General features: G+C 39.6%; 46 protein-coding genes (1 of these 46 cut by a window edge). 43 read left to right on the forward strand and 3 right to left on the reverse strand.

The genetic code is table 11. The features are described from left to right. The 7 genes in view from M028_RS0102820 to M028_RS29315 are tightly spaced (at most 23 nt apart) and all read left to right on the forward strand, a layout consistent with a single transcriptional unit that may run on beyond the window. Positions 1-332, forward strand: partial view of a hypothetical protein gene (locus M028_RS0102820; protein WP_026572548.1) — the 3' portion only. 40 nt of this gene lie to the left of the window's left edge; 332 of the gene's 372 nt are visible here — the last part of the coding sequence; its start codon lies beyond the left edge, outside the window; the stop codon is at positions 330-332. Next, the gene (locus tag M028_RS0102825) at positions 329-1,321 is read left to right on the forward strand and encodes a hypothetical protein (protein ID WP_026572549.1); all 993 of its coding nucleotides are present in this window, start codon (positions 329-331) and stop codon (positions 1,319-1,321) included. Before M028_RS0102820 ends, M028_RS0102825 begins: the two co-directional genes overlap by 4 nt. Before the next feature lie 23 nt (positions 1,322-1,344). After that, positions 1,345-2,049, forward strand: coding sequence for a heme ABC exporter ATP-binding protein CcmA (gene ccmA / locus M028_RS0102830; protein ID WP_026572550.1), 705 nt, complete (start codon positions 1,345-1,347; stop codon positions 2,047-2,049). Then, positions 2,046-2,726: a heme exporter protein CcmB gene (locus M028_RS0102835; RefSeq protein ID WP_026572551.1), complete on the forward strand. Its 681-nt coding sequence runs from the start codon at positions 2,046-2,048 to the stop codon at positions 2,724-2,726. The genes ccmA and M028_RS0102835 overlap by 4 nt, the downstream gene beginning before the upstream one ends. Positions 2,727-2,729: 3 nt before the next feature. Continuing rightward, entirely contained in the window at positions 2,730-3,491 is a 762-nt protein-coding gene (locus M028_RS0102840; RefSeq protein ID WP_026572552.1) for a cytochrome c biogenesis protein, read from the forward strand. 12 nt (positions 3,492-3,503) lie between these two features. Continuing rightward, positions 3,504-3,635 carry a CcmD family protein gene (locus tag M028_RS31840; protein WP_081810626.1) on the forward strand — a complete coding sequence of 44 codons (132 nt, stop codon included), beginning with the start codon at positions 3,504-3,506 and terminating at the stop codon, positions 3,633-3,635. A gap of 23 nt (positions 3,636-3,658) precedes the next feature. Next, entirely contained in the window at positions 3,659-4,165 is a 507-nt protein-coding gene (locus M028_RS29315) for a TlpA family protein disulfide reductase (protein WP_035423621.1), read from the forward strand. Between the two features lie 47 nt (positions 4,166-4,212). Here the strand turns inward: M028_RS29315 and M028_RS0102855 are convergent, their stop codons facing one another. Next, a complete protein-coding gene (locus tag M028_RS0102855; RefSeq protein ID WP_026572553.1) occupies positions 4,213-4,863 on the reverse strand; it encodes an SIMPL domain-containing protein in 651 nt (216 codons plus the stop codon). 208 nt (positions 4,864-5,071) lie between these two features. Between M028_RS0102855 and spoIIIAA the strand changes: the two genes are divergently transcribed. The 21 genes from spoIIIAA to spo0A all read left to right on the forward strand — a co-directional run bounded on the left by spoIIIAA (position 5,072) and on the right by spo0A (position 24,009). Further along, entirely contained in the window at positions 5,072-5,995 is a 924-nt protein-coding gene (gene spoIIIAA, locus M028_RS0102860) for a stage III sporulation protein AA (protein ID WP_026572554.1), read from the forward strand. Then, positions 5,996-6,511, forward strand: coding sequence for a stage III sporulation protein SpoIIIAB (spoIIIAB, locus tag M028_RS0102865; RefSeq protein WP_026572555.1), 516 nt, complete (start codon positions 5,996-5,998; stop codon positions 6,509-6,511). It abuts the gene before it with no gap. An 11-nt stretch (positions 6,512-6,522) separates the two neighbouring features. Next, a complete protein-coding gene (spoIIIAC, locus tag M028_RS0102870; protein ID WP_026572556.1) occupies positions 6,523-6,726 on the forward strand; it encodes a stage III sporulation protein AC in 204 nt (67 codons plus the stop codon). Positions 6,727-6,742: 16 nt separating this feature from the next. Continuing rightward, positions 6,743-7,132, forward strand: coding sequence for a stage III sporulation protein AD (gene spoIIIAD, locus M028_RS0102875; RefSeq protein ID WP_197031366.1), 390 nt, complete (start codon positions 6,743-6,745; stop codon positions 7,130-7,132). Between the two features lie 38 nt (positions 7,133-7,170). Continuing rightward, complete coding sequence (gene spoIIIAE, locus M028_RS0102880; RefSeq protein WP_026572558.1) at positions 7,171-8,370, forward strand: stage III sporulation protein AE; 1,200 nt, start codon at positions 7,171-7,173, stop codon at positions 8,368-8,370. Between the two features lie 12 nt (positions 8,371-8,382). Continuing rightward, the gene (gene spoIIIAF / locus M028_RS0102885) at positions 8,383-9,012 is read left to right on the forward strand and encodes a stage III sporulation protein AF (RefSeq protein ID WP_026572559.1); all 630 of its coding nucleotides are present in this window, start codon (positions 8,383-8,385) and stop codon (positions 9,010-9,012) included. Then, positions 9,005-9,655 (forward strand): stage III sporulation protein AG, encoded by a 651-nt coding sequence (gene spoIIIAG, locus M028_RS0102890; protein WP_026572560.1) that lies wholly within the window; start codon positions 9,005-9,007, stop codon positions 9,653-9,655. The genes spoIIIAF and spoIIIAG overlap by 8 nt, the downstream gene beginning before the upstream one ends. 15 nt (positions 9,656-9,670) lie before the next feature. Further along, on the forward strand, positions 9,671-10,246 hold the full coding sequence (locus M028_RS0102895; RefSeq protein ID WP_026572561.1) for a SpoIIIAH-like family protein: 576 nt from the start codon (positions 9,671-9,673) through the stop codon (positions 10,244-10,246). A 271-nt stretch (positions 10,247-10,517) separates the two neighbouring features. Next, positions 10,518-11,030, forward strand: coding sequence for an acetyl-CoA carboxylase biotin carboxyl carrier protein (gene accB, locus M028_RS0102900; RefSeq protein ID WP_026572562.1), 513 nt, complete (start codon positions 10,518-10,520; stop codon positions 11,028-11,030). 15 nt (positions 11,031-11,045) lie between these two features. Next, on the forward strand, positions 11,046-12,401 hold the full coding sequence (accC, locus tag M028_RS0102905) for an acetyl-CoA carboxylase biotin carboxylase subunit (RefSeq protein WP_026572563.1): 1,356 nt from the start codon (positions 11,046-11,048) through the stop codon (positions 12,399-12,401). A 20-nt stretch (positions 12,402-12,421) separates the two neighbouring features. Continuing rightward, positions 12,422-12,829 (forward strand): Asp23/Gls24 family envelope stress response protein, encoded by a 408-nt coding sequence (locus tag M028_RS0102910; RefSeq protein WP_026572564.1) that lies wholly within the window; start codon positions 12,422-12,424, stop codon positions 12,827-12,829. A 429-nt stretch (positions 12,830-13,258) separates the two neighbouring features. Next, positions 13,259-13,657 carry a transcription antitermination factor NusB gene (gene nusB / locus M028_RS0102915; protein ID WP_026572565.1) on the forward strand — a complete coding sequence of 133 codons (399 nt, stop codon included), beginning with the start codon at positions 13,259-13,261 and terminating at the stop codon, positions 13,655-13,657. Positions 13,658-13,817: 160 nt separating this feature from the next. Continuing rightward, positions 13,818-15,176 (forward strand): exodeoxyribonuclease VII large subunit, encoded by a 1,359-nt coding sequence (gene xseA / locus M028_RS0102920; protein WP_026572566.1) that lies wholly within the window; start codon positions 13,818-13,820, stop codon positions 15,174-15,176. Then, positions 15,166-15,399, forward strand: coding sequence for an exodeoxyribonuclease VII small subunit (locus M028_RS0102925; RefSeq protein WP_026572567.1), 234 nt, complete (start codon positions 15,166-15,168; stop codon positions 15,397-15,399). The genes xseA and M028_RS0102925 overlap by 11 nt, the downstream gene beginning before the upstream one ends. A gap of 3 nt (positions 15,400-15,402) precedes the next feature. Continuing rightward, positions 15,403-16,296 (forward strand): polyprenyl synthetase family protein, encoded by an 894-nt coding sequence (locus tag M028_RS0102930; protein WP_035423622.1) that lies wholly within the window; start codon positions 15,403-15,405, stop codon positions 16,294-16,296. A gap of 211 nt (positions 16,297-16,507) precedes the next feature. Then, positions 16,508-18,400 (forward strand): 1-deoxy-D-xylulose-5-phosphate synthase, encoded by a 1,893-nt coding sequence (gene dxs / locus M028_RS0102935; protein WP_026572569.1) that lies wholly within the window; start codon positions 16,508-16,510, stop codon positions 18,398-18,400. A 3-nt stretch (positions 18,401-18,403) separates the two neighbouring features. Then, positions 18,404-19,243 carry a TlyA family RNA methyltransferase gene (locus M028_RS0102940; protein WP_026572570.1) on the forward strand — a complete coding sequence of 280 codons (840 nt, stop codon included), beginning with the start codon at positions 18,404-18,406 and terminating at the stop codon, positions 19,241-19,243. Between the two features lie 132 nt (positions 19,244-19,375). Then, the gene (gene ahrC / locus M028_RS0102945) at positions 19,376-19,825 is read left to right on the forward strand and encodes a transcriptional regulator AhrC/ArgR (protein ID WP_026572571.1); all 450 of its coding nucleotides are present in this window, start codon (positions 19,376-19,378) and stop codon (positions 19,823-19,825) included. A 15-nt stretch (positions 19,826-19,840) separates the two neighbouring features. Further along, positions 19,841-21,529: a DNA repair protein RecN gene (gene recN, locus M028_RS0102950; protein WP_026572572.1), complete on the forward strand. Its 1,689-nt coding sequence runs from the start codon at positions 19,841-19,843 to the stop codon at positions 21,527-21,529. A 124-nt stretch (positions 21,530-21,653) separates the two neighbouring features. Next, a complete protein-coding gene (gene spoIVB, locus M028_RS0102955) occupies positions 21,654-22,943 on the forward strand; it encodes a SpoIVB peptidase (RefSeq protein WP_026572573.1) in 1,290 nt (429 codons plus the stop codon). Positions 22,944-23,214: 271 nt separating this feature from the next. After that, positions 23,215-24,009, forward strand: coding sequence for a sporulation transcription factor Spo0A (gene spo0A, locus M028_RS0102960; protein ID WP_026572574.1), 795 nt, complete (start codon positions 23,215-23,217; stop codon positions 24,007-24,009). Between the two features lie 113 nt (positions 24,010-24,122). On the opposite strand, the gene M028_RS31850 is transcribed toward spo0A, so the two are convergent. Next, positions 24,123-24,263 carry a YycC family protein gene (locus M028_RS31850; RefSeq protein WP_081810627.1) on the reverse strand — a complete coding sequence of 47 codons (141 nt, stop codon included), beginning with the start codon at positions 24,261-24,263 and terminating at the stop codon, positions 24,123-24,125. A 42-nt stretch (positions 24,264-24,305) separates the two neighbouring features. Here M028_RS31850 and M028_RS0102970 point away from each other — a divergent pair, with 42 nt between their 5' ends. Continuing rightward, positions 24,306-25,034 (forward strand): glycerophosphodiester phosphodiesterase, encoded by a 729-nt coding sequence (locus M028_RS0102970; protein ID WP_026572575.1) that lies wholly within the window; start codon positions 24,306-24,308, stop codon positions 25,032-25,034. 11 nt (positions 25,035-25,045) lie between these two features. On the opposite strand, the gene M028_RS0102975 is transcribed toward M028_RS0102970, so the two are convergent. Beyond that, entirely contained in the window at positions 25,046-25,318 is a 273-nt protein-coding gene (locus M028_RS0102975) for a DUF2627 domain-containing protein (RefSeq protein ID WP_026572576.1), read from the reverse strand. 175 nt (positions 25,319-25,493) lie between these two features. On the opposite strand from M028_RS0102975, the gene M028_RS0102980 reads away from it, so the two are divergent. The 14 genes from M028_RS0102980 (at position 25,494) to M028_RS0103045 (ending at position 43,983) form a co-directional block, all read left to right on the forward strand. Then, positions 25,494-27,566, forward strand: a complete 2,073-nt coding sequence (locus M028_RS0102980) for a sigma-54 interaction domain-containing protein (RefSeq protein WP_026572577.1) — start codon at positions 25,494-25,496, stop codon at positions 27,564-27,566. 131 nt (positions 27,567-27,697) lie between these two features. Beyond that, positions 27,698-28,603 (forward strand): phosphate butyryltransferase, encoded by a 906-nt coding sequence (gene yqiS / locus M028_RS0102985; protein ID WP_026572578.1) that lies wholly within the window; start codon positions 27,698-27,700, stop codon positions 28,601-28,603. 29 nt (positions 28,604-28,632) lie between these two features. Continuing rightward, positions 28,633-29,730 carry a branched-chain amino acid dehydrogenase gene (gene bcd / locus M028_RS0102990; RefSeq protein WP_026572579.1) on the forward strand — a complete coding sequence of 366 codons (1,098 nt, stop codon included), beginning with the start codon at positions 28,633-28,635 and terminating at the stop codon, positions 29,728-29,730. 228 nt (positions 29,731-29,958) lie between these two features. After that, positions 29,959-31,062 (forward strand): butyrate kinase, encoded by a 1,104-nt coding sequence (gene buk / locus M028_RS0102995; protein WP_026572580.1) that lies wholly within the window; start codon positions 29,959-29,961, stop codon positions 31,060-31,062. Positions 31,063-31,082: 20 nt separating this feature from the next. Then, positions 31,083-32,504, forward strand: a complete 1,422-nt coding sequence (gene lpdA, locus M028_RS0103000; RefSeq protein WP_026572581.1) for a dihydrolipoyl dehydrogenase — start codon at positions 31,083-31,085, stop codon at positions 32,502-32,504. Between the two features lie 48 nt (positions 32,505-32,552). Beyond that, entirely contained in the window at positions 32,553-33,548 is a 996-nt protein-coding gene (locus M028_RS0103005; RefSeq protein WP_026572582.1) for a thiamine pyrophosphate-dependent dehydrogenase E1 component subunit alpha, read from the forward strand. 12 nt (positions 33,549-33,560) lie between these two features. Next, positions 33,561-34,544 carry an alpha-ketoacid dehydrogenase subunit beta gene (locus tag M028_RS0103010; protein ID WP_026572583.1) on the forward strand — a complete coding sequence of 328 codons (984 nt, stop codon included), beginning with the start codon at positions 33,561-33,563 and terminating at the stop codon, positions 34,542-34,544. 62 nt (positions 34,545-34,606) lie between these two features. Then, positions 34,607-35,899: a dihydrolipoamide acetyltransferase family protein gene (locus tag M028_RS0103015; RefSeq protein ID WP_026572584.1), complete on the forward strand. Its 1,293-nt coding sequence runs from the start codon at positions 34,607-34,609 to the stop codon at positions 35,897-35,899. Positions 35,900-36,011: 112 nt separating this feature from the next. Beyond that, positions 36,012-37,934: a methylmalonyl-CoA mutase subunit beta gene (locus M028_RS0103020; RefSeq protein WP_026572585.1), complete on the forward strand. Its 1,923-nt coding sequence runs from the start codon at positions 36,012-36,014 to the stop codon at positions 37,932-37,934. Next, positions 37,921-40,113 (forward strand): methylmalonyl-CoA mutase, encoded by a 2,193-nt coding sequence (gene scpA, locus M028_RS0103025; protein WP_026572586.1) that lies wholly within the window; start codon positions 37,921-37,923, stop codon positions 40,111-40,113. The genes M028_RS0103020 and scpA overlap by 14 nt, the downstream gene beginning before the upstream one ends. Beyond that, positions 40,114-41,238, forward strand: a complete 1,125-nt coding sequence (meaB, locus tag M028_RS0103030; protein ID WP_026572587.1) for a methylmalonyl Co-A mutase-associated GTPase MeaB — start codon at positions 40,114-40,116, stop codon at positions 41,236-41,238. It begins immediately after the preceding gene. Positions 41,239-41,455: 217 nt separating this feature from the next. Then, positions 41,456-42,790 (forward strand): hypothetical protein, encoded by a 1,335-nt coding sequence (locus M028_RS0103035; RefSeq protein ID WP_026572588.1) that lies wholly within the window; start codon positions 41,456-41,458, stop codon positions 42,788-42,790. Positions 42,791-42,927: 137 nt separating this feature from the next. Then, entirely contained in the window at positions 42,928-43,365 is a 438-nt protein-coding gene (locus M028_RS0103040) for a BrxA/BrxB family bacilliredoxin (protein ID WP_026572589.1), read from the forward strand. Positions 43,366-43,470: 105 nt separating this feature from the next. Then, positions 43,471-43,983, forward strand: coding sequence for a L,D-transpeptidase (locus tag M028_RS0103045; protein WP_026572590.1), 513 nt, complete (start codon positions 43,471-43,473; stop codon positions 43,981-43,983). Positions 43,984-44,098: the final 115 nt, after the last annotated feature.

Consider the following 44,098-nt stretch of genomic DNA (forward strand, 5'->3'; position numbering starts at 1 on the left):
CATTATTACTGGTCTGTTTATTTTTAACCATATCACCACTTTTTAATAGGGATTCTTATTTACCGGGCAGTGTAAAACCAGAACAAGCTGGGACGAAAGAAGCACTGATGACAACACTCAATGAATTAGAGTTTGAGTACAAGATGGATAAAATATCGCAAACCGATTATCAACACTTAAAGAAACAGTACGAGATTCAGATTGCCGTGTTGATGAAAGAAGACGAGCATGTCGAAGAACAGAAGATAAATCAAGCGCTAATGGCTGAAATAGAACGAGAAATTGAAGCAACGATGAAAAGCTATAAAAAGAAAAAGGGGGAAGGGAAGTGATTAAGAAGATCACCATTTTCTTCCTTGGGTTGCTGATGCTTCTTCCCTTAAATGGGATGGCAGCATCCAATTCAAAGATTTCAATTGATATGCATTATCTTGTAGTAAGCCCTGCAGAAGATGGCTCTACGAATATGATGAATATGGTCAATTATTCGAATGAAACTGCCCATGAATATAACGGGGATGGAAAAAGTGAAGGAGTATTAAAAGTAACCTTGCCGGTAGGAGCTACAGACTTAAACTTTTTAGATAGTAAAATAGCAATAAAACAGATGGATACAGGGTTTATTACAAAGGATCCAATCCTGGCTAATCAAACTCAGGTTCTTCCCTACAGTTATCGGATGACAAAAGGTAAGGGAATTAACCTTTCGTTTGATTATCCTGTGCAAACGATGCAGGTCCTAGTCCCTGAAGGCATGGGAAGTGTTGAATTTAAGGGTGTGGAAGCAACAGAACAGGGACTCTTTAAATTTGAAAATCAAAACTATTGGGGCTATAGCGTCGAAGGAATTAAAGTGGACCAGTCCTTTACGCTTTTTTATAACAAGGATAAACAGCCTTCCACAGAAGGAACTGCGGCAGCGGCAGAGAAAAATAGCGCTAAAACAACATCCGTTACACGAACGGCACCTGCGTTTCATAATCCAGGACATATTCGCATGTGGGAGCAATCGGCACTAAGGCGCTTCAACCCGCATCTTTTTTTAATCGTATTGTTTGCCATAATCATCGCAGGAGTCTCCTATTTTGCCTACTTTAAAAGAAAAACGAGATTGGAAGAGGAAAGGCTTGGTGCAGATAAGGAAGAAAAAGCGTTTAAGCTGTTAATGGCAAAACAAAAGGCAATTTTGGATAAAATTCTTGAGCTCGAAGAAACCTTCGGGGATGGAAGCCTGTCTGAGGATGATTATCAGGCAAAACTCAATGCATATAAACAGCATTTGGTCCAAGTGAAATTGAGTTTACGGAAATATATAGAGTAAGCTTCTAGTTTGGGGGGACTGCAATGATTGAAATACAAAAACTTACTAAGCAAGCGGACAACAAATTAATTTTACGTGGAGTAGACCTCTCTATTAAAAAAGGAGAAACAGTAGCCATTCTTGGACCAAACGGTGCGGGAAAAAGTACTCTGTTAAAAGTGCTTGCTGCCTTAATAAAACCCACATCGGGAATAGTCAAAGTAAATGGTTTGGATTTAAAAAAGAACCAAACGGAGATTAAAAAAATATTAGGATACCTGCCCCATTCAAGCTTGCTTTATGATCATTACTCGCCTTTGGAAAATCTCGTATTCTATGGAAATGTTTATGGTGTGCAAGAGGTCGAAAAAAAAGCGGTTGAACTGGTAAAAGATGTAGGATTGTCTTTCTTTTTAAATGAACCGGTAAAGAATTTTTCCCGTGGGATGATCCAAAGAATTGCAATTGCCCGAGCGATTATTCATGATCCGGAAATCCTACTTCTCGATGAGCCGCATACTGGATTAGATCAAGGGGCGATAACGATATTAAACAAAGCAATCCTTTCCATGAAAGAAAAAGGGGCAACAACCTTGATGGTTACACATGATTTTAAACAAGCTGCTGAAATTTGTGACCGAATTATCATTGTGAAAAATGGGAAACTTGTCGATGATTTTCACATCAAGGATCAGTCCCTTAGCATCGTTTCTCAAAAATATGAGCTGCAGGTGGAGGGAGCCTCATGAACCTTTTTCGAACAGCGCTCCTACTAGCAAAAAAAGATTTACTCTCAGAATTAAAAACAAAGCAAATATTAGTAACTCAGATTATTTTTGCCGGACTTGTCATCGTGGTTTTCAGCTTCGCCTTTGATCCTGCAAACAATACAACCAAAGCTGTTATTCCCGGGATTATTTGGGTGATTATCGTTTTTGCCGGTATCTTAGGTCTTAACCGCTCATTTATTTCCGAGCAGCGAAATGATACGATTCAGGGTTTATTGGTGGCGCCGATGGAAGCCGCAAGTATTTTTTTAGGAAAATTCATCGCAAATTTCACGATGATTCTAATTGTTGAACTGGTTTCCATCCCGTTTTTATTCTTATTATTTGATTTCAAAATGCTTGGAAGTGTCGGTTATTTTATTCTCGTTATCTTTGTCGGCAGCTTTGGGTTTATTTCCATTGGTACTTTTTTAGCTGCCTTGGCTGCGAATTCCAGAAGCAGCGAAATGTTGTTGCCATTATTATTATTTCCGATTACAAGTCCGATCCTAATTGGGGTTACCCAAGCAACCAGGATTATTTTAACGGATATGAGCAAATTATCAAGTGCACTTTCATGGACGCAAATGGTCACAGCTTACGATATTATTTTCTTCGTGGTTTCGTTTTTATTAATCGATTATATATTGGAGGTTTAAGAAATGAGTATGAATCTCGAAAGGGAAAAGGTCACGCTTCCATTACCTCAATTGGACGAAGCAAAGCACTCGAGGTTACCTAAAATATTATTTGGCAGTACGGTTATTGCAATGCTTTTATCTCTTTATTTTATTTTCTTATATGCGGAGGAAGAGAAAACAATGGGTGCGGCACAAAAGATCTTTTATTTCCATGTAAGTTCCGCCTGGGTGGCCTTTTTTGCCTTTTTTATCACCTTTTTGTTTAGTATATTGTTTTTGATCAAGCGGAAAAGAATCTTTGATACATATGCCTATGTTTCCGCAGAAATTGGGATTGTGTTTACGCTAATTGTATTAACAACTGGCCCAATATGGGCAAAATCATCATGGAATACTTGGTGGGTATGGGAGCCCCGTTTAATTACGACGTTAATCCTTTTCTTTATATATATTGCCTATATTATGATTCGTCATATGGATGGAGTCTGGGATAAAAAGGCAAGGCTGTCTGCTGTTTTCGGAATCATTGGGTTTGTTGATGTTCCGATTGTATTCTTTGCGATTCGCTGGTGGCAGACAAAACTTCATCCAATTGTTTTTGGAGAAGGTCCTTCTCAAAAAGGAGAGGGGATTGCCCCAACGATGCTTGTAGCTTTGTTGGTTACGATTACGACGTTTACACTTCTTTATTCCTATTTACTAAACAAAGGCGTAACACTCGAAAATATGAAAATTAAAGTAGATCAATATAAAGAAAAATTAAGAGAAAGCATGGAAAATTAGGAGGAATGTAAAATGAATTATGAATTTATGTATGCTGCTTATTCGGTTGCCTGGGTGATCATATTCTCATATTTGTTTGTGATTGATAAGAAACAAAGCAAGCTGAAAAAAGAAATCGAGTTCTTGAAACAGCTGGACAAATAAGAAGCGAATTTGGAGGATATGCGATGAACCAGCGTGTCATCAAATCAGTCGTGTTGATCCTTTTAATTGGAATGTTTTCGTTTTTCGCCTATAGTTTAGTGAGTAAGGCGAAGCATACAGATGTAGGGGATCAAGCCTATAATTTTAAATTGCCAAATTTGACAGGCAGTAATACAAGGCTTTCTGATTTTCGCGGTCAAGTGGTTGTTTTGAATTACTTTGCAACCTGGTGTGCACCATGTAAGGAGGAAGCACCGGAACTAGAAGCTTTTGCAAAGGATTACGGTGATCAATATAAATTGATTATGGTAAATAGAGGCGAAACAATCGACCGGGTTAAAAGGTTTTTGAAAAAATATAATACACCCGCAATCTATATTTTTGATTACAATGCTAAAATATCAAAATTATATAACGTCACAGGACAGCCTGAAACCTTTGTGATTGACAAAAAAGGTGTGATCCGTGAACACTATAATGGTCCGGTAACCGAAATGCAGCTTTATAATTTTGTTAAAAAGTATGACTAGTAAATGAAAAAAGGATGGAATCGACTATATCCCGATTCCATCCTTTTTTAATATTCGAATTCAGCTGAAATCGTTGCTTTGACTATTAGCTCGCCGGGTTCAAATTGAGTGGAGCTAATCCCTTTCACATAGCTCATTTGTGGATTCAAAATAGGCGGTGGGAGCGTTCCGACTTCAATGACCGAGATTGGAGTTGGATTCAATGTTACCCTTAACGTGTTTGCAATGGTTTTAGCTTTTTCAATCGCCTTAGTTAATGCGAGGGAAAGTGCTTTTTGATAAATCCCATCTTGATTTTTTAATGAAAAATGGACATTTGCTACATAGTTAGCCCCGTTTTGAACGGCGGTATCGATTACCCTGCCAATCGATGTTAAATCCTCTAATTTTACTTTAAGTATATAGGTCACTTTATATGCGCGAAAAGTTTGTTTCCCTTGATCAAAATCATATTCGGAATCAATTCGATAATCAAAGGTTTGTAGATTTTTTCGTGCAACCCCTAAGGATAAAAGTGATTGAATCAACTTGTTAACCGCCTCTGAATTTTGCTGCTGTGCCTCCATCAATACCTTATTCTCGGTCATGACACCTAAATTTACGTTGGCCATATCAGGCTGCACCGCAAGCTCCCCTTCACCGGTAACTTTAATGACATGGTTTTTACCTATACGTTCCGGTTGTTGGTAACGATACATTTGTTGACTCCCCCTCCTATGTTCTTTTTATAAAATACTGTTGCAACGCAGGAAGTATTCCTTAGGGGTTCCTACTGTCTATCATTTAGGCTGAAAAAAATAGAATGAAAGGAAATTTTGAAAGAATCGCCTGATTTGAAAGTCATATTGCGCTTTAAAAGGCATACATTTTAAATAATGAGACAAGCAACAACAAGGAGGATACATTGTGGAAACGATTCTTCATTTTTTACCAAAAAATATTGCAGACCTTATCAGTAAACTCCCTCCTAATCAAAAAGAAGAGCTCGAGGAAATCCGAATTCGCATAAATCGACCGATTGAAATTACAACGAAAGGAGCTCCCCAGTTCCTATCGTATCGGATCCAGCCGGAGGATGCGTTCCATTTAATGAATAAAATAAGCCACTTTTCTATCTACACCCTTGAGGAAGAGCTAAAACGGGGATATATCACCGTGTCCGGCGGGCATCGTATTGGTCTTGCCGGAAAGGTCATTCTCGAGGATGGAAGGGTAAAGGCAATTAGGGATATTTCTTCTTTTAATATTCGAATTGCCAGGGAGAAGCTGAGGATTGCTGAACCATTCATTTCCTATATTTATAAGGATACATGGATGAATACGATGGTGATTGGGGCCCCGCAAACAGGGAAAACAACCTTGCTGCGTGATTTTGCCCGAATCATTTCCACCGGGGTTTATTCAAAAGGGATCCAGGCAAACAAGGTAGGTATTGTGGACGAACGAAGTGAAATAGCTGGGTGTGTTAACGGAGTTCCTCAGCTGACATTCGGTCACCGTGTGGATGTTTTGGATGCCTGTCCAAAAGCTGAAGGAATGATGATGATGATTCGCTCGATGAGTCCGGATGTATTAATTGTGGATGAAATTGGACGTAAGGAAGATGCGGAGGCAATCCAAGAGGCGGTCCATGCTGGAATAAAGCTGATGATGACCACCCATGGAACAAATTTAGAGGAAATAAAAAATAGGCCGTCACTTAAGGGAATACTTGAGCAAAGAATCTTTCGCCGCTTCATTGTCCTTAGCAGGGATGAAGGACCTGGAACGGTTACACATCTATTGGATGGAGAAGGAAAAGAACTGATTCAAAAAGTGAGAGTGACATAAATGATTAAAATTATTGGTGCCATTTTCATTATTATTGCAACCACTTGGACAGGTTTTGAAGCAGCACGGAATTTCAGTGAACGGCCAAGGCAGCTTCGAATGCTGAGATCAAGTCTGCAATCACTCGAAGCTGAAATCATGTATGGACACACACCATTGCATGAAGCTGCAAGAAGGCTCTCAGACCAGCTAACAAAACCTTTATCCGGCTTTTTTGAGTCCTTCGCAAAGAAACTTACGGACTCGGAGACAACTGTAAAAGAAGCCTGGGAATCAAGCTTGAAAGAGGTATGGAAATCAACAGCCTTAAAGCAAGGTGAATTTGAGATTATGAAGCAATTTGGGGAAACGCTTGGCCGACACGACCGCTATTCCCAGCAAAAACATATTATGCTAACTCTTTCACATTTAGAGAGAGAAGAAGCAGATGCGCTTGATAGACAGTCAAAATACGAAAAAATGGTAAAAAGCCTGGGATTCCTGTCAGGATTATTATTAATCATTTTATTATTCTAGGGGGAGCTGCAATGGGGTTAGAAGTGGATATTATTTTTAAAATAGCGGGGGTAGGGATTGTTGTTGCCTTTTTGCATACAGTCCTAGACCAAGTTGGTAAAAAGGAATACGCCCAGTGGGTGACGTTATTTGGTTTTATCTATATTTTATTTCAAGTGGCAACCATCGTGGATGATCTTTTCCAAAAAATAAAATCTGTCTTCTTGTTCCAATAGAAAGGGGGGCTCTGCCATTGAAATCGTAAAAATAGTCGGGTTAGCTCTAGTGGCAACCTTTCTTGCCTTAATCATTAAAGAGCAGAAACCCAATTTTGCCTTTCTCTTAATCGTATTTGTCGGCTGTACCATTTTCCTATTTTTAATTGATAAGATTTATGAAATTATTCATATGCTTGAAAAGCTTGCCGTGAATGCAAATGTAAATTTGGTCTATGTGGAAACGATTCTTAAAATTATTGGAATTGCCTACATTGCTGAATTTGCTTCTCAAATTACAAAGGATGCCGGCCAAGGAGCAATCGCTTCAAAAATTGAATTAGCAGGAAAAATTTTGATCCTTGCTATGGCCATCCCAATTCTAACTGTCATGATCGAAACCATTATAAAACTAATACCCAGCTAAAGACGCCAATTTTTTTTAAAACAGAGGTGAAATTCTAAATGAAGCAATGGTGGCAGATTATTCCGATTATCATTCTCTTAGTCTTTTTTTTAAACGTTCCAATTGCCCAAGCCTCACAGGATACAAATCAAACTTCTACGCCTCTATCACCTCAAGAATTGGTAGATTCCCAGCTGAAAACAATGGATTTAACAGAGCTCAAGCAATTCTGGGAAGATATCCAAACCAAATATGACGGATTTCTACCAGAAAGCCAGAAAGGCAGCCTATATGATTTTATCAAAGGAGAGAAAAAATTTTCTTTCAAGCAATGGGGACAAGGGGTTATAAAGTTTGCATTTCATGAATTTGTTGCCAACGGAAAGCTCCTCGGATCAATCATCATGCTTACCGTTTTCAGTATGTTTCTACAGTCCATGCAGAATGCTTTTGAAAAGAGTGCCATCAGTAAAGTAGCTTATGCGATTGTTTATATGGTCCTGGTGATTCTTGCTTTAAATAGTTTTCATGTTGTGATCAACTATACAAATGAAGCGATTGGGACGATGATTTCATTTGTACTGGCACTGATTCCACTTCTATTAGCTCTAATTGCCGCTACAGGCGGGATTGTTTCAGCAGCATTTTTTCATCCAGTGATCCTTTTTTTAATGAATACAAGTGGCTTGTTTATGCAATATGTGATTCTTCCGCTTCTTTTCTTAGCGACATTGCTAAGTATTGTAAGCACCATGTCGGATCAATATAAGGTCACTCAGCTTGCGCAGCTACTTCGAAATTGGAGTATTGGATTAATGGGTCTTTTTTTAACGGTTTTTCTTGGAGTTATATCCGTACAAGGGGCATCGGCAGCAGTTACTGATGGTGTCGCAATACGAACAGCAAAGTTTATAACCGGGAACTTTATCCCTGTCATTGGCCGAATTTTTACTGATGCGTCTGACACAATCATTAGTGCTTCAACTCTGCTAAAAAATACGGTCGGAATAGCCGGTGTGGCAATCCTGTTAATTATCGTCGCATTCCCGGCTCTAAAAATACTAATGATCGCGTTTATTTATAAATTTGCAGCTGCTATTTTACAGCCCTTAGGCGGCGGTCCAATAATCAGTTGTCTTGATATTATAAGCAAAAGTGTTATCTATGTTTTTGCTGCATTGGGTATTGTTTCATTAATGTTTTTTTTAAGTATAACGGTAATTGTGGCTGCAGGAAATCTGACCATGATGATGCGATAGGGGGGAAGCGATATGGAGTTTATAAAAGAGTGGGTAACAAATATTATTCTATTTGTTCTCCTGGCAACTGTAATCGATATGCTTCTTCCCAATTCTAGTATGCAAAAGTATGTAAAGATGGTAATGGGATTATTGTTAATCGCTATTATCCTTACCCCCATTTTTAAATTAATCTCCAAGGACTTTGAAACAACGCTTGTGTCGATCCCATCAAATCAAACCCCTGGAGAAAAAAATATAAAAAATTTAATAGATTCAAAGAAAAAAGAAATACAAGACTCCCAACATGCATATATTTTAGAACAGATGCGTGTCCAATTAAAAAAGGACGTTAAGGAGGAGTTGATGGAAAACTACGGTTTAGCAATTGCAGACATAGACATTGCAACGAACGAAGAAAGTAACCAAGCCTTCCCTGAAAACATCCAAAAGATAACGGTTCTTCTGAAGCATCCAGAAACATCGGTACAGACAGTCGAAGCGATCAAACAAGTGGACATTAACACAGAAACACCTCTTTCATCCAATGTTTCAGCAGAAGATACAGCAAAGGTTGCTGCCTTTCTTTCTCAAAAATGGGATGTTGCAGAGAAATCACTAGAAGTTTCGATTGAAGGGGGGATTAAGAACAAAAATGGATAAAAACCAAGGCCCATTATCATGGTTAAAGAATTTACTTAAAAAAGGCGGAAGCACTGATAAAAAAGCCGGAAAATATCAATATATGCTTCTTGTTCTCTGTATCGGGGCTGCCTTCATGCTTGTTGGGAATGTCCTATTTAAAACGGACTCAGCTGCACCGGATGTTCCAGCTATGAAAAGTGATAACCAGCCAGCGAGTGATGTACCCGCCTTTGGATTGGGGAAATCAACTGGAAATAAAACCATCCATGAATATGAACAAGCATATGAGGATCAGTTGAAGAAGGCATTAGAAAATATGCTAGGGGTCAAAGATGTCACTGTCGTTGTAAATATTGATTCCACGGATCAGCGAGTGCTTGAAAAGAATAGGGTAACAAAATCGCAAACAACAGAAGAAACCGATCGTGAAGGTGGACAACGAAAGGTTCAGGAATCTTCTACAGATGAACAGCTTGTTATCATCCGAGACGGCGAAAAAGAAACTCCAATTGTGACAGAAACAAAAAAGCCTGAAATTCGTGGTGTCCTTGTTGTTGCCCGCGGTGCAGAAAATATTCAAGTGAAAAAATGGATTATTGAAGCAGTAACAAGAGCGCTTGGTGTTCCAAGCCACCGAGTTGCTGTCATGCCAAAAAAATAAGAGGGGGATTTATTCATGCTTTTGAAAAAACAAACGGTTTGGTTATTAACGATGTTAAGTTTGGTGGTTGTATTATCGGTGTATTATATTACTTCACCGGAGCAAAAAAATAGTAATGAGCTTGCAGCTGTACAACAAAAAGCAAAAGATCAAATGAATCAAAAAGAAATGAATTCAAAATCAACAGCAAAAACAAATGCTAAAGATGATAAGACCATTATCTCCCAGATTGCTGGTGATGATGAATTTGAAGCACTTCGTTTAAAATTGCAAGATGAACGCAGTCAATTACAAGAAGATTTAACAGCTCAAATGGCGAGTACAGATCTTCCTGCCGATAAAAGAAGTGAAGCAATGGATCAAATGAAAGAATTAAATAAAACAGCTCAAAAAGAAGAAATTCTGGAAACATTAATTAAAACGATGGGATATGAGGATGCTCTGGTAAGAGCCGAAGGAAACCAAGTTCGCGTGACAGTAAAATCAAAGAAACAACCATCAGCAACTGCAGCAAACGATATCATCCAACAGGTTAAAAAGGAAATTGGCGATACCAATTACGTTGCCGTCGAATTCCAGCCAACGAAATAAGAAACAACCCCAAAGAAGGAAAGTACAAAGCTTTCCTTCTTTTTGGTCTATGGAGTGTCCACCTGGTGCGGACACTTTTGCCGGAAAGTCCACGGGCGGTGCCTGTCACCCACTTTCCCACCCTTTTTTTACTTTTAGTTAAATAAAGATTAAAATAAATTTGAAGGTTATTGAAGAAGGAGAAAAAATATAGATTGTTGAACTTTTATAAGATAGTATCGTATAGTATTAGTAGCTAGTCTTAATATAGTGGTACAAGGAGTGTTACTCAATGTTAAAGGTACAAGAAATTCGTGAGTTAATTAAATTAGTTGATCAATCTAGTATTGATGAATTTGTTTATGAAAATGAAGGGTCAAAAATTAAAATGAAGAAAAGTGTGACTTCTGTCGTCACTACGGTTCAACCAGTCGTACATACTGAAGTTCCATCAGCTCAAGCAGTTCAAGCTGCGCCTGTTCAACCGGCAGCACCAGTTACACCAGTGCAAGAAATCAAACAAGAACCGGTAACAGAAGCTTCTGTTCAAGCGGATACTTCCAACCTTCACAAAATTACTTCTCCAATGGTAGGGACTTTCTATGCCTCCCCATCACCAGATGCTGATGTCTATGTTAAAGCTGGTTCAAAGGTTTCTAAGGATTCCATTGTTTGTATCGTCGAGGCGATGAAATTATTCAATGAAATTGAAGCAGAAGTAAACGGAGAAATTGTCGAAGTTCTTGCGAAAGATGGACAATTAGTGGAATATGGACAGCCATTATTTTTAGTAAAGCCTGAATAAGGAGCGGTAACAGAAATGATAAAAAAGCTGTTAATTGCAAACAGAGGAGAAATTGCAGTTAGAATTATTCGCGCCTGCAGGGAAATGGGGATTGAAACAGTCGCCGTATTTTCCGAAGCAGACCGTGAAGCACTGCATGTTCAATTAGCAGATGAGGCCTATTGTATTGGACCAACCTCATCAAAAGATAGTTATTTAAACTTTACAAATATTATAAGTGTAGCAAAATTAACTGCCTGTGATGCGATTCACCCTGGTTATGGTTTTCTTGCTGAAAATGCAGCTTTTGCTGAGCTTTGCCGTGATTGCAACATCACTTTTGTCGGGCCAAGCCCTGAAGCCATCACAAAAATGGGAACAAAGGATATCGCCAGAGAAACTATGCGGGAAGCAGGCGTTCCAATTGTTCCTGGCTCCACCGGAATCATCGAGAATATTGAACAGGCGCTTGAACTTGTAGAAAAGATAAATTATCCGGTCATCATTAAAGCAACAGCCGGGGGCGGTGGAAAAGGGATTCGTATCGCCAAGAACGAACAAGAATTAATTAAGGGAATTAATATCACCCAGCAGGAAGCCCTAACAGCATTTGGTAACCCTGGTGTATATATTGAAAAATATATTGAAGATTTCCGCCATGTTGAAATACAAGTGCTTGCAGATAATTATGGCAATACCATTCATTTGGGTGAAAGGGATTGTTCGATCCAACGGAGACTGCAGAAATTGCTTGAAGAAACCCCTTCACCTGCTTTGGACGGGGAAATTCGTGAAGAAATGGGTAATGCCGCAGTAAAAGCCGCGAAAGCAGTTGATTATTCGGGTGCAGGCACGGTAGAATTTATATATGACTACCGCAATCGAAAATTTTATTTTATGGAAATGAATACAAGAATACAGGTAGAGCATCCTGTAACTGAATTGGTCACTGGAACAGATCTCATTAAAGAACAAATACGAGTAGCTTCCGGAGAAAAATTATCTTTGAAACAACAGGATGTTACCTTCACGGGTTGGGCAATTGAATGCCGAATTAATGCAGAAAATCCAGAGAAGAACTTTATGCCATCTCCAGGAAAAATCCATATGTATTTACCTCCTGGCGGCCTAGGGGTTCGGGTCGATTCTGCTGCATATCCGGGTTATTCAATTCCGCCTTACTACGATTCCATGATTGCGAAAGTCATCACATATGGAAACACCAGGGAAGAGGCAATTGCAAGAATGAAACGGGCCTTAAGCGAATTTATTGTTGAAGGAATCCATACGACAATTCCGTTTCATTTAAAACTTCTTGAACATGAAAAATTTGTAGAAGGCCAGTTCAATACGAAGTTTTTAGAATTGCACGATGTGATGAAGTCAGTCTAAAATCTGGAGGTGTTCTAAAAATGAGTGAGTTTAGTATCTTGGAGATGGAACAAGGAAACAACGGACTTGGTAAAGTGGAAATTGCACCGGAAGTGATTGAAGTAATTGCAGGGATTGCTGCTTCAGAGGTAGAAGGCGTAGCCTCCATGAGAGGAAACTTTGCCGCAGGTGTAGTAGAACGGTTAGGGAAAAAGAATCATGGAAAAGGTGTTAAGGTCGAATTAACCGAATCGGGAATCAAAGTAGATGTCTATTGTGTGATGAAATTTGGGGTGTCCATTCCAGCAGTTGCACAAAAGATTCAAGATAATATCCGACAAGCCTTGTTAAATATGACCGCCTTAGATGCGGAAGAAATCAACATTCACGTTGTTGGTATCCAATTTGAAAATCAAAAAAGCGAACCAGAAATCGAACAAGAACTATAATACCCAAAACCAAAGGAGAAATCCTTTGGTTTTTTAATTTAAGGTTGAGTAAAGGGGCAAATGCTGATTTTTGAACAACGTTGATTGGAGCGGAAGGTGCTAGACTCCTCGAAAATGCTAACGCATTTTCTTCGTGCGTGGGCGGATTCGAGGATGTAATTCAATGTCCTGCGGGAGCAGCGGGACAGGTGAGACCCCACAGGCGCTAAAGCGCCGAGGAGGCTCACCGCCCGCCCCGCGGAAAGCGAGCATCCTGGAGCGGAAATCAACAACTAAGTTCAACAGAACTTAATTTTAAAAAATTTTGCTCGTACAGTGCGAATCATTTTTAGTTATGCTATTATATTTTTTATGTGATTGACAAACTAAAATAATGGAACATGATTGAACAGACTTTTATCAATGTCTCTAAAAGGAGTTAACGGTATAATGAAAAGAAGAACAGCTAGGGAAAAGGCACTACAAGCCCTTTTCCAAATCGATGTAAGCAATGTGGACCCGGAATCGGCAATCGAACATGTTTTGGATGGCGAAACGAATGACGACTATTTAAACAGCCTTGTTTTAGGAGTTGTCGAACAAAAAAATACGATTGATCAATTGATTAAAGAAAACTTAGAAAAATGGACACTAGACCGAGTGGCTGTTGTGGACCGAAACCTGCTCAGAATCGCAGTATACGAATTAAACTTTGCACGAAGTGAAGTTCCAGAAAATGTAATTTTAGATGAGGCGATTGAAATCTCAAAAATTTACGGTGATGAACAATCAAGCCGTTTTATCAATGGCGTTCTTTCAAAAGTGAAAGAAAAGCTTCCGAAGGAATAAGTTTACAAAACAAGGTAAATAAAAGAATATACCCAGTGGTCCTTATCTTTCATGTATATTTTTCTTCATTTCCCGTAGATTGCGGACAAAATGGAGAACTATATATATAATGGGTAAGGACAGTTTTATGGTTATGTTAAAAACTCTAAAGGAGTTAGCTATGCAGGAGCAAAGGTACTTATCAGTTAATGCCTTAACCAAATACATAAAAAGAAAATTTGATGCCGATCCCCATTTACAGGATGTTCATGTTCGCGGTGAAATTTCGAATTTTAAGCAGCATTCAAGCGGACACATGTACCTTACTCTAAAAGATGAAAAAGCACGCATTCTAGCTGTTATGTTTTCCAGCCATTCAAGGACGATGAAATTTTCACCTGAAAACGGGATGAAGGTTATTGTCAAAGGGGACATATCTGTCTATGAACCAAGCGGACAATATCAAATTTATATAAAGGAAATGCGGCCTGACGGAATTGGAGAACTATTTTTAGCCTATGAACAGCTGAAGAAGAGGCTTGAATCCGAAGGATTATTTGCACTAGATAAAAAAAGGCCGATTCCAGCCTATCCAAAAACGGTTGGGGTCATTACTTCCCAGACAGGAGCGGCCATTAGGGATATTATTACCACCATAAAAAGGCGTTATCCCATAGTCAAAATCCTTGTTTTTCCGGCGCTTGTACAAGGTGAAAACGCTGCACCCTCAATTGCTGGAGCGATTGAAAAAGCAAATAAACTCGAAGCGATTGATGTACTCATTGTTGGCCGTGGCGGAGGTTCGATTGAGGAGCTATGGGCCTTTAATGAAGAATTGGTTGCCAGGGCGATTTATACCTCGTCTATACCGGTTATCTCTGCTGTAGGACATGAAACGGATTTTACCATTGCAGATTTTGTGGCTGACCTCCGCGCACCTACACCAACGGCTGCTGCGGAACTCGCTGTCCCTCATATTGAGGAGCTTATGGAAAGGGTCCTGCAGCGTCAAACACGGCTTTTAAGAGCAATGAATGAAAAATTCCGGACAGAAAAGCAACGTTTTTCGCGTGTGCAAAAATCCTACGCTTTTCGTTACCCACTTCGACTGTATGAACAAAAGCTGGAGCAGGTGGATAAATTAACGGAATCGCTTGAACGCGGTCTTACCCGACTGTCAGCATTAAAATCAGGACAATACGAAACGGTTTATAAGAGACTGCAGCTAAAGTCTCCGAAAGTATTAGTACTGGAAGCGGAAAAGCAATTTAATCGGACACAAAAAGAAATCAATCGAGCAATGATGCAAATTTTAATGAAAAAACAAACAGAATTTGATCGAATGATTTCAACATTAAAAGCTTTAAGTCCTTTAAAAATAATGGAACGGGGTTACAGTCTTGTTTATACAGAAGACAACAGACTGGTTAAGAGTGTTCATCAGGTACATAAGGATGAATCTGTTGAAATCCAATTAGCGGATGGAAGCTTAGTATGTAAGGTTGAGGATAAGAAGGAGAGTGAAAAAAGTGGTGAATGAAAAACAATTATCCTTTGAAGAAGCAATGAATAAATTAGAGCAAATTGTGGATAGGCTTGAAGAAGGAGATGTTCCATTAGAAGAGGCTATTCTTATTTATAAAGAGGGAATGGAACTTTCTAAGCTATGTCACGATAAATTAAAAAATGTCGAAGAACAATTAACACAAATCATCACGGAGGATGGGCGAACGGAAAGTTTTTCAATTAAAGAGGAGGAATAGATTGTGGGAAATCGGTTACTTGATGAATTTGCATATGAATATAAACATCTGCTTGAAGCGGAACTCCGCAAATTAGTTGACCGGCTTGAAGCACCTCCTATCATAAAAAAGGCAATGCACTATTCCCTCGAGGCTGGTGGAAAGAGGATTCGTCCGCTATTATTATTTGCAACTCTCGCTGCATTTGGCATTGACCCGAAAAAAGGGCTACTAGCTGCTGCTGCTGTTGAAATGGTTCATACCTATTCCTTAATCCATGATGATCTGCCAAGTATGGATGATGATGATTATAGGCGTGGTAAGCTGACCAATCATAAGGTTTTTGGTGAGGCTACTGCGATTTTGGCAGGGGATGCCCTTTTAACCTATAGCTTTGAAGTGTTGGGAATGATCCCAAATGAAGCGGCCAGTTCGGATACAAACTTAAAATTGATAGTGGAGTTTGCGAAAGCAGCCGGAGCGGAAGGCATGGTAGGCGGGCAAGTCGCCGATATGGAAGGGGAAAATAAAGAACTTTCTATTGAAGAACTGGAGTATATACATATTCATAAAACAGGTAAGCTTTTAGGCTTCAGTGTTCATGCTGGTGCATTACTTGCACAAGCAGATGAGGATCAATTAGAGAATTTGAGAGCTTTTGCGCATCATCTTGGATTGGCGTTTCAAATACAGGACGATATTTTGGACTTAGAAGGTAATCCGGAATTACTAGGAAAACCTGTCGGAAGTGATACGTCCAACCATAAAAGCACATATCCGCAATTATTGACAATGGATGGGGCTAAGAAGGCATTGCATCATCAAATTGACGAGTCAAAGCGTTACTTGGAACGAACAGGCTTGAATACATCCCTTCTTATTGAAATAACCGATTTAGTGGCCTCTAGAGACCATTAAAAAGCAAGGGTGCTACAGCAGCACCGTGAGTCGTTATAGGTATTTGAGGCATTCTTTTCGTTATGATATAATGTGTTTTAATGAAGAAAACGTTGACAATGCCGTTATCACTTGTGTGTTAGCGGCTATTTTTAAATAGATGGAAATTTCAAGTGAAAACAAACCTTACTAAATGTTTAGATAGAAAAAGGATGAAAGTGAGTGGTCCCAAATGGATCTGTTATCAATTAAAGACCCTTCCTTTTTAAAAAGGATGTCAAATAAAGAATTGGAGGTTTTGAGTCAAGAAATTCGCCAATTCTTGATTGAAAAGCTGTCTGTTACGGGAGGCCATATTGGACCGAATTTAGGTGTAGTTGAATTAACCATTGCATTACACAAATGCTTCGATAGTCCTAAAGATAAACTTATTTGGGATGTCGGACATCAGTCCTATGTTCATAAAATTTTAACCGGCAGGGCATGTGATTTCGATACATTAAGACAATTTAAAGGATTATGTGGATTCCCTAAGCGTGTGGAAAGTGAACATGATGTTTGGGAAACAGGGCATAGTTCAACATCACTCTCTGCTGCTATGGGTATGGCGATTGCTCGCGATTTAAAAAAGGAGAAATCGTTTGTAGTACCGGTGATTGGGGACGGCGCATTAACAGGCGGTATGGCCTTAGAGGCGTTAAACCATATTGGTCACGAAAAGAAAGATATGATTGTGATTTTGAATGATAATGAAATGTCCATTGCACCGAATGTCGGTGCGCTTCACAATATTCTTGGACAATTGCGCACAGCTGGAAAATATCAATGGGCTAAGGACGAACTTGAGGGGTTATTGAAAAAGATTCCTGCTGTTGGCGGTGTTCTTGCGGCAACTGCCGAAAGAATTAAAGACAGCTTAAAATATTTGCTTGTATCCGGCGTGTTTTTTGAAGAACTCGGCTTTACTTATCTGGGCCCAGTCGATGGTCATAGCTTTGAAGATTTATTTGAAAATTTTAGTTATGCTAAAAAAACAGAAGGCCCGGTCCTTCTCCATGTGATTACGAAAAAAGGGAAAGGGTATACCCCAGCAGAACGAGACACAAAAGGGACTTGGCATGGAACCGGCCCTTATAAAATGGACACTGGAGCATTTGTCAAACCGGACAAAGCACCTCCGGCATGGAGTAGTTTGGTCAGTGAAACGGTGCGTAAGCTTGCACGGGAAGATAAAAGAATTGTGGCAATTACCCCGGCGATGCCAGTTGGGTCCAAACTGGAAGGCTTTGCAAATGAATTCCCGGACCGGATGTATGATGTGGGAATCGCCGAGCAGCATGCCGCAACAGTTGCTGCAGGCCTGGCAACACAAAATATGAAGCCTTTTTTAGCAATCTATTCTACCTTTTTACAGCGTGCTTATGATCAGGTGGTTCATGATATTTGTCGTCAAAACTTAAATGTTTTTATTGGAATTGACCGCGCTGGTCTTGTTGGTGCAGATGGCGAGACACATCAAGGTGTCTTCGATATTGCCTTTTTAAGGCATGTTCCGAACATTGTTTTGATGATGCCAAAGGATGAAAATGAAGGCCAGCACATGGTTTATACAGCACTTCAATATGATAATGGCCCAATCGCCATGAGGTTCCCGCGTGGAAATGGGCTGGGCGTACCGATGGATGAACAATTTAAAATTATCCCGATTGGAACGTGGGAGGTACTAAAGGAAGGCGATGATGCGGCGATATTAACCTTTGGTACAACAATTCCTATGGCAATGGAGGCAGCGGATCTACTCGAAAAACAAGGTATTTCAGCTAAAGTAGTCAATGCAAGATTTATAAAACCCCTTGATGAAAAAATGCTGACAAATTTATTAGATAAAAATATACCGCTGTTGACAATAGAAGAAGCAGTACTTCAAGGTGGTTTTGGCAGTGCGGTCCTTGAATTCGCTCATGACCATGGTTATTACAGCCAAGTAATTGACAGGATTGGAATTCCGGATCAATTTATTGAACATGGAGATGTCGGTTCCCTGCTTGAGGAAATCGGCATGACTACTAAGGAAGTCGTTAAAAGATTAACCATTCTTGCACGAAAAAAACAACAAAGGGCTTAAATCATGAAAAATAAAGAACGAATAGATGTCTTACTGGTCGAAAGAGGACTTATTGAAACACGGGAAAAAGCAAAAAGAGCTGTTATGGCTGGTCTTGTTTATACAAATGAAGAACGCTTAGATAAACCTGGGGAAAAAGTAAAAACAGATATACCTCTTACGGTTAAGGGAAACCTTATTCCTTATGTAAGCCGCGGAGGCTTAAAACTTGAAAAGGCCCTAAAAGTATTTGATGTTTCGGTTGTGGATAAGATTTTATTGGATATTGGTGCATCTACAGGTGGATTTACTGATTGTGCCCTGCAAAACGGAGCAAAAATGTCCTATGCACTGGATGTTGGTTATAACCAGTTAGCATGGAAACTCCGGCAGGATGACCGTGTGGTCGTAATGGAGAGAACAAATTTCCGCTATGTGACTCCGGCTGATTTAATAGAAGGAATGCCAAATTTTGCAACCATTGATGTATCATTTATTTCGTTGACCTTGATTTTGCCGGTGCTTAAAACTCTTTTAGTACCTCAAAGTGATATCGTTGCACTTGTTAAACCGCAATTTGAGGCAGGACGGGAGCAGGTTGGCAAAAAGGGAATTGTTCGCGATGAAAAGGTCCATTTGCAGGTTGTAACCAAAATCATCAATTTTTCACTTGAGCAAGGGTATCAGGTTAAAAATTTATCTTTTTCACCTATTACCGGAGGAGACGGGAATATTGAATTCCTTCTACATCTTTCCTGGTGGGGAGAGGAAAACAAAGAAAATACCCCCTTGCCTGTGGACCCTTCAGAGGTTGTTAAACTTGCACATCAGGAATTCCATACAAAGCAAACGGGTGAAGGATAGGCAATATACGCTTATCCTTCTGTTTTTGGGAAAATAAATGACAACTCTTACAAAATCGGCTAACATAAGGGTAGAAGCGACATTTTTGAACATAATATTTAAATGGTTTTTACTGTTTATGGGGTGAAAAATATGAATAAAGGCCAGCGCCATATTAAAATTAGGGAAATTATTGCCAATAATGACATTGAAACACAGGATGATTTAGTGGATGAACTAAGAAATTCTGGAGTCAATGTGACACAGGCTACTGTTTCCCGTGATATAAAAGAATTGCATTTGGTGAAAGTCCCTTTGTTGGATGGCCGTTACAAATACAGCCTTCCTGCTGATCAACGATTTAATCCGCTTCAAAAACTAAAAAGATCCTTAATGGATGCTTTTATTCGAATTGATTCAGCAGGACATTTATTGGTGATGAAGTGTTTACCTGGTAATGCCATGGCAATTGGGGCGCTTTTAGACAATCTTGATTGGGATGAGGTATTGGGAACCATCTGTGGTGATGATACCATTTTAATCATTTGCCGAACACCTGAACAAACAGAAATCATTACAAACAGGTTTCTTGATATGCTTTAATTGGGGGAATGTTCCTTGTTATCAGAACTATCGATAAAAAACTTTGCCATTATCGAAGCCTCTTCCATTTCGTTTGAAAAAGGCTTGACGGTTTTAACTGGTGAGACAGGAGCAGGAAAATCCATCATCATTGATGCGATACATTTATTGGTTGGCGGGAGAGGTTCTGCAGAATTCGTACGGCATGGTGAAGAAAAGGCTGAGATTGAAGGACTTTTTCAATTAGATCATGACGGTCATCCATGCTATCTAAAGGCAATGGAATTTGGAATTGATATTGAAGAAGGGATGGTCGTTTTACGAAGGGATATCTCTCGTTCCGGAAAAAGCGTTTGCAGAATAAATGGAAAGCTTGTGACCATTTCTACTTTAAGAGAAATCGGTTCGACATTGATTGATATCCATGGACAGCATGAGCACCAAGAATTAATGGATGAAACCAAGCATTTATCATTGCTTGATCAATTCGGTTCCGAGGAAATCATTTCCTCCCTCCGTGAGTACCAGGAAGTATTCCATCGCTATGAACACACATTACATAAGCTAAAGGCGTTAAGTGAGAATGAGCAGCAGGCAGCACACCGTCTGGATTTAATTCAATTTCAATTGAACGAAATTCAAAATGCCAATTTAAAGCTTAATGAAGATGATGAGTTATTTGAGGAAAAACGGAAGCTTGGAAACTTTGAACGGGTTTTCGAAGCGATACAATCCAGTTATTCAGCCTTAAGTGGTGAACAAAAGGGCTTGGACTGGATTAGTATGGTAATGGGGCATCTGGAGGATGCAGCAGGGTTAGACACAGAATACAAAGATTTATTTGAGGCGGTTTCAAACAGCTTCTATCAGCTTGAGGATGCTGCTCATGCATTAAGAAATGAAATGGATGAATTGGAATACGATCCACAAAGATTAAATGAAATCGAAGACCGATTAAATGAAATAAACCAGTTGAAACGAAAGTATGGCAAGACAATCCAGGAAATTTTAGAATATGCAGCGAAAATTGAAGAAGAAATTGAAACATTACAAAATAAAGAAACACATATTAACAAATTAGAAAAAGAATTAGCCTCTATTCAAAAGGATTTAGTTCTTGAAGCAAAGCAATTAACTGAGCTTCGTAAAAAGTATGCGGAAAAGCTGACAAAGCTTATACATAAGGAACTAAAGGATTTATATATGGCGAAAACGATTTTTGAAATTCGCTTTGAGAAGGATATAAAGCATTTTGCGAAAAATGGTGTCGACCATATCGAATTCTATCTATCAACAAATCCCGGGGAACCGCTTAAACCATTATCGAAAATTGCTTCCGGGGGAGAACTTTCACGAATTATGCTTGCCTTAAAGAGTATCTTTTCAAAACATCAAGGTGTCACTTCGATTATATTTGATGAAGTGGATACAGGAGTTAGCGGCAGGATTGCACAGGCAATAGCTGAAAAAATTTATAAAGTCGCACATTCATCGCAGGTTTTATGTATCTCTCATCTACCGCAAGTTGCTGCTATGGCTGACACCCATTTGTTTATTTCGAAGGTTACGAAGGGTGGCAGGACCAAGACATCCGTGACACCGCTTAAAGCCGAAGAAAAAATAAAAGAAATCGGCAGGATGATTTCCGGAGTCGAAATCACCGACCTTACAAAGAAACATGCTGAGGAATTATTGTTAATGGCTGCAAAAAATAAGAAAAATTGAAAAGCTTCCCAATAGGGGGAGCTTTTTTATATTGAAGGAAGGTTATAAATGCTTGCCAACGAGGCAAAATTATAGATGTAGCCATTTCGAAGTTGTGGACAAGAAGCGAGGAGAGTGAAAAAATTTGAATTTAGATATAATTAGAAAAATCATTGGTGGAATTCTCCTTGTTTCATTAATCAGTTTTATTTTCAATCAACCGCTTAAACAATACCTCGAAATACCAAAGACAATCACTGTCTTTGAAGGGCAAGATTATAATTTTCAAAAGGCTGCTCCGGTGTCAGCCGCTTTAGTTTCACACAACTCAAGTATCGCACTTGCACAGGACAAACATTCAGTTTCTTTAAAGGCAAAGGAAAAAGGCAGTAATGAAATGCTTTTAGAGTTTGCAGGAATCCCCATTAAAAAGGTCGATGTAAAGGTTTTAAAAGATTTTCGAGTAATTCCAGGTGGTCAATCAATTGGCGTGAAACTAAATACTGTAGGTGTCTTAGTGGTCGGGCATCATTTAGTGAATACGTTAAATGGAAAAAAATCTCCTGGTGAAATGGCTGGTATTAAAGTTGGAGACATTATTACAAAAATTAATGGAACTAAAATTGAAAAAATGGCAGATGTTGCACCATTTGTACAGGATGCAGGAGAAAACGGTAAAGCTTTAAACTTGGTGGTTAGCCGTGAAAGCGGTAAATTTACGACAAAACTTACTCCCTTAAAGGACAAAGGGGAAAACACGTACAAACTGGGATTATATATTAGGGACTCGGCAGCAGGAATCGGAACGATGACCTTTGTTCATCCAGATTCCAAAAAATATGGTGCATTAGGACATGTGATTTCAGATATGGATACGAAAAAACCAATCGTCGTGGAAGACGGACAAATTGTCCGATCAACCGTTACGTCGATTGAAAAAGGTAGTAATGGAGACCCTGGTGAAAAACTTGCACGTTTTTCTTCAGACCATGAAATTGTTGGGAATATACAAAAGAATAGCCCATTTGGAATTTTTGGGAAATTAAATAAATCGTTGAAAAATGGTATAATGGATAAGCCATTGCCGATTGCTTTATCGAATCAAGTAAAAGAAGGCCCTGCGAAAATTTTGACTGTTGTTAACAATGATCAGGTAGAAGAATTTGATATTGAAATTGTGAACACAATTCCGCAAAAGTTTCCAGCTACAAAAGGCATGGTCATAAAAGTAACGGATCCAAAGCTTCTGGAAAAAACAGGCGGCATTGTTCAAGGGATGAGTGGAAGTCCAATCATCCAGAATGGGAAGCTTGTCGGTGCTGTAACCCATGTTTTTGTAAATGATCCTACCTCTGGATACGGAGTGCATATAGAATGGATGCTGGATGAAGCAGGAATTAATATATATGATACACCGAAAGAAAAAGCAAGCTAAAAAGCGAAAGTAACTTGGCGTTAAGTTGATAATAAAAACAAATAGGCGGTATCGCCTATTTGTTTTTTGCGGATTTAAAGATTATTCGACAAAAAAGCGAAATTCGTCGAAAATAAGAGAAAAGTTAAGAAAAACTGAGATTTTATCACTATTTTAAGAAATATTAAAAAAATGAAAGGAATTTTAGTTGCATTGTCGAATTTCTAATTTACAATAGAAAATAGAGACTACAGATGGAACCTACCAATTGGATTTGAGGAGGAATACGGTGTTGAAGAAAATAAAGGTGTGCGTCGTTGATGATAATAGGGAATTAGTTGGATTATTAGAGGAATATATTTCATCCCAGGAAGATATGGAAGTTGCAGGGATTGCACATAATGGTCAAGAATGTTTAGATTTATTGGGGTCTGTAGATCCTGATGTACTCGTATTAGATATTATTATGCCCCATTTGGATGGGCTAGCTGTTTTAGAACGCCTTCGTGATTTGAAGAAAGGTGCCTTGCCAAATGTGATCATGTTAACTGCCTTTGGTCAGGAGGATGTTACCAAGAAGGCCGTTGAACTGGGGGCATCTTATTTTATTTTAAAGCCTTTTGATATGGAAAACCTGGGTAACCACATTCGTCAAGTCAGCGGCAGAAATGCTGCAATAACAAGAAAAGCACCTCCTTCTCCGGCTTACCGTGCGCAAGCGGAACAAAAACCCAAAAACCTAGATGCCAGCATTACGAGCATTATCCATGAAATCGGTGTACCTGCCCATATTAAAGGGTATTTGTATTTACGTGAAGCGATTTCCATGGTTTATAATGACATTGAACTATTAGGGTCGATTACAAAGGTCTTATATCCTGATATTGCAAAAAAATATAACACGACTGCCAGTCGTGTTGAGCGTGCGATTCGTCATGCCATTGAAGTGGCGTGGAGCCGTGGAAACATCGACTCCATTTCTTCACTCTTTGGCTATACTGTCAGCATGTCAAAAGCAAAACCAACTAACTCTGAATTTATTGCGATGGTAGCAGATAAGCTGCGATTAGAGCATATGGCTTCATGAAACGTTTAAAACTATAAATAAAAGCCTTCATTTATTGAAAATGAGGGCTTTTTTCGTTCTTATATGGTGGTTATCAAAATTTTGATGCATATGATAGGACTGTAGATTAAAAATTACTTTTTTTGCTCCTTGTCCAATTCCATTAATTTTTGGATTAGGATATGCTGTGGCATATGCATAATTTGCTCAATGGGAACGTTTAATTTTTCCGCAAGTTTAATCGCTGTTTCAGGGGTTATTTGTAAAGGTTTCATATAAAATTCCTCCAATTTAATAAGTAGTTAGGAAGTGACGGCATGACAGAAATTTTTGCTCACCGTGGTTATTCCTCCCAATTCGCAGAAAATACCATGAGTGCCTTTTATGAGGCGGAAAAGGCAGGAGCGGATGGGTTAGAACTCGATGTACAATTGACAAAAGATGGTGAACTCGTTGTTATCCACGATGAAAAGGTGAACAGGACCACAAGTGGAAACGGGTTTGTAAAAGATTTTTTATTTAAGGATATTCGTAAGTTGAACGCCAATAAAAAAGGGTTAAAAAAAGAAACCATACCATCCTTAATCGAGGTTCTTGAATGGATGCAGACAAATACCCTGCTATGTAATATCGAGTTAAAAAATGGTCTTTTTGCCTACGAAGGTATGGAGGAAAAAGTCATTGAGCTTATCCAAAATTACGGTTTAACAGATAGGATCATTATTTCCTCTTTCAGTCATTACAGTATTGTTCATTGTTACAGGCTGGCTCCGGAAATTGAAACCGCCCCGCTATTTTTAGAAGGACTATTTATGCCATGGGTTTATGCACAATCCATCAGAGCAAAAGGGATCCATCCTAAGTATTCAACTTTCAGTGATGAAATCATAACCAGGACAATGGAGAACGAAATTGCCGTAAGGCCCTATACTGTTAATAATGATGCTGATCTACATCGGTTATTTAGACTTAACTGCACATCCGTCATTACTGATGACCCTGTCAAGGCGTTGCGAATTAGAAAACAGTATGAAAAGAGACCCTAGGAGGTCTCTTTTTAGTTGGATTTTTTACCGTCGGTAGACCGTGGGTTTCCAGGACCTTTGAAGCGTGATTGAACTTTGTTTCTTTTGCGGTCACGATGAAAAATAAATCCAGCAACAAACCCTAAACCGCCGAGAAATAGTATGAGTCCGATCAAAAATTGCAGAGATAAATAGGGAATAGGCGACTGCAGGATTCCAAAGGTCATATCACGCATTAGCTTAATACCGAAAGCAGCCAAGAAACCCGGAATCAATAATATAATCAGAGCAATAATCCGCTGCATAATAAATTCCTTCCGAATTTTAATTGAAAAGAAAAAGCTTCTCACGAAAATAATAGTACAATGAATATATTTGTCAAGCTGAACTATTCACTATACAATAAATATGAAAAAAATTGCATGACTTACTATGAACGTATGAAAAAAGTTTCCTGATATAAAGAATGGAGGCTAGGAAATGCAAAATGTAATGATTGTCGGAGCCGGAAAAGGTGGAACGGCGATTTTAAAAATTTTAAAAGAAACTGAGGTTTTAAATGTAAAGGCAGTTGTTGACCGGAATACAGATGCACCTGGTATTCGATTGGCACAAAAAGAAGGGATTAAAACGGGAACGGACTGGCACCCCTTCCTATCTAAAAACATCGATATAATTATTGAGGTTACAGGAGATGACACAGCATTTCACGAAATAAGGCGGACAAAACCAAGTAGTACGATTTTAATTCCCGGAAGTGTTGCTTTCCTTGTTTCAAAACTAATGGAAGAAAAGGAAGATCTGGTAAAAAGACATCAAAATGAGTCCTATCAGCAAGAGTTGATTTTTAACTCCACAAATGATGGGATGGCGGTAATTGATAAAAACGGCATGGTCATCCTCTTTAATCGTCGAGCGGAAGAAATGATGGGAGTAAAAAAAGAGGATGCGGTTGGAAAATATGTCTGTGAAGTGATACCGGAAAGCAGACTCCCTCATATATTAGAGACGAGAAGAATTGAAGCAAACCAAGAAATGGTTTTAGGGAATGGACGAAAAATTATTACAACAAGAATTCCAATCGTTGAAGAAAATGGCACACTCATGGGTGCTTTTGCCGTGTTTAAAGATATCACGGAAGTTGTTAACTTAGCGGAAGAAATTACGAATTTAAAAGAAATTCAAACGATGCTGCAAGCGATTATCCAATCTAGTGATGAAGCGATATCCGTTGTCGATGAAGTCGGCCGGGGAATTCTTATTAATCGGGCCTATACCCGTTTAACCGGACTGACAGAAGAACAGGTAATTGGTCAGCCCGCGACGACCGATATCTCAGAAGGTGAAAGCATGCATATGAAGGTTTTACAGACAAGAAGAGCTGTCCGCGGCGTCGCTATGAGGGTTGGGCCAAGCAAAAAGGAAGTAATCGTTAATGTCGCACCGATTATTGTAAAGGGAAAACTTAAGGGCAGTGTAGGTGTTATCCACGACATGTCTGAAATTAAATCGTTGAACAGGGAGTTGCACCGTGCACGGCAAATCATCCGAACACTTGAAGCAAAATATACCTTTGAGGACATTATCGGGAAGTCCGAGGAAATGCTGCTGGCAATAGAGCAGGCAAAGCTTGGGGCAAAAACTCCTGCTACCATCCTTCTTCGCGGCGAATCCGGAACGGGAAAAGAATTATTTGCCCACGCTATCCACAATGCAAGCGACAGAAAATACAATAAATTTATTCGTGTCAATTGTGCAGCTATATCGGAATCTTTGTTAGAAAGTGAATTGTTCGGTTATGAAGAAGGAGCATTTTCCGGCGCAAAAAGAGGAGGGAAAACAGGGTTTTTCGAAGAGGCAAACAACGGAAGCATTTTTCTTGATGAAATTGGTGAACTTCCGGCAAATACTCAGGCAAAGCTGCTCCGGGTTTTACAGGAAAATGAAATCATCCGCGTGGGCGGAACGAAGCCTGTTGCAATTAATGTTCGAGTCATTGCTGCAACCAATGTGAACCTTGAAAAAGGGATTGCTAAGGGTACTTTTAGGGAAGACTTATACTATCGTTTAAATCGAATGCCGATACATATTCCCCCGCTTAAAAGAAGAAAAGAGGAAATCCCTTTATTATGCGATCGGCTTATTCAAAAAATTAATCGTGATTATGGACGGAATGTTGAAGGAGTAATAGAGGCGGCGATGGCGGGGCTAATGGACTATGATTGGCCGGGAAATGTAAGAGAACTAGAAAATATCCTTGGGCGGGCCATTATTTTTATGAAATTTAACGAAGTCTATATTGATGTAAAACACCTGCCGGAACTTAACAATAATAAATTGATTGGCAGGGAATTTGGGACATTAAAGAATCCTGATACTCTGGAACGGCCGTTATCAGCAATGGTCGACGAATATGAAGCAAAGATCATCCGCGATACACTTTATCGTTTAAACGGAAACAAAACGTTAACAGCAAAAACACTTGGTTTATCTGTTCGAAATTTATATTACAAACTTGAAAAATATAAACTTGAAAATAACGGCATGCAGTAAATTTCATAGTATGAAAAAAATTGCAGTCTTAAACCCAACAAAATAAAGCGCTTACAATGATTTTTGTTGGCATGAATCTTGCTAATTAATTTATTGGAATTTGATTTTGCTGTGGAAGGGTTGATGACAACTTGTTGCTGGATTCACTTATTGACAGAGCAACCCAACTTAAAAAGAATACTGTTGCTGTCGCAGTAGCGGAAGATATCGTTGTTATAAAAGCGGTTCTAGATGCAATTGAACGAAATCTTGCAAATTTTATTTTATTTGGAAATCAGGAAAACATTAATCGAATGATTAAGACTGAACAAAACAAGGTAAATCCGGATAAAAGCCTCAGAATCGTTCATGCCGAGACAAATGAACTGGCTGCCAAATTAGCCGTTAAAGCGGTTTCGAATAAAGAAGCGGATGTACTAATGAAAGGGAATATCCCGACGAATGTTCTTCTAAAGGCTGTATTGAATAAAGAATATGGTTTAAGAACAGGAAATATTCTTTCGCATGTTGCTGTTTTTGAAATCCCTAATCGGGACCGTTTTATAATCGTAACAGATTCGGGGATGAACATTACCCCGGATTTGGAGCAAAAGGCACAAATCATAACAAACGCTGTTGCGGTTGCTAAAGGAATTGGAATTGAAACGCCAAAGGTAGCACCGATTGCTGCCGTTGAAGTGGTTAATCCCGCTATGCAGGCAACGGTGGATGCAGCGGCACTAACGGTGATGAACAAGCGCGGGCAAATCACTGGCTGCATCGTTGACGGTCCGCTTGCATTGGATAATGCTGTTTCGGTTTTAGCTGCTGAACACAAGGGCATCCAAAGTGAGGTAGCGGGCAAAGCCGATATATTAGTGGTTCCTGCCATTGAGGTTGGAAACGCATTGTATAAATCGTTAGTTTATTTCGCAAATGCAAAGGTTGGTGCTGTAATTGCCGGGGCTAAAGCGCCGATTGTGCTAACTTCCAGAGCCGACTCCGCAGAGAGCAAGTTGTTTTCTCTTGCATTAGCAGTATGCTCTGTAGCAAACTAGTTTTTTCATTATTGAGGAGGAATATTAATATGGAAATTTTCAAGTATTTAGAAAAATATGATTACGAGCAATTAGTTTTTTGTCAGGATAAATCTTCGGGATTAAAAGCAATTATTGCAATTCATGATACAACCTTAGGACCGGCATTAGGCGGAACGCGTATGTGGACATATGAATCTGAAGAGGCCGCGATTGAAGATGCTTTAAGATTGGCAAAAGGAATGACCTATAAAAATGCGGCGGCAGGTTTAAATCTTGGCGGTGGCAAAACGGTAATCATAGGAGACCCTCGTAAGGATAAAAATGAAGAAATGTTCCGCGCTTTTGGACGTTATATTCAAGGACTAAATGGAAGATATATAACAGCTGAAGATGTAGGTACCACTGTGGCGGATATGGATTTAATTCATGAAGAAACGGATTATGTAACAGGGATATCCCCGGCATTCGGATCATCTGGAAATCCATCCCCTGTAACTGCGTATGGTGTTTATTTAGGAATGAAAGCTGCAGCCAAAGAGGCATTTGGTTCAGACTCACTAGAAGGAAAAGTAGTAGCTGTCCAAGGCGTTGGAAATGTAGCTTATACCCTTTGTAAGCATTTGCATGAAGAAGGCGCACAGCTGATTGTTACAGATATTAATAAAGAAGCGGTCGGGCGTGCAGTGGAAGACTTTGGTGCGCGTGCTGTTGACCCAAATGAAATTTACGGTGTGGAATGCGATATTTATGCGCCATGTGCTCTTGGAGCAACCATCAATGATGACACAATCCCGCAGTTGAAGGCAAAAGTAATCGCTGGTTCTGCGAACAATCAATTAAAAGATACACGTCATGGAGACATCATTCATGAAATGGGTATTGTATACGCTCCGGATTATGTAATAAATGCTGGTGGTGTAATCAACGTAGCCGATGAGCTTTACGGATATAATCATGAACGTGCCCTGAAAAAGGTTGAACAGCTTTACACAAGTATTGAAAGAATCATTGAAATTTCAAAGCGTGATGGAATCCCAACCTACCTTGCAGCAGATCGCATGGTAGAGGAACGGATTGAAAGAATGCGCAATTCCCGCAGTCAATTCCTTCAAAACGGACATCATATTTTAAGCCGTAGAAAATAAAAACTGCAATAATCTTAAAATTTGAGCGCTGAATGAAAATTCAGCGCTTTCCTAGGTAGTGATTTACCTCTTATTGTTTAAAATTTGATCATTTTAGAAATTACTTTAAGTATAATGACCACTCAATTATTGAACATTACTTAGTTGAATATGTGGGGGTAAATCGACGAAAAAAATTTTGAAAGGTACCGTCATAATCTTTCGATAAAGCAAATTGGGGGTCAAAACGTGCAAGAAAGAGAATATCGAATACTCATCATCAACCCTGGCTCTACTTCTACTAAGATAGGGGTTTTCGATAATGAAATTTCCATACTGGAAAAGACGATTCGTCATGAAGCTGAAATAATAAATTCTTACCCAAATATCATTGATCAATATGAATTCAGGAAAAACACCATCTTAGAAACATTGGACCAAGAAGGTATTAATATTTCAAAGTTGTCCGCGGTTTGTGGGCGGGGAGGATTGCTTCGTCCGATCGAAGGCGGAACCTATACAGTTAATGACAAAATGTTGAAGGATTTAAGAAATGGGTATTCTGGACAACACGCATCGAATTTAGGTGGTATAATAGCATATGAAATAGCATCTGGTCTTAATATCCCGTCCTATATTGTGGACCCAGTAGTTGTCGATGAACTTGACCCGATTGCAAGGATATCCGGTTTCCCGTTAATTGAACGGAAAAGTATTTTTCATGCGTTGAATCAAAAGGCTGTTGCAAGAAGAGTAGCAAAGGAATTAGGGAAAAAATACTCAGAATTAAATTTAATTGTTACCCATATGGGGGGCGGAATAACCGTCGGTGTACATAGAATGGGTAAGGTTATCGATGTTAATAATGGTCTTCATGGTGATGGACCTTTTAGTCCGGAACGTGCAGGTACTGTTCCAGCCGGAGATTTAATTTCTCTTTCGTTTTCTGGTGAATACTACCGGGAAGAAATCATGAAAATGTTAGTAGGGCAGGGCGGTCTAGTCGGTTACCTTGGCACAAATAACGCAGTGAAGGTAGAAGAGATGATTGAAGCCGGGAATAAAGAAGCCAAGCTTGTTTATGATGCCATGGCCTATCAGGTTGCAAAAGAAATTGGTTCTGCTAGTGCGGTTCTTTCAGGTAAAGTAGATGCGATTGTTTTAACTGGCGGACTTGCTTATGGAAAGGATTTTGTACAATCGATTACCAATAGAGTAAACTGGATTGCTGATTGTATCATTCATCCTGGGGAAAATGAACTTCAAGCATTAGCAGAAGGAGCCCTTCGCGTCTTGCGTGGCGAAGAGGAAGTTAAAATATATCCTGGTTCATTTAAAACAGCAAAAATTTAAGTAGTTGGGGAGGAAATAAAATGGCACAAGAGTATGATTTGGTTATTCTCGGGGGTGGCACTGGTGGATATGTTGCCGCAATCCGTGCCTCACAGCTAGGTTTAAAAACAGCAATTGTTGAAAAAGGAAAACTCGGTGGAACATGCTTACATAAAGGTTGTATACCAAGTAAAGCCCTGCTAAGAAGTGCAGAAGTGTATGCTACTTCAAAACATAGTGAAGACTTTGGCGTGATAACTGGCGAAGTAACTTTTAATTTTACTAAAGTTCAAGAAAGAAAAACGAAAATCATCGATACCCTTCATAAAGGAGTACAGCACTTAATGAAACAAGGGAAAATCGATGTTTATGAAGGATTAGGACGGATTTTGGGCCCTTCCATCTTTTCACCAATGCCAGGTACCATATCTGTTGAAATGAATAACGGCGAAGAAAATGAAATGCTCATCCCCAAAAATGTAATTGTTGCTACCGGTTCAAGGCCAAGAACCCTTCAAGGGCTTGAGATTGATGGCGACCAGGTCATTTCATCTGATGAAGCATTAGAACTGGAAAACTTACCATCTTCTATTATTATTGTTGGCGGCGGCGTAATTGGGATTGAATGGGCCTCAATGTTATCCGATTTTGGGGTAGACGTTACGGTGATTGAATATGCAGACCGAATTATCCCTACAGAAGATAAAGACATTTCAAAAGAAATGCAACGGTTAATGAAGAAAAAGGGAATTAAAATTGTAACAAGCGCAAAGGTCCTTTCTGAAACAATAGTAAAAGGTGATGGTGTAGCAATCTCCGCTGAAGTAAAAGGCAGTTTAAAAGAATTTAAGGCTGAAAAACTGCTTGTTTCCGTTGGACGTCAAGCGAATACTGAAGGCATCGGGCTTGAGAATACGGAGATTCAGCTTGAAAAAGGAAATATTGTCACAAATGAATTTTACCAAACAAAGGAATCCCATATTTACGCAATTGGAGATGTTGTTGGCGGCCTGCAGCTTGCCCATGTTGCATCCCATGAAGGAATTGTTGCCGTTGAGCATATAGCAGGAAAGGATCCTTCACCTATCGATTATAACTTAATATCAAAATGTATTTATAGTAATCCTGAGGTTTCTAGTGTTGGTATTACCGAGGAGCAAGCGGAAAGTAGAGGGCATAAAGTAAAAGTGGGCAAATTTTCATTCCGTGCCATTGGTAAAGCGCTGGTTTTCGGTGAATCGGATGGATTTGTGAAAATTGTGGCCGATGAAGAGACCAATGATATTTTAGGGGTACACATGATTGGTCCTCATGTTACCGATATGATCTCAGAAGCTGGGCTTGCAATGGTATTAAATGCAACTCCATGGGAAGTGGCTCACACTATCCATCCTCACCCTACCTTGTCAGAAGCAATTGGGGAAGCTGCACTTGCGGTTGATGGCAGAGCACTTCATGGTTAAACTTACGCCATTTTGGAATCAATGCGAACAATAGGGAGGTAAAAATTAATGGCTGAAAAACGACATGAGGCATTAGGATTAAGTGATGAAAAAGTTTTAGAGATGTATGAAACAATGGTTTTAGCCCGCCGGATTGATGAGCGGATGTGGTTATTAAACCGTGCTGGGAAAATCCCATTTGTTATTTCCTGTCAAGGCCAGGAAGCGGCCCAAGTTGGAGCAGCTTTTGCACTTGATAAGGATAAAGATTATGTGCTTCCCTATTACCGGGATATGGGAGTAGTCTTAACCTTTGGGATGACGGCGAAGGAGCTTATGCTTTCAGGATTTGCGAAAGCAGAAGACCCTAATTCAGGAGGAAGGCAAATGCCTGGACACTTTGGACAAAAGAAAAATCGTATAGTTACAGGTTCCTCGCCCGTTACAACACAAGTACCTCATGCAGTAGGGGTTGCTTTGGCTGGAAAGATGGAAAGAAAAGACCTTGTTACGTTTGTAACATTTGGTGAAGGTTCATCCAACCAAGGTGATTTCCATGAAGGTGCAAATTTTGCCGGTGTACACAAACTTCCAGTTATTTTTATGTGTGAAAACAATAAGTATGCTATTTCCGTTCCAATTGAAAAACAATTAGCCTGCGAGAAGGTTTCAGATCGTGCAATTGGCTATGGAATGCCAGGGGTCACAGTGGATGGGAACGACCCGTTAGAAGTTTATAAAGTGGTGAAAGAGGCTGCGGAACGCGGCCGCAGCGGCGCGGGACCTACCTTAATTGAAACAGTTTCCTACCGTTTAACACCTCATTCTTCTGATGATGATGACCGTTCTTACCGGGCACCTGATGAGGTAGCAAAAGCCAAAACCCAGGATCCGATTATTACATTTGGTGCTTACTTAAAGGAAACGGGTGTCTTGAATGATGACTTGGAAAAAGATATCAATGACCGTGTAATGAAACTGGTGAATGAGGCAACCGACTATGCTGAAAATGCCCCATATGCTGCACCTGAGGATGCAATGAAATACGTTTATGGGGAAATGTAAGGGGGAAGTAACATGGCAGTAATTTCTTATATAGATGCGGTAACAATGGCCATTCGTGAAGAAATGGAAAGAGATCCTAAGGTGTTTGTACTTGGGGAAGATGTTGGGAAAAAGGGTGGTGTATTTAAGGCTACACAAGGATTGTATGAACAATTTGGAGAAGAGCGAGTCATTGATACACCGCTTGCTGAATCAGCCATAGCAGGAGTAGGAATCGGTGCAGCTATGTATGGTATGCGGCCGATTGCAGAAATGCAGTTTGCTGACTTTATCATGCCTGCTGTAAACCAAATTATTTCAGAGGCAGCGAAAATTCGCTATCGATCAAATAATGACTGGAATTGTCCAATTGTTATTCGTGCTCCATACGGCGGAGGGGTTCATGGTGCTTTGTATCACTCTCAATCTGTTGAAGCGGTATTTGCAAATCAACCTGGATTAAAAATTGTTATGCCATCCACTCCTTATGATGTAAAAGGTTTATTAAAAGCAGCTATTCGTGATAATGACCCTGTTCTTTTCTTTGAGCATAAACGGGCCTACCGTTTGATTAAAGGAGAAGTTCCGACTGATGATTATACGCTTCCAATTGGAAAAGCTGATGTGAAACGTGAAGGCGATGATATTACAGTTATTACTTACGGTCTGTGTGTTCATTTTGCCCTCCAAGCTGCCGAAAAACTGGCTAAGGACGGAATTTCAACCCATATTCTTGATTTAAGAACTGTCTACCCACTGGATAAAGAAGCAATTATTGAAGCTGCCTCCAAAACCGGGAAGGTTCTGCTCGTTACAGAAGACAATAAAGAAGGCAGTATTTTGGGGGAGGTATCTGCCATTATTGCTGAAAATTGCTTATTCGATTTAGATGCTCCTATTAAACGCTTGGCAGGACCGGAGATACCGGCCATGCCGTATGCGCCGACAATGGAAAAATTCTTTATGGTAAATCCTGATAAAGTTGAAAAAGCAATGAGAGAATTAGCAGAATTTTAAAGTGCAATTTTTTAGCTGAAGAATAATCCACAGTAGTAAATGCACTAAGGAGGTTTTATGCATTGGCAGTTGAACAAATAAAAATGCCTCAACTAGGTGAAAGTGTTACAGAGGGTACCATTAGTAAATGGCTTGTTTCTGTTGGGGATAAGGTAAATAAATATGATCCACTTGCAGAGGTTATGACAGATAAGGTAAATGCAGAAGTCCCGTCTTCATTTACAGGAATGATTAAAGAACTAATTGCCGGAGAAGGCGATACATTATCTGTTGGTGAAATCATTTGTACGATAGAGATAGAGAGCAGCGAAACGGATGATGAGGCAAAAGCAAAAGCAGTTCCTGTAGAAGAAAAAGCAGCCGATACGGGCACTGCGGCTGCAGATAAAGGAAATGTTGGCCGATACTCACCCGCGGTCTTAAAGCTCTCTCAAGAGCATGGAATTGACTTGGCTCAAGTGCAAGGAACAGGTGCCGGAGGCAGAATTACCAGAAAAGATTTGCAAAAATTGATTGAGTCCGGAAACATACCTACTGGATCTTCAAAGACAGAACCAATCAAGCAGTCTGAAATTCAGCTTTCTGCCTTGCCGGACATGGCTCAACCAGAGCCAATACAGGCTGCAACTTCAGTAAATGTGCCAGTTGGGACAGGTGATATTGAAATACCTGTTACGGGTGTCCGTAAAGCGATTGCGGCTAACATGCTGCGGAGTAAACACGAAGCGCCACATGCTTGGACAATGATAGAGGTTGATGCCACGAATTTGGTAGATTATCGCAATTCCATTAAAGATGAGTTTAAGAAAAAAGAGGGCTTCAATTTAACTTTCTTTGCATTCTTTGTAAAAGCAGTTGCTCAAGGCTTGAAGGAATTCCCACAAATCAACTCAATGTGGGCAGGGGATAAAATTATTCAAAAGAAGGATATTAATATTTCGATTGCCGTTGCAACTGATGATGCGTTATACGTTCCGGTTATTAAGCTGGCAGACGAAAAAACCATTAAAGGAATTGCCCGTGAAATTTCCGAGCTTGCTGTTAAGGTTAGAAACGGAAAACTAAAGTCTGAAGATATGCAAGGTGGAACATTTACCGTCAACAATACCGGTTCATTCGGATCTGTTCAATCCATGGGCATCATCAATTACCCGCAGGCAGCTATTCTTCAGGTTGAATCAATTGTGAAACGTCCGGTAGTCATGAATAATGGAATGATTGCCGTACGTGATATGGTGAATTTATGTATGTCTCTAGACCACCGAGTTTTAGACGGACTTGTTTGCGGACGATTCTTACAGCGAGTAAAAGAAATACTTGAAAATACATCAAAAACTACAACTTCCATCTATTAAAGAGTACCGCCAGTTTTTCTGGCGGTACTTTTCTTATTGATTGTAACGGGTTTGTACCCTAAAATAGAATTAATTGAATATTTATTATTTTGCATGAAGGGAGTTGTTAAGTTTGGAAGATTTGCGCAATCAGTCTTTTCCTTCAAAAACAAAACTTGATTGGAAAGCTAAAGCCGAAGAATCTTTAAAAGGGAAAAAAGTTGAGTCCTTGCAAAGCCCAACATATGAAAACATTATTTTGAAACCGCTTTATTCCAAAGAAGATCAGAAAACACCCTCTGAGTATCCAGGCGAATCGGATTTTAGACGTGGTACATACCCGCTTGGATATGTAATGAATGATTGGAAGGTGGCCCAGCGGATTTCTTATTCAACCATTCATGAACTAAGAGAAAAACTCATAACTTCCGTCAGTAAAGGGCAAACGGCCATTTCGTTTAAAGTTTCAAAAGCGTTAATTGAATCTGATGCTGATGTAGCTAGTTTGTTCAAGGATTTGACCGAAAACTTTCCAATTGCCATTGATTCAAAAGGTTTGCAGGCAGCCTTACTAGCAAAATTATCTAAAGGAAATAACGAAAAAATTACTGGATATATTGGTTCTGACCCCATTTCACTTTTTGGCGAAGAAGGAACTTTTTCAAAAGAATTTCTCCCTGTATGGGTAGAAAATATCAAGACAGCGGAAAAGGTCTTTCCAAATTTACGTACGATCCTGATTAACACATCCATCTATCAGAACAGCGGGGCAAATGCTGTTCAAGAACTGGGAATTGCTGCAGCCACAGGGGTATTCTATCTCCAACAGTTTATTGAGAGTGGTATGAAGCTTGAGAAAATTCTTTCAAAAATGATTTTTCAATTCTCTATTGGCAGCAACTTTTTTATGGAAATAGCTAAGCTTAGGGCAGCACGAATGATCTGGAGTAGAATAGCGGAAGCCTACGGGGCTCATAAAAATAACAGGGGTATGGAAATTGCTGCAGAAACCTCTACATTTACAAAAACTATCTATGATCCACATGTTAACCTTCTTCGTGCCGGCAATGAAGCTTTTGCAGGTGTAATTGGGGGCATACAGTATTTGCATGTTGGTGCTTTTGATGAAATTACAGGTCCCAATTCTTTTTCAGAAAGAATCGCAAGAAATACACAGCTAATTTTAAAACATGAAGCGCATCTGAAAACTATTATTGACCCTGCGGGCGGCTCCTGGTATGTCGAAGAATTAACAACAGAATTGGCTGAAAAAGCATGGGAGTTCTTTCAGCAGATTGAAATAAACGGCGGAATTCTGAAAGTATTGCAAACCGGTTGGCTCCAAAATGAGATTGCAACTGTTAGAAACAAAAGATTCCAAGATTCTTTTACAAGAAAACAGAGTATTGTAGGAACGAATGTGTATGCAAATCTGGATGAAACCGTTTCTGCTCTCATAAAGGAACAAGAAGCAGCCTATCTAGTTTCTCAATCATTGGAAGATTTATTAAATGGTGCCGAGCCTCAATTTTTACAGATGAATAAAATAGAGTCTGCGATTGAAATGAATCCATTAGTGAAAAAAAGATTGGCAGAGCCGTATGAGGAACTAAGGGAAAAGGCAAAGGAAATCGAGGGAAGGTCGAGTTCTACACCGATTATGTCGATGATTTGTCTTGGGGAATTAAAACAGTATAAAGCAAGATTTGACTTTATGCGAGGATTCGTTTCCGCTGGGGGAATTAAAGCAGTTGGAAGTGAGCCGATTTTCACAAAGGAATCTGCAGAAGCGTTTGTTGCAAGTCAAAAAACGCAGCATTTTTGTCTATGCGGCGATAACGAACAATATGAGACAATTGGTCATGAAATCTTAATATTCCTGAAAGCAAAGTTCCCAGATAAGCTCTTTTATTTTGCTGGATTACCGGATCAGGACAAAACAGTACAGTGGAAGCATGAAGGTATTGAAGAGTTCGTTCATGTAAAAAGCAATTGCTATGAAACACTTTCTCATATACTTACTGAAATGGAGGTGAAGGCCGATGCAAAAGCCTGATTTTCAAAACCTGCGCCTTTTTACTGAGCAACCGCTCAACATTAAAGAACAATGGGAAGAAAAAGTGAAACAAGAGCTGGATTCATCCATCGAAGAATTACTTTTTGAAACCAATGAACAAATCAAGTTGAAGGCTCTTTATACCAAAGATGACTTGGAAGGCTTGAATCATATAGACGATCTGCCGGGGCTTCCGCCGTATACACGTGGTCCATATCCAACCATGTATGTCAACAGGCCGTGGACGGTAAGACAATATGCTGGATTCTCAACTGCTGAAGAGAGTAATGCGTTTTATCGACGGAATTTGGCAATGGGACAAAAGGGTTTGTCGGTTGCATTTGATTTGGCAACCCATCGCGGCTATGATTCTGACCATCCCCGGGTTGTCGGCGATGTTGGAAAAGCTGGAGTGGCAATCGATTCGATTCTTGATATGAAAACACTTTTCGAGGGAATTCCACTTGATCAAATGTCGGTATCGATGACGATGAATGGGGCGGTCCTGCCAATTCTGGCTTTCTTCATTGTTACCGCCGAGGAACAGGGCGTAAGTCAGGAAAAGCTTTCCGGAACGATTCAAAACGATATTTTAAAAGAATATATGGTGCGAAACACTTACATTTATCCACCTGAAATGTCGATGAAAATTATCGCTGATATTTTTGAGTATACATCTAAATATATGCCAAAGTTTAATAGTATCAGTATCTCCGGTTATCACATGCAAGAAGCAGGTGCTCCAGCTGACCTGGAGCTCGCTTACACACTAGCGGACGGATTGGAATATGTTCGGACAGGACTTAAAGCCGGGATTGAAATTGATTCATTCGCACCAAGATTGTCATTTTTCTGGGCAATTGGGATGAATTATTTCATGGAAGTGGCAAAAATGCGCGCTGCACGGTTAATTTGGGCAAAAATGATGAAATCATTTCATCCTAAGAATGATAAGTCATTAGCCTTAAGAACCCATTCACAAACGTCCGGCTGGAGTTTGACAGAACAAGACCCATTTAATAATGTGACTCGTACACTGATTGAAGCGCATGCTGCAGCTATGGGGCATACACAATCCCTGCATACCAATGCACTAGATGAAGCGATTGCTTTGCCGACGGATTTCTCTGCTCGAATTGCTCGGAACACACAACTATTTCTACAGGAGGAATCAGGAATCACGAAGGTAATTGACCCTTGGGCAGGATCCTATTATGTTGAGAAGCTGACTGATGAATTGGTACAAAGAGCTTGGATGCATATCGATGAAATTGAAGGGCTTGGCGGAATGGCAAACGCGATTGAAACCGGTCTTCCAAAAATGAGAATTGAAGAGGCAGCCGCACGGAGACAGGCGCAAATTGATTCCGGTATCGAAACCATTATTGGTGTAAACCGTTATCGTTTAGAGAAAGAAGAGCCAATTGATATTTTAGATATTGATAATACTGCTGTTCGCTTGAAGCAAATCGAAAAATTAAATACGTTAAAGCAAAGCAGGGATGGTCAAAAGGTACAGGAATCACTTAACGCCTTGACGAAAGCAGCTGAAGCAGGTGAAGGAAATCTGTTAGAGCTTGCAGTAAAGGCCGCAAGAGCAAGAGCAACGCTTGGAGAAATTTCTGATGCCATCGAAAAAGTGGCTAAAAGGCATAAAGCAATCATCTATTCGATTAGCGGTGTATACAGCTCAGCCTTTAGCAACGAAGAGGAAATCACGGTTGTGAAGGATATGGCTGACGAGTTCCTCGAAAATGAAGGAAGAAGACCACGAATTTTAATTGCCAAAATGGGTCAGGATGGCCACGACCGTGGGGCAAAGGTGATTGCAACAGCCTTTGCGGATCTTGGGTTTGATGTCGATATCGGTCCATTGTTTCAAACACCGGAAGAAACCGCTTTGCAGGCAGTAGAAAATGATGTCCACGTCATTGGGATGAGTTCACTTGCCGCCGGACATAAAACACTACTCCCACACCTTATCGCCGAATTGAAAAAGCTGGGCAGGGAGGATATTTTAGTTGTTGCAGGAGGAGTCATTCCGGCCCAGGATTATCAATTCTTATATGATCAAGGTGCGGCAGCAATTTTTGGACCTGGAACCGTCATTCCGGTAGCAGCACAAAAGGTTATTAAGGCAATCTATCAACAGCTCGGCTATGAGGAAGTGGCGGAATAAATGGCGGCTGATCAAAAACCGGAATGGAGCGATCAATCAAATCCAGATTTATGTTCAAGTGTCGTAAGGAAGGGGCAAGAGCTTGAAGGTCAATCAACTTCCCTTCAAAAAAGTTCTCGATTCAAAAAGCGCAATACCCAAGAGGTTTCCGTAGATGATTTGTATAACGGAGTATTGAAGGGAAATCGAAGCATTCTTGCGAGGGCCATCACGCTTGTAGAAAGCAATGCCGAACATCATTTTCAAAAAGCACAGGAACTGCTGCAGAAGCTGTTACCTTGTTCTGGAAACTCCATTCGGATAGGAATTACCGGAGTACCTGGTGCCGGGAAAAGTACTTTCATTGAAGCGTTTGGAGAGTATCTCTGCAGCTTAGGCTTAAAGGTGGCGGTTTTAGCGATTGATCCAAGCTCGAGCATTAGCGGTGGCAGTATTTTAGGTGATAAAACACGGATGGAGCAATTATCAAGAAATCCTCGCGCCTTTATCCGGCCTTCGCCATCTGCAGGTAAGCTTGGCGGTGTGCATCGAAAAACAAGAGAATCAATGCTCCTTTGCGAGGCCGCCGGTTTCGATGTGATTTTAATCGAAACGGTTGGCGTTGGGCAAAGTGAAGTCATTATCAGGGATATGGTCGATTTTTTCATGCTTCTAGTATTAACAGGTGCCGGTGATGAATTGCAGGGAATGAAAAAAGGGATTATGGAGCTGGCCGATGCCATTGTTGTTCATAAGGCAGATGGTGAAAATAAGCCCATTGCGGAAAAAACACGAAATGACTATAATCGCATTCTTCATTTCCTTCAGCCTGCGACAAAAGGCTGGGCCACCAAAGCATATACCTGCTCCTCGTTAACCTTGGATGGCATAAGTCGAATTTGGGAAATGATTCAATCTTTCGAACAGAAAGGTAAATCCTCAGGGGTTTTTAATGAGCGCAGAAAGGCGCAATCACGGGAATGGCTCTATGCATTAATTAGTGATCAGCTTCATTACCATTTTTACCATCATCCAGGGGTAAAGAACCAACTGCCAAAAATAGAGAATGAAGTAATTGCCGGAGAAAAAACGGTTGCTTCGGCAGTAGAAAGTCTTTTTCGGACATTCTTGGATTCAACTTTGTGACGGTAATGGCTGATTACCGTCTTTTTTCTATTAAACTTTTCGAAAAAACAGTGAAATATTCACCCATTTCATACAAAAAGTGGTAATATTATTTTGGTAATATTTTAGTTTGCAAGAACAAAACATAGAATGGTGGATTGATAGGGAAAATAGCGGGGATACATAAAGAATTGTTTATTTAAACAGAGAAAATAGAATGATAGTTGGAGAGTGAAACATGTTAAAAAAACTTATATTATTGATCATGGCCTCCGTATTATTTATTACTGGTTGCCAAGCGGTTAAGGGTGTTGATTTGAACAAATTGGTTCTTAGCAGTTCAAAGATTAATTCCGCTGAGAGCAAAACAACTGCTTCATTAGATTTAAAATACGTAAAATCGAAAGTAAAAGACAAGGATTTACTAAAAGTACTTACCCTTCTCGATAATGCAAAACTAGAAGTTTACACAAAAATGCAAGATGCCAACACGGTGTCTGTTACAGGAAATATCATTCTTCATAATAAAGGCAAAATTCCTTTACGATTATATATGGACAAAAAATATACGGTGATTCAACTTGATAATGCCAAGAAACCAGTTCGTGTTTCGATGGATAATGGAACTTCACCAGATCAAAAATTGATTAAAGATGTGCAAACAAAGTTAATGGCTCCAGTTGTAAGGAATTTGCCAAATCCTTTCCCGGCCCATCTTAAGGTAACTGCAAATACCACGGATAAAGTCCATGGAGTTAAAGTGAAAGGTCATCGTGTTCAAGCAAAGGTATACGCAAATGAAGTGCCAAAGCTGCTTGAGTCTTTCCTTGACAATTTATCAAAGGATGATAAGGCAATTGTGGATATTGTAAATGCTCTGAATGAAATTAATAAAGTCGCCGGCGATGACACCAAAATGACAGCAGATGATCTTAAAGATGGGATTGCCGAGTTTAAGCAAATGCTGCCTGAACTTAAAACTGACCCAGAATTTAAAGCGTTGTTAACAAGCAAAAATAATGTAAAAACAGATATTTTCTTAGACAAGCATTATTATGAGAGAAAATCATATACAACCTTAAATATTGGCAGTATTCCTGATGGTGAAGGCCTAACTGGTGTTACGCTAAAAATCAAAAATGAAACCTGGAATATTAATAAAAAGGTAAAAGCTTCAAAAATCAAAAAATATTCCAAGTATCTTAACGAAAATGCTACTCCAGAACAATTTTTAGCTACGCTAGATAAAAAGAAGAGTGTTCTTTATTCTGCGATGTCATCTTTGATGTATTCACCATCTAAAGTACTGAAAAAATCACAAGTCAAAGTAACCAATAATAAAGGTAAAAAAGCAGATAAAATCACAGTCAAAAGCCTTAAAAAAGGTGATGTAATTAAGGTATACAGCAAAGCAGGAACATTGATTGCTGCAAAAGAATCAACAGGCAAAACTGCTGTTTTAACTGTAAAGCAACTAGGAAAAAAATCAGGTAAGGTATATGTAAGTATTATCCGCTCTAATCATGCAGAAAGCAGCAAAGTGTCAATCACTTTCAAGGCGGAGAAAAAATAATGTGAAAACTGTAAGAGACAGGGAGCCTAAGCCAGGCTCTCTGTTTTATTTAAATTGGCGAAAATTTATTATTTGATATCCCTACATTTTTACTGGTAATATGAACATATAGGTATATTTTAGTGAGGAGCGATAAAATGAGCATGGATTTTAATTTTTTTATGAATGATGTTGTCCGCCAGGCGCGTGAAGAAATCGTGTCAGCGGGTTATCAAGAACTAAAAACACCTGAAGAGGTAGAACAGGCTCTTGAACAAAAGGGAACAACTCTTGTTATGATTAATTCTGTTTGCGGTTGTGCAGGCGGTATCGCTCGCCCTGCAGCAGAACATGCACTTCATTATGATAAGCGTCCCGATCATCTTGTTACCGTTTTTGCCGGTCAGGATAAGGAAGCAACTGAAAAGGCTAGAGGCTATTTTACCGGCTATCCCCCATCCTCTCCATCTTTTGCCTTATTAAAAGATGGTAAAATTATTACAATGATTGAAAGACATCAAATTGAAGGCTTTGATCCAATGAATGTGGTTGGCAAATTGCAAAAAGAATTCGATCAACATTGTGAAGAAGTTTAATATGTTAGAAAAAAGATGGTCAGCATACGACCATCTTTTTTTCTTTGTTCGTGCATGAAAGCAGAAAAAAGATGCAAACTAGGAAGAAAAAGGCAGGTGGAATTTATGATAAAAATCTTATCACCCATCCTGATTGCTTTTTTCATTTCGCCGCTCTGGCCATTAGGTCATAACCCATTGTCAGGAGATCCCTTTATTATTGTAAATAAGAGCAACAATGAAATGGCTTTTATTGATGATAATAAGGTGCAAACGGTGGTTAGTGTTGGAACCGGTAAAACACAGGAACTAACACCAGAGGGGCTTTTTACGGTTACAGTTAAAGCAAAAGACCCCTATTATCGTAAAAAAGATATTCCCGGCGGAAGTCCTAAAAATCCACTAGGATCAAGATGGATTGGATTTGATGCAAAGGGTACCGACGGACGAATCTATGGAATTCACGGGACCAATCAACCAGCATCAATAGGGAAGTATGTTTCACAGGGCTGTATTCGAATGCAAAATGAGGTTATTACATCACTATTTCCTCTCATTCCACTTGGAACAAAAATTTTAGTGTTATCTACAAAAAAATCGTTTGAAAAGTTAGCCGTAGAAAATGGGGCAATTAAGTAAGGAAAAGGGACTGTTTAAACTGATCTGAACCCAAAAAGTTAGACACAAATATTAGGCAGCTTCCTGGGCATGAATTCGGTATTCAACCGGACTCATGCCCTTTAATTTTGCCTTA

Source organism: Bacillus sp. UNC438CL73TsuS30 (assembly GCF_000482325.1).
Classification (GTDB): domain Bacteria; phylum Bacillota; class Bacilli; order Bacillales; family Cytobacillaceae; genus Neobacillus.

Excerpts from the sequence above, each read along its gene's own strand:
- ccmA (WP_026572550.1), top strand. The coding sequence starts at position 1,345 with ATGATTGAAATACAAAAACTTACTAAGCAAGCGGACAACAAATTAATT.
- M028_RS0102835 (WP_026572551.1), top strand. The coding sequence starts at position 2,046 with ATGAACCTTTTTCGAACAGCGCTCCTACTAGCAAAAAAAGATTTACTC.
- M028_RS0102840 (WP_026572552.1), top strand. The coding sequence starts at position 2,730 with ATGAGTATGAATCTCGAAAGGGAAAAGGTCACGCTTCCATTACCTCAA.
- M028_RS31840 (WP_081810626.1), top strand. The coding sequence starts at position 3,504 with ATGAATTATGAATTTATGTATGCTGCTTATTCGGTTGCCTGGGTGATC.
- M028_RS29315 (WP_035423621.1), top strand. The coding sequence starts at position 3,659 with ATGAACCAGCGTGTCATCAAATCAGTCGTGTTGATCCTTTTAATTGGA.
- M028_RS0102855 (WP_026572553.1), bottom strand. The coding sequence starts at position 4,863 with ATGTATCGTTACCAACAACCGGAACGTATAGGTAAAAACCATGTCATT.
- spoIIIAB (WP_026572555.1), top strand. The coding sequence starts at position 5,996 with ATGATTAAAATTATTGGTGCCATTTTCATTATTATTGCAACCACTTGG.
- spoIIIAC (WP_026572556.1), top strand. The coding sequence starts at position 6,523 with ATGGGGTTAGAAGTGGATATTATTTTTAAAATAGCGGGGGTAGGGATT.
- spoIIIAE (WP_026572558.1), top strand. The coding sequence starts at position 7,171 with ATGAAGCAATGGTGGCAGATTATTCCGATTATCATTCTCTTAGTCTTT.
- spoIIIAF (WP_026572559.1), top strand. The coding sequence starts at position 8,383 with ATGGAGTTTATAAAAGAGTGGGTAACAAATATTATTCTATTTGTTCTC.
- spoIIIAG (WP_026572560.1), top strand. The coding sequence starts at position 9,005 with ATGGATAAAAACCAAGGCCCATTATCATGGTTAAAGAATTTACTTAAA.
- M028_RS0102895 (WP_026572561.1), top strand. The coding sequence starts at position 9,671 with ATGCTTTTGAAAAAACAAACGGTTTGGTTATTAACGATGTTAAGTTTG.
- accB (WP_026572562.1), top strand. The coding sequence starts at position 10,518 with ATGTTAAAGGTACAAGAAATTCGTGAGTTAATTAAATTAGTTGATCAA.
- accC (WP_026572563.1), top strand. The coding sequence starts at position 11,046 with ATGATAAAAAAGCTGTTAATTGCAAACAGAGGAGAAATTGCAGTTAGA.
- M028_RS0102910 (WP_026572564.1), top strand. The coding sequence starts at position 12,422 with ATGAGTGAGTTTAGTATCTTGGAGATGGAACAAGGAAACAACGGACTT.
- nusB (WP_026572565.1), top strand. The coding sequence starts at position 13,259 with ATGAAAAGAAGAACAGCTAGGGAAAAGGCACTACAAGCCCTTTTCCAA.
- xseA (WP_026572566.1), top strand. The coding sequence starts at position 13,818 with ATGCAGGAGCAAAGGTACTTATCAGTTAATGCCTTAACCAAATACATA.
- dxs (WP_026572569.1), top strand. The coding sequence starts at position 16,508 with ATGGATCTGTTATCAATTAAAGACCCTTCCTTTTTAAAAAGGATGTCA.
- M028_RS0102940 (WP_026572570.1), top strand. The coding sequence starts at position 18,404 with ATGAAAAATAAAGAACGAATAGATGTCTTACTGGTCGAAAGAGGACTT.
- ahrC (WP_026572571.1), top strand. The coding sequence starts at position 19,376 with ATGAATAAAGGCCAGCGCCATATTAAAATTAGGGAAATTATTGCCAAT.
- M028_RS31850 (WP_081810627.1), bottom strand. The coding sequence starts at position 24,263 with ATGAAACCTTTACAAATAACCCCTGAAACAGCGATTAAACTTGCGGAA.
- M028_RS0102970 (WP_026572575.1), top strand. The coding sequence starts at position 24,306 with ATGACAGAAATTTTTGCTCACCGTGGTTATTCCTCCCAATTCGCAGAA.
- M028_RS0102975 (WP_026572576.1), bottom strand. The coding sequence starts at position 25,318 with ATGCAGCGGATTATTGCTCTGATTATATTATTGATTCCGGGTTTCTTG.
- M028_RS0102980 (WP_026572577.1), top strand. The coding sequence starts at position 25,494 with ATGCAAAATGTAATGATTGTCGGAGCCGGAAAAGGTGGAACGGCGATT.
- bcd (WP_026572579.1), top strand. The coding sequence starts at position 28,633 with ATGGAAATTTTCAAGTATTTAGAAAAATATGATTACGAGCAATTAGTT.
- lpdA (WP_026572581.1), top strand. The coding sequence starts at position 31,083 with ATGGCACAAGAGTATGATTTGGTTATTCTCGGGGGTGGCACTGGTGGA.
- M028_RS0103005 (WP_026572582.1), top strand. The coding sequence starts at position 32,553 with ATGGCTGAAAAACGACATGAGGCATTAGGATTAAGTGATGAAAAAGTT.
- M028_RS0103010 (WP_026572583.1), top strand. The coding sequence starts at position 33,561 with ATGGCAGTAATTTCTTATATAGATGCGGTAACAATGGCCATTCGTGAA.
- scpA (WP_026572586.1), top strand. The coding sequence starts at position 37,921 with ATGCAAAAGCCTGATTTTCAAAACCTGCGCCTTTTTACTGAGCAACCG.
- meaB (WP_026572587.1), top strand. The coding sequence starts at position 40,114 with ATGGCGGCTGATCAAAAACCGGAATGGAGCGATCAATCAAATCCAGAT.
- M028_RS0103035 (WP_026572588.1), top strand. The coding sequence starts at position 41,456 with ATGTTAAAAAAACTTATATTATTGATCATGGCCTCCGTATTATTTATT.
- M028_RS0103040 (WP_026572589.1), top strand. The coding sequence starts at position 42,928 with ATGAGCATGGATTTTAATTTTTTTATGAATGATGTTGTCCGCCAGGCG.
- M028_RS0103045 (WP_026572590.1), top strand. The coding sequence starts at position 43,471 with ATGATAAAAATCTTATCACCCATCCTGATTGCTTTTTTCATTTCGCCG.